The following is a 57,671-nucleotide window of genomic DNA, read 5'->3' on the forward strand; positions in this document are numbered from 1 at the left end:
GCGGCGGCCTTTTTCACCGGCTGCGACAGGTCCGGGCTAAAGGGGCCGATAATGAGGGCGATATTAGGCACATGCAGAAAATCAAAGCCTCGCCCCAGACAGAGCATCCACTCCCGATGTTCAATATCCAGCTGCCGCCGTTGTTGCCGCTGCAAGGCGCTGTGCCGCAAATTACCAAGCAGCAGCGGCAGTAAATCGCGCTGCATCGCCGCTGGCAATAATGGGCAGAGCTGTTGCAATAAGGCCGGTAACTGCGGACTCAGGTCTGGACTGTACTGGCTTAAATCCAGCATCCGGCCAGTACTGCCATGCAATACCAGCGCGTCGCTGTCAGTTTCAAAACCAACCACCAGCGCATAACACTGCTCACTGGCGGCAAAAATGCTCTGTAGCTGATCGCGGATCTGCAGCGCCTGCGCCAGTGCGGCATCACGATCATGTTGAAAGCCGGCACAACCGCGCTCTCTGGCGCCAGCTGAAAAATGGTAGCTAATCAGTACCAGCACCGGCCGGCCTTGCGCCAGCGCCTGATTAATATCATCGCACAGCAAATCGCCCAGATACGGCCAGCCGAGGTTAAAAATGCCACCCAAATTGCGGTAGGGCTGAATAATCCCCAGCGGCGTTTGGGTAGCATGCGGCAGATGGATCCGGCCATCCATGCATTTTAGCGCAATAATTTTAGTCGGATGCTGCGCCAGATAAGCCTCGCGGGCAGCGGTGCCGGCAATAAAGGCCGCACTATGCCGGCTGGCTAACTGCTCCAGCCAGCTTAGCCGGTCTGAAAAGGGTTGTTGATGCAGCTCTGGGGTAGCGTCTGACATAGGGCATCCGTTAAGTTAAGCTGCATTAACCATAACAGAAAAATTGCAGGGCTTGTTGGTGCTTACTGCTGCAACTTTAGTCGAGGTGCTGCGTGTATCGCTACCCGTTTTGGCTAACTGGGCAATAGCCAGATTTTATGGCAGGCTAGTGTTGAATGTTGAGTGTAAGAATAATTGGCTTGGATTTTTTTAAAAGGAAGGCGGTAATGCGTAGTAGTTTGTCATTGTTCGTTGCAGTACTGGGTTTAGCGGCCTGCGGTAAGCCCGCCCCTGAGCCGGAGTTGACGGCACGTTTTACGCCGGAACAGCAGCAGTTACTGCAGCAGGGCAGCCTGCGTGCCCGCAGTTGCGCGGCGTGCCATGGCGCTAATGGTATCTCGCGCCAGGCGTTATACCCCAGTCTGGCTGGCTTACCAGAAGCACAGCTGACTGAGGCATTGCAGCAATATCGCGATGGCAGTCGCAAACATGCGTTAATGAGCCCGCAGGCGCGCGGCCTGACCGATGACGATATTGCGCTGCTCGCCGCTTATTATGCGCTGTTGCCCGGCCCTAGTCAGCCATAAACAGCGCCAGCAGATCCTCGGCATTACCCTGCCACAGCTGGCCCTTACCGCTGCTCAACAGTTGATCGGCCAGTCCCTGCTTGTATTGCTGCAGTTGTTGGACTTTTTCTTCTACCGTATTGCGGGCAATCAGTTTGTACACAAAGACCGCTTTATCCTGGCCGATGCGGTGGGCGCGGTCGGTGGCCTGATTTTCTGCCGCCGGGTTCCACCAGGGATCATAATGGATCACCGTGTCGGCAGCCGTCAGGTTCAGGCCGGTACCACCGGCTTTTAAACTGATTAAAAAGACTTCTGTTTCACCCTGTTGAAAGGCATCAATTTGTTGCTGCCGGTTTTTGGTCTGGCCGGTTAACTTACTGTAACTGATGCCGAGAAATTGCAGCTCTTGCTCAATCAGGTGCAGCATGCTGGCAAACTGGCTGAATAACAGTACCCGCCGGCCTTCTTCAATCATTTCCGGCAGATTCTCCCGCAACCAACTGAGCTTGGCGTTATGCCGCACCAGCTGCGCCTGCTCTATCGGTACCAGGCGGGCATCACAGCAGGCCTGACGCAGTTTCAGCAAGGCGTCCAGAAATTCGATCTGGCTGGCGGCAACGCCTTTACGCAAAAATAGCTCCCGTACCTTGGTTTCCATAATCAAGCGGATACTTTCATACAGGTTGCGCTGATCGGCTTCCAGCTCCAGCAGCTGAACAATTTCGGTTTTCTCGGGCAACTCCGCAGCCACCTGACGTTTGGTGCGGCGCAGCATAAAGGGAGCCACTTTTTGTTTTAATGCCTGTGCCCGCTCGGTATCGGCATGTTTCTCAATCGGTTTGCGATACACCTGGGTAAAGTGGGCTTCGGTGCCAAGCAGCCCCGGCAATACAAAGTCAAACAGTGACTTTAATTCTCCCAGATGGTTTTCCAGCGGCGTGCCCGACAAGGCCAGGCTAAAGTCGCGTTTTAACGCCCGCACGCTCTGTGCGGCCTGACTGCCGGCATTTTTAATATGCTGGGCTTCATCCAGCACCACTACACTAAAGGCGCGCTGCCGGTACAGCGGCAGATCCCGCACCAGCAGCGGATAGCTGGTCACCAGCACATCGAACTCTGCCAGTTGCTCAAACAAAGGCCGGCGTTTGGCACCGTAAATTTGCAGGACCCGCAGCGCTGGGGTAAAACGCGCCGCTTCATTCTGCCAGTTGCCAAGGAGTGAGGTCGGGCAAACAATCAGCGCCGGCTGGGTTAAACGCCCCTGCTGCTTTTCGTGCAACAAGAAACTTAAGGTTTGCAGGGTTTTACCCAAGCCCATATCATCGGCCAGAATGCCGCCCAGGCCAAAGTGGCGTAAAAACACCAGCCAGTTTAAACCCTGCTGCTGATAGCTGCGCAGTGTCGCCTGCAAACCTGTTGGCAGCGGCACCTCACTAATACCCTGAAAATTGTGTAACTGCTCGTTCAGACGCTGCAGGCGGTTGGCATTCAGATACTGAATCTCCGCCGCACCGGGTGGCGGCAGGATCGCGGCTTTATAGTCTGGTAACTCCAGCGTTAGCGGCGATTTCTGTAAGTTCAGCAGCTCAACGATGGTATCAATCAGCGGCTGAATTAATGCCATCGGGATCGCCAGTTTGCCCTGCGGCAGACTCAGCCAGATGGTTTCACCGGCGGTGGGCAGGCCATAATGCCGCAGATACTGACTAATTAACGGTAATAACGGCACCTGCTGACCACTGACATCGACCTGGATCGCCAGCTCAAAACCGCTTTGTTTACCGTCACTGACCTGTAAATAGGGCTTGGCATCCAGAATTTGCAGATTAAAGTCACTGTCCTGCTCTATGCGCCAGCCTTGCTGCCGCAGTTCGGGCAAAGCTTCCAGCAGCGGTTGCCATAGCTCTGGATTATCCGGCCCTTCCCCTATTGAGAAGGCGCTGAGCGTATTCGCCGGTGCCGGCAGTTCACAACTGACCAGCCCCAGTGCCAGTAATTGCTCCAGAGCCGTCACTTCCACGCCACGCTGGCGTAGCACAAAGATACTCTGCGCCGCCGTTACGATCTCAGTTTGCCGCTGCTGTAAATTCAGCGGTAGCCGGTGGGCGCCATAATCAAAGGCCAGAATAGCGACGGGTCTGGCCGGCATTTTCGGTTGCTGCACCCGCATTTGCAGTGCCAGCACCGGTACCGGTGCCACATCCAGCTGACTGGCGGCTGCGCCCTCCGGCAGCGGTAAAGTGACTGCCGGGAATAGCTTTTGCAGCTGGCCCAGCCGCTGGGTTAGCTGTGCCGGCGGGATCAGTGGCATCTTACTCAGCAGTTTTAACTCGCGCCCCGTTAATGCCGTATCCAGCGGGCCCAGTTCATAATGATCGGTATTGATAAAACAGGGCGGTTCGGTAAAGATTGGCTGATTCGCCTCATCTTCTGCGATCTGACACTGCAGCCGTTGTCCACCAGTGCTGGCCTGCCAGCTCAGTTGCAGCGGTCGCGCCTCCTGCCAGCTTAAGGGTTGCCGGGCTTCGCCAAAATAGCAGCGGCCGGTTGCCAGAAACGCCTGTAACAACTCATAACCCCAGCGCCCCTCAAGTAAATGCTGATCCTGTTGATTGTGGGAGCGGAACAATGTCAGTAAGCGGTAATCTTCTTCGGCCAGCCAGCTTGGCGGCTGCGGCGCGACCAGATCGTACTTACCCAAAGGCTGGCCTTTACTGTAGCCGCCTTTTTTCAGCACCTTGACCCGTCGCGGATAGAGCTGCAAACCACTTTGGCCATAACTCAGTAAATACAGGATACTCTCTTCGCTGCTGGCAGCATCAGGTTCACGTACTCTGGCCACTTCAGCAAACCAGTTATCCAGCTGCAACAACGGCATTTGTTTGATCCGCAGTTGCTGCTGCGCATAATCGCGCTTTAAGCGCAGCAACACGGCCAGCACATGCTTACAGCGGCCGCCGACTGGGCAACTGCAGCTATCTTCTAACTGCCACTGCCCTTGTTGTTCACGCAGACTGATTTTTTGCCGGTAAGGCGCAAAGCCGGCGCCCCATACCTGGGCGCTGATTTGACTCAGATCGTCGTTGTATTCCAGTTTCAGCACTTTACCGGCCTGCAAATAAGCACGGGCACGATGGACCGTCGCCGGATCAAACCACTGCAGCAGCTTGGCATCCGACAATGGGAAATTGGTATCAACAGGATCTTGCTCAGACACGTTTTTCTCGGCGTTACACAACAGGCAAAAGACCTATGTTACCGTAAAGGCAGCACAGACCAAAGCCTAAATAATCAGAAATCAGAAAAAGTAGGTCAGTTGCAGCGCAAGATAATCATCACGACGCAGCCAGAACAGCGCATCTTGCGGGTTATTACTCTGAAATAGCCAACCGTTCAGGCTTAACCGCAGGCTGTCAGTCAGGCGCAGGGCCCCCTCCAGCTTGATGCTGCGGCTTTGTCGCTGATCCAGATCCTGCAGCACACCAAATAAAAACTCGGTGCCGGCAATATCATTCAGCGCCAGCCGCCAACCGAAGAACAGATCATTCTGCCCCGGCAGGGTCGCGGCCTTGCCGCGACTATCGTACTGATATTCGGCAATCCAGCCCAGATCCCAGCTTTGCCCAAAGACGCCGACCCGGGTGTATTCAAAACCACCGGTGGCGGCAACATAGTCAAAAGGCCCGCTACGGCGGTAAATCGACTCCAGCTTCCAGAGCCAGTCGCCCTGCACCCAAAGCAGGTCAAGTCCATACTGCTCCATCTGGTAATAGCGCGGCTGCAACTCGGCATTTGCGGTAGGTACTAAAACCGGCTCGCGGTTATTACCACTAAAGAAACTCAGCCCCAGATCCAAACCGGCAAAGCGCTGGCTATAGCGCAGGGCAAAGTCCAGATTATGTTTACCGGAGCTGGATTCATACCAGGCCAGGTCATGATTTACCGGCAGCGGCGGACTAAGCCGGCCCTGTGGTGAAGGGAATAAGCGTTCGCGAAAATACGGCAGTACAAACAGATCCAGGGTGCCGGCATTACCACTGCGCCGCAATTGCAGCATCGGCTGCCCCAGTTTGGCTTCCAACTCAACCCCGGCCGCCAAATCACTTTGATTCAGCACATCCACCAGATGTTGTGATTCGGTAACCCCCCAGAACAGGGTATCGATACCGGCTTTAAATTCCCAGCCAGCACCGATATAGCGCCAGTAAGCCTGCTGTAGATCGACCAGATTGCTATCACTATCAGACTGATGCCAGCGTAAATAAGGCGCCAGGTCTAGTTGATGTCGACGATTGGCAGCCTCATACGACCACAGCGCGCGATAACTTAACAGCTGCTGCGAGCGCTCGGCTGCCGCCAGGCCCCGGCTTGCAAAAAAACGCTGTTCAAAACCCAACTCCTGCTGCAAACGGCTGGTGCCGCTGGCAACTTGTGGTGCCTGAGCGGGTGTTACTGCAGGAGATGGTGCAGGACGGGGTGCTGTTGCCACAGGTTTGGCCGGTTGTGCCGCAGGGCGGATTGGCTGCGGTACTGCCACGGCTGCCTCAGGCCCCAGCGCAGTTGCAACGGCTTCAGGTTTAGCCGGTTGGGCAGTGGCTAAGCGGGTTGGTAATTGTTGCTTCGCCAGTTCGCCGTAATACCATAGATGTGCCTGTTCCGCCGGCGTGGCCAGCATTTGCTCGCGGCTTGGCACCTTTAACCGGGCGCCTTTTAATAAATAATGCAAATTCTGGTCGCGAAAAGCGGCCGGATTATGTTGCCACAACGCATAGATCACCTGTGGCATCGTTACCTGCTGATCGGGCCGCACAGCCTGCCCCAGCCGCCAGAGTGTGGTATTGGCATCGACCGAACGCTCAGTCGTCGCCTCTACTGCAGCACATTGCAGTAAAGACAATACCAACAGCGTTATACGGCCGATGCTACATGCCATGGCGGCTCCTTATCGCGCCCGTTCCAGTGCAGCAACGTCAAAGTCTGCTGCGGTACGGCCAGTTCTAAAGTTGATGCTTTCTAGAATCAGATCAGTGCTTTTACCCGTTTGTTGATTGTGCATCGTCAGTTTATGAGGTCGCCAATATTGATCGAGATATAATCGGTAGTCCTCAACTGTCAGTGTTTTTAGTAAAGCGTCTTTACGATCGAAGTATTCAGCACGTTGCACCCTGTAATGCTCCTGATCAATCCACGCAATAATCTTGCTGTAACCCGAAAAAGTATCTACCGGGATCTGCTCAAGTACAAAGCAAGTAAGCTCACCGCACTTCTCGTCACCTAGATAGCGAAAGCGAAATTTCTCTAATTCAAAGGAGGTCATATCCTCGTACGCAAACTCACTGGCCATAAAGGGCCCGGATTTATTGCGACTGGCAATACGTCTGGTACGTCTTACACTGGGTAAGTACAACCACTGGTCATCTTCAACAGTAGGATGCGAGTGTGTCAGAAAAGCCGAGCCACGAACATCCAAAGGCTCATCAAAAATGGTCAGGCTTTTATCACCATCACCCTCTACCTCCAGCGCCAGAGTTCGCATCCGCCGCACACTTTCCCGCCCTTGTGCTGTACGCAGCACCATCAACATATTGCTCTCTGAGTCTCCCCAACCACGGTCACGGTTTTTCTGCTCAGTAGCAATAGCTAAACCACGCTCCAAATCAGTTTCCTCTGCAGCGGCAGGAATAAAAAGCAGACTTAACCAAAAAACACTAAGCAGTTTCTTCAACATGTGATTTATCCTTATCTTTATCCAGATGAAGCAGGCAAGCAGGTAGAAATAACAAATCGACAATTAATGCGATGAGTATGATCATGGCCGTCAGTAGCCCCATATCAGAATTTAGCCGGAATCCTGAAAAAATGAGTACACCAAAACCACATACTAACACCAGTGTCGTAATACAGAGTGCCCGGCCAACACTGTGGAAGGCATAACTCACTGCACGCTCTGTTGCCAGCCCTTCACTTCTGGCGTGTTTATACTTAGCCAGAAAGTGCACAGTATCATCCACAATAATACCCAAACTCATCCCAGCCACCACAGACAAAGCGAGATTAATCTCACCAATCATTAGTCCCCAGACACCAAAACCAACTATCGCCGGCACCAAATTAGGAATCAGGCTAATCAGACCGAGCTTAAGCGAGCCTAGACTAAAGATCAGAATCACCGAAATCAGGATTAATGCCAGCGGTAGCGTTTTTAGCATTGACGCCATATTGCGCTCACCGATATGAGCGAACATCAAGCCCGCACTAGCGGCTGCTAGCTGATATTGCGGATAATGTTGCTCGATAAATTGATAAGCCCGGCTTTCCAGGTTGGTCAATTCTTTGCTGCCCAGGTTATATAATGTCGCGGTAAGTTTAGTGGCACTCTTGTCAATATTGAGTTGATGATTCAAATCGAGACCAAAGGGTAAAGACATTTCATACATCAATAGGTATTGCGCCGCCTCTTCACGGCTTTCCGGTAACCGATAAAATGCCGGATCATCCTGATGCATATTTTTGTTCAACCGCTTCATAATATCGGTCAGGGTATTAACATGCATCACCTCCGGCTGCTGTAATAACCAGTTACTAAAGGCTGCAACGGCGCTGAGAAATTGTGGTTCATTTACCCCCGAAGGTTGCCCACTATCCAGAGCAAAATCTATCAGAGTGAATCCACTCAAATGCTGCTCCATAAAATCGTTGGCTTGCCGGAATTCTGTTGCCGGCGCAAAGTACTCATTGGGTTCATCATTGATCTGATTTAATGTCAATAATCCCAGACATAGCAACACCAAACCAGAGAAACTCCAGCGCAACAGCTGTTGTCTACCAATAACCCAGGTTGCCAGATGCTGGATTACCGTGTGTTGCCTGGCATCAGTCACTGGCCGCATAGGTAACCATAACAACAAAATGGGCAATAACACTAAACTGTAGAGGCATGCCAGCATAACGCCGATTGCAGTAAGGTTACCCAGATCCCGTAAAATAGGGACTTCAGAAAAATTAAGCGTTAAAAAGCCAATTGCTGTTGTCACACTGGTGATCAGTACCGGCATCAGATTTCGCTGTAAGCTATAACTTACTGCAGCTGACTTTTGATACCCCTTGGCTAATGCGAACTGCATGGAAGCGATAATATGCACAGAATCAGCAACGGCCAATGTCATCAGTATGGTCGGAACATTGACTGTTGCAGTACTCATAAAGATACCCAGCCAACCTGCTATCCCCAGAGTGCTTAACAACGAAGTAATAATCACCACAAAGGTCGCTAGTGACGCCCAAACTGAACGCAGTAACCAACCCAATACCAGTAATATGGCCAGAAACATCAGCGGCACCAACTTCTTCACATCTTGTTCAGCCTCAGATGCAAAGGCATAGTTCATCGCAATAATGCCGGTGTGATAAAAATCAACGTCAGGAAACTCCTGTTGCAGCTGAGCGCTGATGGCCGTTACCGCTTGCCAGACATCTAAGACTTCCTGATGTTGATTCTGCTCCGGTAGCTGCAAGGTGATATTGATCGCGGCGACAGCGCCATCAGCTGCAATCAATCGGTTACGCAGCAAAGGTTCGTTCAGGGCAACAGCCTGAATTCGCGCGATTTCGACGGCGGTCAGGGGTTGCTCTGCCGGCACTAGGTCGGCTACCAATAAATCATCGGCGACGGCTTCAGTATGCTGATAGTTAGTGATTGAATCCACACGGGTTGAGTAGGGAGTTTGCCAGGCGGCTTCGGTATAGCGTCGGATTAACTCTAATCTTTCTGGCGTAAAAATTTTCCGATCTCGGGGCGCTATCCCGATCAGCATATTGTCACTTTTGTTGAATTCGTACTGCATTTGCTCGAAAGCCAGTAACTGTGGGTTATCCTCCGAAAAAAAAATACGATAGTCACCACGGAAATACAGCTTTCCTAAACCAGCACTTAGCACCATCACCAACAACAGGCAAAACGCCAACACTATTGTGGGATAACGAATAAACTTGTCAGTCCATGCCGGCGCCATGAAAGATCCTCATAAGTAAACAGAGTTAAAAGTGTACACCCTGCAAACCAGAGATACAGAATTCCCCCGAAAAAATTAAATTTATCTATGCTATGCCTTTACCCTGACGAAAAATTTGCTATTAATTTACCCATATAAAACAATTCTATCAAATTTATGTCACTAGCCATCATCTACAGTCGGGCTCGATATGGCCTGGCCGCCCCCTTGGTCACTGTTGAGGTGCATTTAAGTAATGGCTTACCGGCTTTCCAACTAGTGGGGTTGCCAGAGACGTCGGTGAAAGAAGCACGGGACCGGGTACGCAGTGCCTTACTGAATAGCGGATTCCAATTCCCGGACCGGCGCATTACTGTTAATTTAGCCCCTGCCGACTTACCGAAAGAAGGTGGCCGTTTTGATCTGGCGATTGCCCTGGGGATTATTGTCGCCTCTGGCCAGCTACCGGAAAAATGCACTGATCCCTTTGAATTTTGCGGCGAACTGGCGCTATCTGGCGAAATCCGGCCGATTCTAGGCGAAATCCCGCTGGCGATTGCTTGCCGCGATGCCGGACGCGCCGCCATTTTACCGATGACTAATGCCCAACAAGCGCAGCTGATCCCTGACGCGGCCGTGCATGGCGCCACCCATTTACTGCAAGTACACAGTTTCTTACTGGAACAGCAAGCCCTGCCCGCCATTCCACCTCTGCCTGACAAACCACCAGGCAACCCGCTGGATCTGGCGGATGTAAAAGGCCAGCCGCAAGCCAAGCGGGTGCTGGAACTGGCCGCTGCCGGTGAACATAATTTGTTGTTATTCGGCCCACCTGGTACTGGCAAATCGATGCTGGCACAACGCTTACCGGGGATCTTACCGCCGTTAACAGAAAGCGAAGCACTGGCAACCGCCGCTATTTACTCGATTGCCGGTATCGCCAGGGATCAGCAAGATTGGCAACAACGCCCATTCCGCTCGCCACATCATACTGCTTCTGCGGTCGCGCTGGTTGGCGGCGGCTCAGTACCCAGGCCGGGTGAAATTTCACTGGCGCATCACGGGGTGCTATTTTTAGACGAGGTTACTGAGTTTCCGCGTAAAGTATTGGATGTATTACGGGAACCCCTGGAAACCGGGACGATTCACGTTTCCCGGGCCGCAAGGCAGGCCGAGTTTCCGGCACAATTTCAGCTTGTGGCTGCGTTAAACCCCAGCCCCACCGGCCATCATGAGGACGGCCGCGCCAATCATGGTGAAATTCTGCGTTACCTGAACCGCTTGTCCGGGCCTTTTCTGGAACGGATTGAATTACAAATCGAAGTGCCGTTGTTGCCGGCGGGTAGCCTGAGCAGTCAGCAAGCGGAAGAAAGCAGCCAGCAGGTGCAGCAACGGGTGCTGGCCGCAAGGCAATTGCAATTAGCGCGTCAGGGCAAAGCCAATGCCCGTTTACTGGGGCGGGAGCTGAATCGCTACTGCCCACTGAGTAGCAGCGATGCGACGTTTTTAGAAAACACCCTACAGAAATTTAAATTATCAGCGCGGACCTATCACAAGCTACTAAAAGTCAGCCGTACTATTGCCGATCTGCAGCAGAGCCCGCAAATTGAGCGCCCCCACTTGCTGGAAGCGCTCAGTTACCGGGCCTTAGATCGGTTAATTCAATATCTGCGGCAATAGACCACTCAGTACTTACTGAATACCCTGCTGTAATTTCCATTTCAGGGTCTGACCACCGAAAAATGGCACTATCGGATGACCGTTTGGCAGAATAATTTCCGCCGGCACCTGCCATTCCTGTTGTACCAGCGTAATGGTGCCGCTGTTGCGCGGTAAACCATAGAAATCAGCACCATAGTGGCTGGCAAAGGCTTCCAGCTTATCGAGGCAGCCCAGCTCATCAAACACCTGCGCATATAACTCGATAGCACTGTGCGCGCTGTAGCAGCCGGCACAGCCGCAGGCCGATTCTTTGCGGTGTTTTTCATGCGGCGCCGAGTCGGTGCCGAGGAAAAACTTGGCTGAACCGCTGGCCACCGCGGCACGCAGTGCTTCCTGATGAGTGCGGCGTTTTAATACCGGCAAGCAGTAGTTATGCGGCCGGATACCACCGACTAACATATCATTACGGTTCAACAGTAAATGCTGTGGTGTAATGGTCGCCGCCACATTAGCTGAGGCTTCGGCGACAAAGCTGGCGGCGTCAGCAGTAGTAATATGCTCAAACACCACCTTTAGTGACGGCAAGCGGGCAACGATATGCTGCAAATAGCGATCAATAAATACTTTCTCACGGTCAAAAATATCAATCTCGTGATCGGTCACTTCGCCATGGATCAGCAGCAACATACCCGCTTCGGCCATTGCCTCAAACACCGGGTATAAGGCATCCAGTGCCGCGACACCTGAGCTGGAGTTTGTCGTGGCACCGGCCGGATATAACTTAGCCGCCACGACCCCTGCCGCTTTGGCTTGCTGAATATCAGCTTTGCTGGTTTTATCGGTTAAATATAAGGTGACCAGCGGCTGAAAGCGGCTACCGGCCGGCCGTGCTGCCAGAATACGATCGCGGTAGGCAACTGCCATCTCGGCGGTGGTAACCGGCGGTACTAAATTAGGCATCACGATAGCCCGCTGAAACACCCGCGCCGTGGCCGGTACGGTTTCCAGTAACATATCGCCATCACGAAAATGCAGGTGCCAATCATCAGGGGTTTGCAGCGTTAAAGTCGTCATCGGTAAGCTCCGGCCGGCTGGAAAAGTTGCGCTATGATAGCAGGGATAGCCCGCTGACGAAATTACTGCTCAGGCTTTTTCAGTCGCCACCAGCTCTGCTACACTTGCTGCCATGGCAGCGATTCTGCTGCTACACCAACCAGGAAACCTTGCCATGTCAGACTTTGACCTCGACTTAGACCATTTAGATTTTGACGCCGCCGAAGATTCCGTCGCTGCCCAGCTGGCTGCTGCCAACAGCGCTGCCGCCGAACCGCAGTTTGGTGATGACGATGATGAGTGTAGCGGCGGCGCCTGCAAGATTTAGTAATCGTCTAGTGACCGAGGGCTTTAGCCCAGATCACTGAACCTAAAATACACAAAGTACCGGCCAGCATCAGCAACGAGAACGGCAATGCCGTGCCGGTATAAAGTAAGCCCAACAACGGACCGGCCAGGGCACCACTGCCAAAGCGTAAGGTACCAATTACCGCCGTCGCGGTGCCGCTGTGTTGTGGAAACTGCATCAGGATCAGCGCATCGGCATTAGTCGCCATCAGTCCCAGGCTAGCCATTAATGGCGCAATACTCAGCACCGTAAACCATAATCCCAGCTCTGCGGCATTGACTGCGGTCAGGGTAGTTGCCGCCAATAAAGCCAGCACCAAGCCAATAGTCAGCATCCGCATTGGACCAAACCGGGTCACTAAACGGCTGTTAACAAAGTTTGCCAGCATCAAAGCAGAGACGTTTAAACCAAATAGCAGCGCAAATAGCTGCTCGCTAACGCCGAAATAGCTGATATAGACAAAGGATACGGCCGTGAGAAAGGTAAAAAAGCTAAAGGACGCAAACATCGAAATGGCGATAAAGGGCCAGGCTGAGCGATTAGCAAACACCTGCTGATAGCCACTGAAAAATGCCGGCCGGGCGCTATTGCCACTTTGTTGTTTAATCTCTGGTAAAAAGTGCCAGCACAATAGCAGCATAATGGCGGCATACAACGCCAGCAACGAAAAGATATGCTGCCAATGGGTGATATACATCACACCGCTACCAATCGCCGGTGCAATCAGCGGCGCCAGCATCATAATCATCGACACATAGGACATGCCCTTAGCAGTATGCTGTTGGTAAAGATGCCGCACTATACCGGGGATCACCACTGTCGCTGCCGCACCACAAAATGCCTGTAACGCACGCCAAAGCAGAAAACCTTCGATACTCGTGACCAGACTCAGCGCTACACTGGCGACCAGAAAGCCGGTTAAACCAAACAGCGCCAGTGGACGGCGCCCGAGCATATCGGCCAAGGGCCCAAATAGCAGCATCCCCAGCGCATAGGCCGCCAAATAGATACTCAGCGACTGTTGTACCAGAGCATTAGTCGTCTGTAGTTCTTTTGCCATTAACGGCAGCGCTGGCAGGTACATATCAATCGCCAGCGGCGTGATTGCGATCACTGCGGCCAGCAACATCACAATCCGCAGCGGTGGTAAAGCTGTAGTCATCAGAACCCGTACCATAAAAAGTGCCATCATAGCGAATAGCCGCTCAGCACGACAATTTTTACGGCATTTCTCGTGGCTTTTGCGTTAAGAGCATAGCCAAAATGTCAGAACTGCGGTAAAACCTTGTCTGAATCTTCAGTTGCCCGTTGTGGAATAGCACCATGAAAAAAAATAAAATTATTACTACTGACGAAATTTTACTGACGCTCTGTCGCTCGGTTGAGCGGGTGCTGGCTGCAGCCGGTAACCCCGGTGTTAATCATTCCCCGATGGTACAGAAAATTCAAAAAACCTGTTTACGCCCGGACCTTGGCTGCTTTGTGTTGTTTGACGGCGGTTTTTCCGGCCTGGTGGTAATTAACTTTACCGCTCAGGCGGCGATGGAAATTTACCGCCGCTATCTGCTTAGCATGGGTATGCCCGAGTCAGAGCTGGCATCCTTCCATACCTCGGATGAAGTGGGTAACGTGATGGGTGAGCTGATGAACCAGATTGTTGGCGATTTTACTGGTCAGGTACGTTTAGAGCTACAAACCTCGATCAATCAGAGCCAACCAAAAATGATGGCAATTAACAAGCAGGTACAGATCCTAATCAACACTCAGCTGGATCAACCGCAGGCACGGCGGGTTACCTTTAGTACGCCGGACCATAATATCTTCTATATGGAACTGGCGATGGATAAAACCGAGTTTATTCAGCTCGGTGAATTTGAAAAGGGCGTGCAAACAAGTCCGGATGATATCCTGCAGCAGGCGCAGCAAGAGCAAGCGCAGGAGCAGTCAAATGCCGCCGCTCAGCAAGCCGATGATGATTTTTTGCGTGATCTCGGGCTGTAAAGCAAACATAGAATAGCCTAGCTACCAAGCTAAGCCCTGAAAACTAGCAAGTCTTGACAGTAATTTTGGCTAAACAGCAGGAAAAGATGAAGGATAAAGCGACCTCTTTTGATATTGCCTATCTGGCTGGCGTGTCGCAGTCGACCGTGTCACGGGCGCTACGCGACAGTCCACAGGTAAACAAAGAAACCCGCGAGAAAGTGCAAGCGATTGCTCGTCAGCTGAATTATAAGGTGGATAAAAACGCCAGTAATCTGCGCAAGCAGCGCAGCAGTACCCTGGCGTTACTGCTGTTTGAAGATCCCACTACCGATGAGTCGCTAATCAATCCGTTCTTTTTATCGATGCTTGGCAGCATTACCCGCGCCTGCGCCCGTAACGGCCAGGATCTGCTGGTGTCGTTTCAGCAACTCAGTGACGACTGGCATGCCGACTATGAAGACAGTAAGAAAGCCGATGGCATTATCCTGCTCGGCTATGGCGACTATGTCGACTACGAAGAAAAGCTGGCCAAATTACTGGCGCAGCAAACCCACTTTGTCTGCTGGGGTGCCGAAGTATTAGGCCATCCGGAATTTACCATTCGTAGCAATAACTGGCAGGGTGGTTATCTGGCCGGCGAGCATTTACTCAATACTGGCCACCGCCATTTTGCTTTTATCGGTAACGCCTCAGAGGGCAGCCCGGAATTCAGTGCCCGCTATCAGGGCTTTATTGATGCGCTGGCCAAAGCCGGCATTACACCACAACAGGTTCCACACTTTGATGCGATATCGACCGAAAGTGCCGGCGACCAGGCCACCGCTGCCTTGCTGGACAGTGGTGTCAGTATCGATGCCATTTTCTGTGCCAGTGACTTGATTGCAATTGGCGTAATGCGCTGCCTGAAACGTCGTGGCATTAACGTGCCAGAGCAGATCGCTGTGATGGGCTTTGATGATATCCCCGCCGCCTCTTTTGCCTCACCGGGCTTAAGTACCATTCAGCAGGATACCAGCAAAGCCGGTGAGCTATTAGTGAATAACCTGCTGAAACTGATCAACAACCAGCCCATTACAGACAACCTGATTGAGCCTAAGCTGGTGGTGCGGCAGTCCTGTGGCGCTGCCGGCAATAGTGCTAACTAGCCCATTAACTGGCCGGTAATACCGCAGCCTCTGGCACAGTTTGCACTGTCTGACGGCCAGCAAGCTGCTCCAGCGCCTCGCGCAAGGTCGGGTAAAACGTCAGCCGCCCCGGCTCTGGCTTAACGCCGGCCTTAGCCAGGGTTTTTAACGGCTGGAACTGCAAATCAGCAATCAATAATTCCACCTCTTGTTTACGGCAGTGATCTAACAACTTATCCAAGGCTGCCAGACCACCAGCATCTAATAGTGGCACCCCGTCCATATAGAGTACAAGCCCTCGCTGTTGCTGGCTGAGCAGCGCTACTTCGGCAAAAATCCGATCGGCAGCGGCAAAGAACAGCGGGCCGCTGATTTTTAATACCTTCCAACCTGCGGGTAGTACCTGTTCAACTTGCTTGCGGTTGCCACTGATATCGGTGACCTTAGTCATAGCAGCAATATCTTTCATAAACAGCATGGTCGCCAGCAAAATACCGGCGGTAATGGCGATCACCATATCAAATACTACGGTCAGCAGCAGGCATACCAGAAATACCAGTACGTCACCGCGCGGTGCCGTTTTTAGCAGATGCCAAGCTTTCGGGGCCTCACTCATACCCCAGGCCACCATGACCAACAGCGCGGCTAAAGCTGCCATTGGTATATAGGCCAATATCGGGGTTAGTAGTAATAATGCTAATAGCACCACCATAGCATGTACCATAGCGGCGACGGGTGACTGAGCACCGGCTTTTAAGTTCGCCGAAGAACGCGCCAGCGCCGCGGTGGCTGTGATCCCACCAAAGAACGGCGTAATAATATTACCGATGCCCTGCCCCAATAATTCGCTATTGGCACTATGGCGCCGACCACTGGCATTATCCAGCACTACCGCACAGAGTAGCGATTCAATGGCTCCCAACATAGCAATGGCAAAGGCGGCCGCCAATAAATCCTTCGCCAGCTGCCAGCTAAAACTCAGTGGCTCACCTGCGGGGCCGGGGCGGTTCCAGGGCCAGTCAAAATAGGGCAAGTATGGCGGCACCCCGGCAGCCAGGCTGCCATCAGCAGCGGTATAACTAAAACGCGAGGCCACCGTCGGTAAATCAATACCAAATTGCAGTAATAGCAACCCCAGTAAGGTACCGACCAAGAGCGCTGGCAGATGCGGCGGAATAGCAGTATTTAAACGACGCCAGCCAATCATTACCGTCAGTGTGACAGCAGCGACCAACAGACTTGGCCAGGCAAAGTGTGGTAATTGCTGGCCAAGTAACCAGATTTTATCGCCAAAATGCTCAGGTAACGCCGCCAATGGCAAACCAAAGAAGTCTTTGATTTGCAAAATAACGATCACAATCGCAATACCTGAGGTAAAGCCGAGGGTTACTGACTCCGGGATATATTCAATTAAGCGGCCCAACCGAAACAGCGCCATCGCCACCAGCATCACCCCGGCCAGCACTGAGGCGAGCAGTAAACCACTTAAACCGTACTTTAACGCTATCGGATACAGGATCACGACAAAGGCCGCGGTCGGCCCGGAGATACTAAAACGCGAGCCGCCGGTTAGCGCAATCACAAAGCCGGCGATAATGGCCGTATAAAGCCCATACTGCGGCGGTACACCGGATGCAATCGCCAGCGCCATCGCCAGTGGAATTGCAATAATACCGACCGTAATACCGGCCAGTAAGTCTTTGACCAGCTTGTGCCGGTTATAACCCTCGGCCAGACTCTCACGCAAAGCATGGCAAATCCGTAACGAAAATAAATGGGCGCGATGCGACATCCGGCATTCCCTTAGCTAAGGATAATATAGTAAGTGTAGCGCGGACTTAGGCTGGGGACTATCGGCTTTTAGTCTGAATAGGTTATTAGATGAGCTGATCGAAAGCACAGCTTATTGAGCCAGACCATACCAGGGTCTATCGTTATTTATAGTATGTTAGAGGTACGCCCGACGTACAGACAAAAAAGGCCTGAAATTCAGGCCTTTAACTGTTTACAACTACCCTACGTGATTAAAAACGAAAGGTTGCTGTAACAAAGTTAGTATCGTCAACATTTAAGTATGACAGCGATACTCTTTTGAAATCGATACCTACACCAAAACCCACTTCAGTGCTTGACTCAGAGACGCTGGCACCAAAGCCTTTCGCTTTAGCGCGACCGTTGAATACACCTACACGAGCATGCAGTTCAACTGAATCATTGAGTTTAATTGTTGGACGATATGCCGCACCAATTAAAGACTGTAATTTAGCGTCTACGCCATAGACTTTGTCAGAGTTCAAGCCAATCACTGCCAAAGCTTCCACTTTGTGTGCGAACGTTTCTGTTGCTTTTAAAGTCGTTCCAACCACACCAGTGGCGCCAAAGTGACTAATAGTCTCTCTTTCAATGTCTGCAGAAATTTGTGTCAAACCAAGTTCAAAGTAAACATCTGCTTGTGCCGTGCCAACAAAAGCTGTCGTCGCTAACAACGAAGCAAAAATAGTATTTTTTAACATCTTACGCATATAACCTCCTTTAAATGCACTCTGAGTTTACATCTCAAATAGATTTTAGCAATTAGCTAATCACAACAAATATAAGAAAAAAACCCACAGGGCAGCATTGCCGTGTGGGTTTCTCTGCAACAGGATAATTAGTTGTGGCTTTGCAGCACTACTAAACCATAGGGAGCCAGCTGACTGGCATTAAGATCAAAGCCCCAGCTGGGATTGAGGGTGTTATCCAGGGTGACACTGATATCTAACGGCTGTTCACTCAGGTTCAGCACAAAGCGGGTATGGCTGCCATTTAACTCGCGGTCAATCTGCAGCAGGCCGGCGGCAGGTTCTGCCACCTGATAGCTGCCTGCCAGCTTTAGCTCGGGCCGCTGCTTTTTCTGCGCGATTAAGAACTGATACAGCCGCCACAGTGAGTCTGGCTGGGCTTGCTGCTCTGCTACGGTATTACCACCGGCGCTTAACTGCTGCTGTAAAAAGTCCGGCCACCAATCGGCAAACTGCACGGTAAACTGCTCTTTTTGCTCTACCCAGCTAAGCGGCGCTGCGGTAAAGCCAGCCTGGGCCTCAGTGTTCCACAGCATAGGTGCGCGTTTGTATACATCGTGGCCACTTTGTGCCTGCGTTAAGCCAATCTCTTCACCGTAGTAAAGATACTTAGTACCGGGCGAGCTAAACAGCATGGCTGCGGCCAGTTTGGATTTTTGCAGTACCGTCGCACGATCACCGCTTAACTGAAAAGCGACGCGGTCCTGATCATGGTTAGTTAAAAACGGCGTGAAGAACGCCAGTGGCGCGGACGAGTCCAAACGACGTTGCAGGTTTTCCTGTAGCGGGTGTAATTCGCCACTTTGCGTACCGCTAATAGTACCAAACTGCGCAGCATTGCCAGCATTTTGCTGCAGCTGACCAATAATTTTATAACCCACTTCAAAGTCAAAGCCCTGATCCAGCCCCTCACCGTTGCCCCAATATTTGGCGGCAATCGGGATATCTACCCAGGCTTCGCCAACTAAATAGGCTTCCGGGTTCACGCTTTTCACAAAGGCATTAAAATCGCGCCAATAATCAATGGTCGCCGGCAAATCGGCCTGACCATCCGGGCCACTTTCCATCACAAAGCGCACCGCATCTAAGCGGAAACCAGCCACACCCTTGTCCAGCCAGAATTTCGCCATCTTCTTCATTTCGGCCACCACATCCGGGTGTTCTAAATTCAGATCCGGCTGGGTCGCACCAAAGGCGGCGTAATAATATTCACCGCGCCGTTCATCAAAGTGCCAAACTGCGTCCGGCTGATCATTATCAGCCCAGGCGTGGCCCCAGCCCTCGCCTTTGGCTGGTAAGTCTTTACGCCAGACAAAGTAATCTTTATAGGGCGCGATGCCCTCGGCTGACTTTTGAAACCACTCGTGTTCACGCGAGATATGGTTAATTACTAAATCCAGAATCACCTTAATGCCTTTGGCATCGGCTGCCTGAATAAAGGCTTCAAATTCTGCCATGCTGCCGTAATCACGCTCCACCTGATAAAACTCAGTAAAGTCGTAACCGTGATAGGAGGGCGCTTCAAACATCGGCGTTAACCAGATGGCGTTAATACCCAGCTCCTGTAAATACGGCAGCTTGGCGGTCATACCATTAAAATCGCCATGGCCATCGCCGGTCGTATCGTAAAAGCTACGCGGCCAAATCTGATAGAACACCGCATCCTGCCACCAGGGGCCAGACTCGGCTGCTGCGGTCGCAGCCAGCGGTGCGGCAACAGTTTCAGTTTGCTGTGGCGCCGGCTTGCAGGCACTAAGTGCCAGCGCCAGCGTCAGCGCGGTTAATGAGGTTTTTAACATGGTTTATCCCTTTACTGTTTCGGTTTTTACCCGCAACACATAAAGTGCCGCTATCACATAACTGACGCCACCTATCGCCAGCGCATAAATCGCCTGCCCCTGGAACAGATAACCCACCAGGCTACCCAGAATGGCTGCCGCCAGCAGCTGCGGCAGTACGATAAAGATATTAAACATGCCCATATACACCCCCATTTTATGGGCGGGTAAACAGTTAGATAACAGCGCGTAAGGCAGTGACAAAATCGAGGCCCAGGCAATACCAATGGCAATCATCGGTAACCAAAGCAGCGCCGGATCTTTAATCAGGAAGAAGGAGAATAAACCCAGAGCGCCGAATAACAGGTTAATACAGTGCGCTTTTTGCGTACTGGTGGCTTTAACCAGCAGCGGGATCAGCAAGGCAGCAATGGCGGCGAAACCGTTATACACCGCAAACAATACCCCAACCCAGTCGGCGCCATTGTTATAGGCCACCGAGGTTGTATCGGTGGTACCATAGTGGTAGCTGGTGACGGCGGCGGTGGTGTAGATCCACATCGCGAATAACGGAAACCAGGAGAAAAACTGCACCACGGCCAGTTGGCGCATGGTTTTCGGCATGGTAAATAAATCGTCGGTCAGCTGTACCAGCATATTGCGGTTTTGCTGTTGCTTAAACCAGCTGGCCGCCCATTGCAGTAAACCAAAGGCGGCAATTAAGGCGCCAAGTAAATACAGTTGCTTATCCAGCTGCCAGAATGCCACCGCAGCAAAGGCTGCCACGCCAATCACCACAGCGGCGGCACCACTGCGCCAGTAGTCCTGAGCCGGGGTTGCCATAGGCGCACTGGGGTGTTCTGCCTGCTCAGCGGCATCAAAGGCAGCCAGTTGCTCCGGGCTATATTCCTTACTGGAGATAATGGTCCAGCCCACCGCTAAAAACAGTACCACACCACCGGCATAGAAAGAGTACACCACCGAATCCGGGATCAGCCCTTCAGCAGCAGTATTGGCGACGCCAAACCAGTTGGTCATAATCCAGGGTAAGGCAGACGCGACCACGGCACCGACACCGATAAAAAAGGATTGCATGGCAAAGCCGGTCGGCCGCTGCTGTTTATTCAGGTTATCACCGACAAAGGCGCGAAACGGCTCCATCGTCACGTTAATGGCGGCGTCTAAAATCCACAGCATACCGGCGGCGATCCACAAGGTCGGCGAGTTTGGCATAATCACCAGCGCCGCGGTGGTGGCTAAAGCGCCGTATAAAAAGAACGGCCGGCGGCGGCCCAGCTTAGTCCAGGTTTTATCACTAAAGTGGCCAATGATCGGCTGAACCAGTAAACCGGTTAGCGGGGCGGCGATCCACAGGATCGGAATTTGCTCCATGTCGGCGCCCAGGGTTTGGAAGATCCGGCTGACGTTGCCATTTTGCAGGGCAAAGCCAAACTGAATACCAAAAAACCCAAAGCACATATTCCAAATCTGCCAAAAGCTGAGGTTTGGTTTGGTTTGCATAATGCTGTTCTCTTTTGCGGTTTTATAATTATTTACCTGTCAGGCTGCTTGATACCTGCATTTAGCGGCAAGAACAAGATGAATACGTATTCAGCAAGGCGCAACGCCGCGAAGGCACCGCGATTGATAGGTTTTACAGACCGGCAAACACAAACGGCTGCGCCGGTTTAGACTGCGCCAGCGGGTCGAGGGAATATTGGGTTCGGCTTCGGAGGAAATACCAAAGGGCACCAAGGCATTGCGAATCACGCTAAAGACACTGGCCAACACACTGCCATATTTGGCGGGCCAGCGTACCGAGTTGGGACCGACCTCGCCCCGGCGCTCGATACCGCGCGGAAATAACCAAAGATTCGCCGGAATTTCATCTTTCCAGTCCATCGAGCGGGCGGTAATAATGGTTTGCTCCGGGCCCTTATAGACAGCCCGGGTGCAGGCGGCGGCAGGCTGGGTGATTTAGGCGGTTAGCAGTGCAGTAAGTAACATCCTTAATTTAAAACGCATTATTTCGCTCCTTCAAACGAATGCTAGAAATAGTAATCCTGTTACGTTTAACTTAGCATTAGTCAGGTAATTACGCCTAAATAGTGACATCACAGCTTAATTCTGGTTGCGCTTTGTACCATTTGACTAGACACTCTTTCTTCACTCACCTTGGTAGCTTGCTACCACGTGTTCCGCCAAGAGCTTTGCAAGAAACACTGTAACGAGCTTATCTTTAAAGCCGCTGCGCAGCAGGCGTCTGCTTACTTTGCTTGTTATGCAACCCTTTAAGAAACTCTGGAGCCAGATCTGCACCGTTCGGCCAAACAACAGTCTCAAGCTCAGGGTCGACCGACACCCTCCGAAAAATAGAAATTTCCTTCAGTGGTTCAAATACAGGCCCGTGGAGTTCACCATTTAGATCGATTTCGCCAGAAGTACCATCATCAAATGCTACCCAAATTGTGTAATCAGCCACGTATTTGGCAGACTTAATATGCAACATAATTTACTCCAGTGGTGCTATATAATTCAGAGGTTCCCCTGCTCTGGCTCGACGCCAGTTCTCTTCCAGCTCACTTTTGTGTATTCCTATCCACTCCTGAACAAAAGTAACGGCTCGCTTGGGCAACTCCCCTTCCAGTATGGTTCCATCAAATGCAAATAGCGCTTCATAGCCAGAATATTTTGCATGAAAATGCGGTGGATTGTGGTCGTTAAAATACATAGCAATCAAAATTCCGTAAAATCGGCTAATTACTGGCATAGCATTTATCCCACTGAAAAAGGTAGCTTCATAATATTGGATCAACGCGAGGAGTCAAATCTGGCATAACGTCAGGCTAATCATTCAGTATCTGAACCCGAAGGTCTCTGGGTTTGGTGAGGTGCAATAAGCGCTAGTAAGTTTTCCAGATACCCTGGATGAGAAAACCTCAACCCAAACACTGAGGTTTTTTTACGCCTATTTAGGGTGTGATATCTAATATCAATACGCCCCGCGCCGGCACGGTTAGCTGTTGTTGCAGCTGCAATTTTGCACCGGTTAGCACCTCTGTGGCCTGCACCTTGGCTGGCAGCACCTGCCTAAAACGTGCCAGATCCAGTGTCACCGCTTCGGGCTGCTTATTCAGCACCACCATCACCGTTTGCTGCTCGTTATAGCGGAAATAAGTATAGGTGCCGCGATCCGGGGCAAAGTGCAGTAGCTTACCCTGATGGATTGCGCTGGCAGTTTTACGCCAGTTTAGCAGCCGGCTGACCAGTTGTTGCGCCATGCGCTGAGTATCCGTTAACCCCACGCCGGTAAAGGCATTGACCTTATCGCCCGCCCAACCGCCGGGGAAATCAGCCCGTACCTTGCCATCATCACGCTGTGGCGGGCTGGTCAGCGCCAGCTCAGTGCCATAAAACAGCTGTGGAATACCGCGCATGGTAAAGAGGTAACTTAGCGCCATCCGGAACAAGTCTTGATCTTCGCCCAGCACTGAAAATAAGCGGGCGGTGTCATGGTTACCCTCAAAGATCACTAAATTGAAGGGGTTGGCATAGACATGGTCATTGCTCAGCATTTCATACAGCCGGATCCAGCCGCTATTCCAGCTCTCCGGCTCTGCCAGTGATTTTAGCAGGGCGTCATACAGCGGAAAGTCGAGCATCGCCGGAGTATGCGAAACATAGCCATCTTTATTCTGCTTGCCGGTCTGCCAGTACGATACGATAAGCGGATTCGGGCTCCATTCTTCACCCACAATATTAAACTGAGGATATTCCTGCATAATGCGCCGGCCCCACTCGCTTAAAAAGGCTTTATCGGCATAAGAATAGGTATCTTCCCGAATACCGGACAGCCCGGCATATTCCACCCACCAGATGCTATTTTGAATAAGATAGGTTGCTAATCTGGGGTTACGCTGATTCAGATCCGGCATGGTGTCGACAAACCAGCCATCGGTAAATAGCTCGCGATCAATATCGGCCGCATAAGGGTCCTGAATGGTGCTGCGGTTATGATTGGTTGGCACAAAGTTGCCATTGCCATCGCCGCTCGGGAAGTTCAGCCAGTCTTTAGCCGGTAAGTCCGGCAGCCACCAGTGATTACTGCCTATATGGTTCACAATAATATCCTGAATCACCTTAATACCGAGCGAATTGGCGGCTGCAACAAAATCACGGAACTGCGCATTGCTGCCAAAGCGGGGATCCACCCGGTAAAAGTCGGTGGCGGAATAGCCATGATAAGAGAAAGCCGGTTGATTATTTTCGGTTAGCGGCGTTGGCCAAACCGCAGTGACGCCCAGCTGCTGCAAATACGGCAGCGCTTGTTGCATCCCGGCCAGATCGCCACCATGACGGCCGTTGTCATCCTGCCGGTTCGCCTGCTCTAGCATCTCGGGTACGCTGTCGTTAGTGGGGTCGCCATTGACAAAGCGATCCGGCGTAATCAGATAAATCGCATCGGCGGGCGAGAAGCCCTGACGCTGTGCCGAACCTTCATTTCGTGCCAATAACGGGTAATCAACTTGCTGTACGGCTTTTGCGCCGCGCCAAAGCTGCAGTGGCAAGGTGCCCGCTGCCGCATCAGCAGACAGTGTCAGCTCAACAAACAGATAATTCGGGTTATCGGTACGATGTACCGCGCTGATGCTAACCCCGGGATAGCTGAGCTTAGGTGTCAGCTCCGCTAACTTATCCCCGTATAACATCAGCTCAACAGTCGGATGCTGCATACCAACCCACCAGTTAAGTGGCTCAACCCGCTTAATGCTAGCGGCAAGTGGCGAAACGCTATAACAACCTAGCATTAATGCAATAACACTTAATAGCCTGAAAGAACCTAAGCGCATCGCCACCTCCGTTTAGTAGTGCAGCCTTAGCTGCTTAGTTTCTGCGGTAAGTGGCAGCTTAATCTTTAACTGCTTATTTGCTTTGTCATACCAGGCGATATTTTCACCGCGGGCAAAGCGCTGCGGCTGGGCAACTATCGGGATATAACGGCCATCCAGATAGATTTTGCGCGCCTTGCCACGCTGGTTATGCAGCACCAGTGTTAAATCGCGGCTGGCCGGCTTGCCCTGATACTCCCCGCCATCGCGGCTGAAGTTCAGCGTTAGCCTGTTGTCTTCCGTCGTGGCCGCGAAATGCAGCAGCTCATATTGGCCCTTGGCAACCGAATCCGGCGTTACGCCATCATCTTCAAACAGGCTGTACTGGCTGGCAGCGACACTTAGATCGGCGTAATAGTGCAGTGTTAACGCCTTGCCCTGATAATCCGCAGTGCGTTGCAAGCTGTCGGTCATCGGAATAAAGCTACCGGCTTTTACCAGCACCGGAATGGTGTCGATCGTTACCGGGCGCTGTAGCACCTGACCACCTTCCAGCCGTTCCCCGCTAAAGAAATCAAACCAGATGCCTTGCGGCAGATTTACCGGCCAGCTTGTTACGCCTGGTTCCGTTACCGGCGCCACTAAAAAGGCATCGCCCCATAAATAGCTGTTGGCTTCATCGCGTAGCGCCGGGTTTTGCTCATCCAGGAAAAACAACGGCCGCATCAGCGGTATACCACTTTGGCTATGCTGATAGGCCAGCGTATAGTTATATGGCAGCAGGCGGTAGCGTAGCTCCAGCCAGGGGCGCAGGGTGTTAATCACTTCCTGGCTATGGAATACCGGCTCAGGGGCAATATGCTCCTGGGCATGTGGCCGGTACACCGGCTGAAATACGCCGTATTGCAGCCAGCGGATATAAAGCTCAGGGTCAAAGACCTCGCCACCGGCAAAGCCACCTAAGTCAGAATGGATCCAGCCAAAGCCAAACAGGCCCATTTGCAGCGCCAGTTCAACCTGAGGCTTTAGCCCGCCCCAGCTGCGGTCAACATCACCAGTCCAGGGCACCATACCAAAGCGCTGCGAACCTAAGCTACCTGCGCGCATCATAATAAAAGGCCGCTGTGCCGGGAAATCACGGCGATAGCCCTGATGCACCAACTCAGCCCAGCGATGGCCATAGGCATTATGCACTGCATCGGCAGGCTGTAAGCCAATGCCCGGCAGATAATGATAGGTATCGGCCGGGTGCACTTCAGGCTCGCCCAGATCGCCCCAAATACCACCAACACCTTGCGTCAGTAACTCATGGTAACGCTGCCAGAACCAATCGGCGGCTTTGGGATTAAACACATCAACCAGACCAGTATTACCAAAGTAAAAATCAAAGGTCTTTGGCTGACCATCCGGCCCCGGTGCGATAGCCCCCGCGGCGACCGCTTCATCCCAGCGCTTGGAGGTTGTCAGAATAAAGGGCTCAGTCACCAGGATCGTTTTAACGCCATCGGCGGCAAAATCAGCCAGCATCTGCTCTGGATTTGGGAAAGCCTGATGATCCCACGCCAGATTACCCATATGGCCCTGAATATCCGGCCCAAACCAGTACAGATCGATCACAATGGCATCTAATGGCAGCTTAAGATCGCGGAATTTTTGCACCACCGCCCGCGCCTCTGCCTCAGTGCGATAACCAAAGCGCGAGGCATAGTTGCCTAAGGTCCAGCGCGCCGGTAATGGCGGTTTGCCACTGACCGCCAGATACTGCTGGATCAGCTCAGGCGTCGTATCGGCAGCGACCAGCAAATAGCTGCTGCGGCCGCCCTGAGCACGGAAACGTAACTGATCTGCCTGGCTATGGCCCAGATCCAGCTCACCGGTCGCGCCATTATCAAACAGCAGCATATAGTTTTTATCGGATAAAACACCGGCCAGACTAAAGTACATCTGGCTCGACTCGGTACTGTAGCCATAATGCGCCTTGTTATAGAGCGGTAACTTATGACCGCGGCGATCCATGCCCAGTACCCGCTGCCCGGCACCGGCCAGCTTCTCCTGCTCGGCAAGACTAAAATCAAAACCAAGCTGACCGTCCGCCTGAATGAGACCGGCCTGATCCCGGGTTAACAGCTCGCCATCGCGGTAAAAGGCAATACTTAACGGGCTTTTGTTGATCACCAGTTGCAAGGCATCACTTTGCAAGGTCAGTTGTTGCTCATCAAGCGCCAATTGCAAGGCTACCGGCTGTGGTGCTGTGCCGATCAACAAGGAGTCTTGCTGCAGCACAGCGCTTGGCTGATACCAGACAGCGACACTGTGGGCGTTATAAAAGTCGATGCTCACTTCACCCTGATCCGTGGTCAGGATCAGGCCCTGCGCGGTTTGGCGGTGACTTTGATAATGTTCGACGGCCTGACTGCTGTTAAACAGCAGCCCCAGCAATAACAGCAGGCCAGCGATCCGCATTATAACAGGCTGCATAGTGGCTCCTTAACGCACCAGTTGATACACAACCGAGCCCAGCGGGGCCAGTTGCACCGGGATCTGCCCCAGACCATTGCTCACCTGCAGCTGATTCTGTTGCCCGGATAATTGATCCTGCAGCTGATAGGTACCATCTGCCAGCTGCCAGGCACTGATCAGACTGGCCGGTAACTGCAACGTAAATTCAACGCCCTGCTGCGGATTAAAATGGCTAACCACCACCAGTTGCTGCCGCTCGACATAGCGGGCAAACGCCAGTTGCTGTTCCGAGTATGCACTGCCAGCGGCCAAATTGTGCGTATGCAACTCCAGATAAGCGCCATTCAATGCCGGGGCATTACGGCTAAATTGCATTAAGGTTTCATAGAATTGCCGCAGCTCCCGCTCTGCCGGGCTTAGCGCACCGCCATCAAATTTGCCACCATTCATCCAACGTTGGTGATGCGGTACCCCCCAGTAATCAAAGATGGTGGTGCGGCTGGCCTTACCAAATCCCGCGTCATCCGCACCCGGTTCGCCCACGTCCTGGCCGAAATACAGCATAGTCGGTGAGGTACTGATCAGCGTGGATACCACCATCGCCGGCATCCCTTTGCGGGCATCACCGGCAAATTCCGGGGCCGCAATACGCTGCTCGTCATGGTTTTCCAGAAAGTGCAGCATATGATGTTCAATATCAGCCATCCGCTGTTGAATGATCACCAGCTCAGACGTCGGGCCTTTACCCTGCATCACCAGCTTCAGGCTGTCGTAAAACTCGACTTTATCGTACAGGTAATCCATTAAACCAAGCTTGATATAGTCGCGATATAAATGCGGCTGATATACCTCGGCCAGTAAAAAGGCGTCCGGGTTTTGTTGTTTAATATGCGAGTTTAAATAGCTCCAGAACTCTACCGGTACCATCTCGGCCATATCGTAACGAAAGCCATCAACGCCCATTGCAGTCCAATACAGCACGATGTCACGGAATTTAATCCAGGTATTAGGCACTTCTTTGCCTTGCCAGAACTGATAATGTGCCTGCCAGTCTTTTTCAGCGTAGTCGGCCGGTAGTTTGTCAAAGTCGTAACTACCATCCGGACGCACACCAAAGTTGATTTTTACCGTTTCATACCAGTCGTCAAAAGCCGGCTGCACCGAGCGGGCGCCATTACCGGTCCATTTCGCCGGCACTTCGGCAAATTTGCCATCGGCCAACGGGTGAGCGTCACCGCCCAGCACCTGATAATCGGCTGGCCAGGCCGGTACCTGAAAGGCGGAACCGGGGATATAGTAGAAATTATTATCGCGGGCATATTCCACACTGGTATCGTCATCCGCACCAAAATCGCGCACCCCTTCCGGTTTGGCCAGTGACTCATAACGCCGCGCCACATGATTAGGGACGATATCGATCAATACTTTCATCCCATGCTGATGGGTGCGGGCGATCAGCGCCTGAAATTCTTCCAGCCGTTTGGCCGGGTCGTCGGCCAGATCCGGATTCACACTGTAATAGTCTTTCACTGCATAGGGTGAACCGGCACGACCCTTTACCACATCAGGATCATCATTGCTGATGCCATAGGCAGTATAGTCGCGGATCACCGCATGGTGTGGCACCCCGGTGTACCAGATATGGGTAGTACCCAGGGCTTTAATGCCTTGCAGGGCGTCATCAGTAAAGTCACTAAACTTACCGACACCATTTTCTTCCAGCGTACCCCAAGGCTTGTTGGTGGTTTGGGTGTTGCCGAATAAGCGGGTAAATACCTGATACACCACGGCCTTGCCTTCAGCATCAAACTGGCTGGCTTGCTGTGGTGCGCTCGCTGCTGCGCTGTGATTGGCTGGCGGTTTATTGTCACAGGCCACCAATATGGTCAGTGCCAGTGCACTGAGTCCGGCCGCGATCTTCGCTTGCATATCTAATCCCCTTGTCTTGCTGTTTTTTTGCTAAGTTACCGCAGAACGTCGGGCAGGTTATGCCTTTTTTTGGTGCATACGTATGCAAAGCGGCAACGTCAGGCCCCAGCGATACTGCAGATACAGAAATATTGAGTGCACATCGCAGCTGACATATAGTTAAGAAAAACCTGAGGTAATAATGCAGACGCCAACAGATATCCAGCAGCTCATTGCGTTTTTAATGCTTTTATTGATGGTTTCTGGCGCAGGCTGGGCGGTGATGGCCTGGTTAGTAAAGATTTGCCCGAAAGCCAGTAAGTTTTTTGCCTTGGCGCATATTCAGGTCTTATTCGGCATGCTGTTGCTGCAGCAGCGCACTGAAGCAGCAGCCTTCTGGTACTGGCAGTTATCTGACCTATTGATCCTAAGTGGCTTTTTCTCGCTGTATCTTGGCATCGCCAAGCTCTATACCAAAGCGATACAGTTGCAGTTTGAAGTGTTACTGGCCGCCAGCTGTCTGCTGGCGTACTTGCTGCTGATTGACGGTCCGGCCAGCCTGCGTTTGGGCGGCGTAGTGTTTTCACTGGTCAGTATGGCGATCTTTGCCCGCTGTGCTCAGGTGGAATGGCAAACCATTCGTCAGAGCTTTGGCCAGTTCTACGCAGGCTTGTTCGCCGCACCACTGTGCCTGTTTAGCCTGTTTTTTCTGTGGCGTAGTCTTGATACGCTGCTACAACCCAATCCCAGCATCGCTACGCTATCGCTGCAAAGTAGTGAATCGGCGAAACAACTGTGGTTTTTTATCGTGCTGATTCTGATCATGAATCTGAATCTGGTTGGTTACGCGATTAGTCGCTTAGTCAGCAAAATCCGTCAGCTGGCGGATAAGGATTTATTAACCGGCGTCTGGAGCCGGCGGATCATTATGCAGCAGCTGGAATATTACTTGCGGGATAGTATGCGAAATCAGCGCCCCTTTACGGTATTGCTGCTGGATTTAGACCATTTTAAACAGCTTAATGACCAATACGGTCACGCTTGTGGTGATCAGGCGTTGCAAGCTGCCACCCGCGTTTTTCAACAACAGCTGCGGCAGGGCGATTGGCTGGGGCGCTTCGGTGGTGAAGAGTTTGTAGTAATTCTACCCGACACAGCACAGGCGCAGGCGCTGGAAATCGCCGAACGACTACGTCTTTCGCTGGCAGAAACGACCGTGCCAGCCCCCATTTCCAGTGCGCTAACCGTCAGTATTGGGGTCGCCGAGCATCATAGCGGTCAAAGCGTGCCGGAACTGCTGGAGCAGGCTGATCAGGCGATGTATCGCGCTAAAGACAGTGGCCGCAATGCGATTTGCTGCGCCACTGCACAGTAAAAATAGTACTTGCTCTCCATCAAAGAGTGAACCAGTGCTCTTCCCGCAATGTATAATACAAACTTACTACTTTATTAAGACTTTTCTTGATAAACATACGCTATACCAACGCTTATTCTGTCGTTCGACATTTAGTAGGGGTTTTCGCCAACAAACTCCAGGATAAATACTGAATACAACAAAAAAGCTTGAGCTTTTACGTTTTTCATTATTTATCGGATGGACACACGCCACGGATAGCAAAGCCAACCAAGGTTCCTATTTGTTATTCAGCAAGGTAGTCAGATGAAAATTATATATCGATTGTATTCCGGATACGCAGCACTACTGATACTGATGCTCGTGCTATCATTATTTGGTCAATTCAAAATTAGTATCGCAGATGCGAATCTTACCCAGCTATCTGAGCAAACTGCGGTAGAACAGCGACAAGCAATAAATTTTCGCGGCTCAGTACATGACAGAGCCATTTCTCTGCGTGATGCCGTGTTAGTCAATAATACTCAGCAGTCGCAGGTGCATCTGGCAGATGTTGCGAGGTTAAACGACTTCTATCAGCAAGCCGCTATTATTTTGGATCAGATGTATCAGTCCGTTAAACACAGTCCAGATGAGATTCAGCTGCTAAACAATATCAAGAGTATCGAGCGTACAACACTGGCTCTCACTGACCGTTTAGTTACGAAGATCAATCAGGGGCAATATCAGGAAGCGAATCGCTTTTTACTATCTGATATCTCACCCGCCTACACCGCCTGGCTCCGCAGTATTAATAAGTTAATCGATTACCAGGAAGAACTGATTCAACAACAGGTCACTAATGCAAAGTTGGAGACCAATAGTTTTCAGGGCGTCATGCTCGTTCTCACCTTATTTGGAGTACTTATTGGCAGTATAGTGGCGTACCAAACCGTAAAACGACTACGCCAAACCATCGGTGGCGAGCCGGAATATGCCGCGCAAATTATCAGTGAGATTTCTAAGGGTAATTTAACAGATAATATTCACTCAAATGATGAAAAGAGCATTCTGGCCGCACTGAAGCTATTAAGTTCACACCTAAATCAGATTACGCTGAATTCCAAGAAGGCGGCCAATGAGCTGCTTACCGCATCCGAGCAGTTACTTAAAACCGCCAACTTAAACGAGCAACTGATCAGCCAGCAAAAGTTATCCACTGAGCAAGGTGCAGCTTCTATCCAGCAGATGGCAGATACGGTTCATGATGTTGCCTCCCATACCACAGATGCCGCCGATATGGCGCAGCTGGCGATGTCTGAGTTTAAAGCAGGTCAGGCCGAGGTCCTAAAGACCCAAAGCAGCATCAATGCTCTGGCCACAAAAGTCGCCGATGCCTCTATAGTAATCAACAACCTTTCTGATGACAGCCGGCAGATAGGCTCGGTATTAGAAGTAATACAGGGCATTGCCGAACAAACTAACCTGCTGGCACTCAACGCGGCTATTGAAGCTGCGCGGGCGGGTGAACAGGGTAGAGGTTTCGCGGTAGTTGCTGATGAAGTCCGTAATCTGGCCAGAAGAACACAAGATTCTACCCGCCAGATCCAAACAGTGATTGAAAAAATGCAAGCCAGCACCAGCAAAGCGGTAAGTGTGATGGATGAGGGGCAGGCACAAGCTCAGGTGAGTGTCGAACAAGCCCGCTGCGCTGGCGAATCATTAAATGCCATCAACGTATCGGTTACCCGCATTAGTGATATGAATACGCAAATTGCCACCGCCGCTGAGGAACAAGCTATGGTCGCAAACGAAATTAACCAGAACTTTAATCAGATCACCAGTTCAGCCAGCCGTGCCGAACAGGAAGCGTTAAAGATAACCACGGCGAGCAAACAACTCGAAAGCCTGGCTAAAGTGCTGGAGAAAAACGTGAGTCAGTTCAAAACATTCTGATTTGCGAATGATGATGCCGGCACTTAGGCCGGCATCATAGTTCGGGCAGCAAAAATACAATTCTCATACCTGCCGCAAAATACTTTCTGCCCAGGCGACGGCTTCCAGATACATCGGCGCCAGCTCTGCGCCTTCAGGCAACGACTGCAGTAAATCATCGGTCAGTGGCCAGTCGGCTTGTTCCAGCGCTTCGGTGAGTTTCAAAAAGTGCCCGAACTGCCCTTCACGTTTTAGCAGCGCCAGCTTAACTTCAGGCAATAATGGCAGCTGAGCAAGTAACTCATCCTGCGGCTGCTCGACTATCAAGTGTACATTGGAGAATAGCCCGGTTAAAAAGCTGCTGGGTGGATTTTTAGTTAACTTAACATGGTTAGCCAAAGCATCGCAAAAGCGCGCTCTGACCAAGGACTGCCGCAGTAACTCATCTGGTGAACCGTCCTGCAGATTGGCCAGCGCTAACAGCGCAATAAATTTTTTCAGCTCGGCCTCGCCCATATAGACCATCGCATGTTTAACTGAGGTTATTGCCTGGTTCTGACCGCTGTGATTAATAAAGCGTAATAGTTTATAAGACAGCCCCAGGTCACGCTGGCAAATATCAGCTAGCCGCTCGAAGTCGAGTGTACAGGCGGAGGCTTCTGCCATTAAGGCCAGCAAGTTCGCTTTATTGGAGCTCAGTTGCTTATGCTTTAGCATTTCCGGGCGAGCAAAAAAGTAGCCTTGAAATAACTGAAAGCCCATCAATTTTAATTTTTCAAACTGCTCGGCTGTTTCCACCCGTTCGGCCAGCAGTGTAAAAGGATAATCCGCTACCCGGCGCAGGTGACGGCTAATCTGCAACAAGTTAAATTGCTGCACATCGACCTTCAGATAGCTGATAAAAGGTAAGAACGGGTCCCATTTTGGGTCAAAGTCATGATCGTCCAGTGCCAGCTGGTAGCCAAGCTCCTTAAGATACTTCAGGGTAGCTAACAGCTCAGGTGTTGGTGGTACCGTTTCTAACACCTCGATCACCATCGATTCCGGTTTAATCGAGGTCGGGAAATGATGCAGTAGGGTTTCTTCAGAAAAGTTGATAAAGGCCAGTTTATTTGAGGTGACCTTCTCCACCCCCATCAGCAGGTGATGCTGCATAATCAGCTTTGAGGTTGCTTCGTCTGCATCTATTTTTGGAAAGGCGTTTGCTTCACCATCGCGGAAAAGCAGTTCATAACCGATGGTTTCTTTAGCTTTGTTAAAGATTGGCTGACGCGCTATATACCCATACATCCCGGCTAACTCCAAAGTACGACGCCTGAAGTTCAGTATATGCCGATATAGCGGGGATACAAGAGCGCGACAGCAATTATCTCGGCTGCCGCGCACGTCGTTCTGAGACTAGGCAGGCGCCCGGTTAGTTGTTTTAGCTTGGGTGAACACTCTGGGCTTTTTCGGCTTTTTGGGTTTCGCCGCTGCGCTACTTAGCACTGTCTCGGCTAACGGCTGCTGCGGAACAAAGCCGGCTATTTCTTTGCGCGGCAACTGCAGCTTGATTAGCTTTTCAATGCCTTTCAGTTCTTTTAACTCTTCAGCACAGACCAGCGATACCGCCAAACCAGCGGCACCGGCGCGACCGGTGCGGCCAATACGGTGCACATAATCTTCAGCAACATTTGGCAGCTCATAATTGACGACCTGCGGTAATTGCTGGATATCCAGACCACGAGCAGCAATATCCGTTGCCACTAACACCCGAATGCCGCCGGCTTTAAACTCAGCCAGAGCTTTGGTGCGGGCATTCTGGCTTTTATTGCCATGGATAGCCATGGCGCTGATGCCGGCTTTTTCTAATAACAAGGTTAGCTTATTGGCGCCATGTTTGGTTTTGGTAAACACCAGCACCTGCTGCCAGTTGTGCGCTTTAATTTGCTGGATCAATAAATTGGCTTTCTGGCCTTTATCAACCGGGTATAACCACTGCTCAATCCGCTCTACCGTGCTATTGGGCGGCGTTACCGTCACTTCCAGCGGTTCATGCAGCAGGCCTTTGGCCAGGGTGCGGATCTCTTCAGAAAAGGTGGCCGAAAACAACAGGTTCTGCCGCTTCGGCGGTAACAGCGCCAGAATTTTCTTAATATCGCGGATAAAGCCCATATCCAGCATCCGGTCGGCTTCATCCAGCACCAGAATTTCCAGCTGATTAAAGCGCACCGCGTTTTGCTGGTATAAATCCAGCAACCGGCCCGGCGTGGCAATCAAAATATCGACACCTTTACGCAGCGCCATCATCTGCGGGTTAATTTTAACGCCACCAAATACCAGCGTACTGCGTAGCGGTAAATGCTTACCATACAGCTGCGCACTTTCTGCAACTTGCGCGGCCAGTTCACGGGTTGGGGTTAAGATCAGTGCCCGTACCTGATTCGGCTGTACTTTACGGCCTTGCTCGCGACTGTCATTCAACCGCTGCAGTAACGGTAAGGTAAAGCCGGCAGTTTTGCCGGTACCGGTTTGGGCGGCGGCCATCAGGTCCCGCCCCGCCAGTACCGCAGGGATAGCTTGTTGTTGAATAGGTGACGGCGTGGTGTAGCCTTTTTCAGCTACAGCTTTGAGCAGCTCAGCCGCTAAAGGTAAATCAGTAAATTGCATGCGTATTCCCGCAATGGTGCTGCGAAAATCTCTGCCCGCAGCTGCAGTGCCCTTCAAAAGGAAGGGCGCGCAGCATACAGCATTTGCTCAGCTTTAGCGAATTTGGCGCTTAGAATAAGGTATAGATAAAGCCCGCCAGCGCAGACTGCTGACTGACAACGATCAGCCCGCCTAACAACGCCAACACCAAAATAATGGGCAACAACCAGATTTTTTTGCGCACTCGCAAAAAGGCCCATAAATCAGTTAAAAATTCCTGCATTAGAATGGATCCTCCAAGTCTTTTGCCGTTGGCTCTTTATCGGGTTGGCGCCAGAAACTGTCTCCTTTCGGGTGCGCCTGATATTGCAATTTACCGCATAACCGCAGCAGTAAGCCCAGTGGCATTATCAACAGATAAAACACCACGCCAAGCAGCAGTCGGGTATTCAGCCAGCCCATAACTGCCGCAAAAGCCATCCATACCCGATACGGATAATATAAGCCTGGCGCATAAACCAGCGCCAGCAATAAAAATCCTGTAGCGACCATCCAAGGCCAGAGAGACCAAAACCAGCCAAAAAGCCAGGGTAGCAGTAAACCAAACAGCATCGGGATCACTAGCGCCATTTGCAGGCCAAATTGGCGCAGCCCCTTGTGGTCAGTTTTTTTTAGTAACAGCGCACTCATCTGTTATCTGCTCCCCGGCACTAATCTGCGGCAAAGACGCGCTGGCGCGCCGCCTGTAGTTTTAAAGCAGGCTGGTCAGCTTTATGTAGCAGGCAGTTGCCCAGCACCAGTACATCCATATCGGTAGCAAAGAAGCCCTGCAAGGCATCAGCCGGGCTGCAGACCGGCGGCTCACCCCGGACATTAAACGAAGTATTAATCAGCACTGAGGTGCCGGTCTGAGCTTTAAAGTATTGCAACAGCTGATAAAAACGCGAGTTAGTATCGGCACTGACCGTCTGCACTCTGGCACTGTAATCAATATGCGTAATGGCCGGCAGACTGGAGCGCTGCTGTGCCAGCCGGGCTAAACCGCTTAACCCCGGCGCCACCTCAAGTTGTAATTCAGCGGCCAACCTGGCTACTAACAACATATAGGGGCTGGGGCAGTTAAGTTGAAAATACTGCTGCAAATCCTCGGCCAGCACCGCCGGTGCAAAAGGGCGAAAAGATTCGCGCTGTTTAATTTTCAGGTTCAGGATACTTTGCATCACCGGGCTGCGCGCATCACCAAGAATGGAGCGATTCCCCAATGCCCGCGGTCCAAATTCCATCCGCCCTTGAAACCACCCGACCACCTTACCCGCCGCTAGTAACCGTGCCACTTCCGGATACAGCTGCGGCTCGCTCAAGTACTGATAGGGTGCCTGCTCTGCCTGTAACAGCGCCTGGATTTCGCTGTCGCTATAGGCTGGCCCCAGATAGCTCCCCTGCATCTGGTCCTGCTGCTCATCGCTGTGCCGTGGCTGCTGAAAATACTGATACCAGGCTAGTAAGGCCGCGCCCAGGGCACCACCGGCATCGCCGGCAGCCGGTTGGATCCAAAGCTCCTGAAAAGGCCCCTCGCGCAATAAGCGACCATTGGCGACACAATTTAAGGCGACACCACCCGCCAGACAAAGCTTGCTGGCGCCGGTCAGTTGTTGGGCATAACGGGCAATTTTCAGTACGACCTCTTCGGTCACTTGCTGAATGGAAGCGGCTAAGTCGAGATAGAGCTGGCCGGGTTCGGCGTCTGCTGTTAACGGTGGTGCGCCAAACAAAGCGGCAAAACGCTGATTAATCATGCGTGAGCCAACCGGGTAAGCAAAATAGCGCATATTCAGTGCAAAGCTGCCATCCTCGCGCACGCTAATTAATTCGCGATAAATCAGCTCAACATACTTAGGCTCACCATAAGGCGCCAGCCCCATTAACTTGTATTCGCCGGAATTCACCTTAAAGCCGCAGTAATAGGTAAAGGCCGAATACAGTAAACCTAATGAATGCGGGAAATGCAGTTCCGCTAAAGGCCTTAGCTGATTACCCTGGCCATGCCAGATAGTGGATGTCGCCCACTCGCCAACCCCATCCAGACAGATCACCGCCGCCTCCTGATAGGGGCTGGCATAAAACGCCGAGGCAGCATGCGCCTGATGGTGCTGGCTAAACAACAATTTGGGTAGTGGCGTTTTGCGATCCAGCCCGGCTAACGCCCGAAGCTCACGCCGTAATACGGTTTTTAAATACAGTTTTTCTTTCAGCCAAACCGGCATCGCCATTAAAAACGAGCGAAAACCGCGCGGCGTATGTGCCAGATAGGTTTCCAGCAAGCGTTCAAATTTCAGTAACGGCTTGTCGTAAAACACTACGGCACTTAGCTCACTGAGATCTATCCCTGCTTCGCGCAAACAATAGCGAATGGCGTCGGCGGGGAAGCCGGCGTCATGTTTCAGGCGGCTAAAACGCTCCTGCTGCGCTGCCGCGACTATCACGCCATCGCGCAGCACACAGGCGGCACTATCATGGTAATAGCAGGAAATACCGAGGATATAACGCATAAATCCATTAACTGAAAACTTATTGCCTTAACTTAACCTGATTTTTAAAAAGCCGATAGAGCTGGTATCAGAAAACTTGCTGCTAACAAGGGCTTAAGGTAACGTAAGCTGATGCTTTTTGAATCAGGTTGCAACAAAGTTGGCAACACCACAGCCCCCACGCAAAGTCTTTTATTTGATCGCGCTGCTACTACCGGTATTACTGTTACTGGTACTGGAAATGCTGTTGCGTGTCAGCCCCTGGTATCAGCGCTATCCGCTGTTTATCGCCTCTGAATCATTAACTGGCTATCTGCAAACCAATCCGGATTTAATAAAACGTTATTTTGCCGATCCCAAGCAGGCGCCGGATCTGGCCATTGATACCCAGTATTTTCCGGCAGTGAAACCAGCCGGCCAGTTTCGCATCGTGCTGCAAGGTGGCTCCAGCGCTGCCGGTTTCCCCTATGGCCGTTTTGGCTCACCGGCGGCAATGTTACAGCAGCGGTTAAAGCGGCTGTATCCGCAGCGGGATATTCTGGTGCTTAACACCGCCCTGTCAGCGGTAAATTCCTATACGTTGCGGGATCTGAGCGCCGAAATTCTGGCGATTGAGCCGGATCTGATCCTGATTTATGCCGGCCATAATGAATATCTGGGCCTGATGGGTGTCGGCTCAGCGCTACTGGGAGACGGCCACCACCTGAGTAAGCTGCTGTATTTACAATTACGGCAACTGGCCTTATTCCAGGCCGGACAACGCTTATATAGTGCGCTTAGAACAACACCCGCGCCAGCGTTGGCGGAGCGCACCATGATGGCGCAGATTGCCGCCGAACAGCAGATCCCGCTAAATAGCTCACTGTATCAGGCCGGATTACAGCAATTTCAGGCTAATCTCAAGGCGCTGCTACACCGCTACCAGCAAGCCGGGGTACCCGTGATTTTAAGCAGTATCGCCAGTAATGAACGCCAGCCCCCCTTTAGCTCCAGCCAGCCGGCATTAACCCTGGCGCCGGAGCCGCAGCAAGCACGCCAGCAATTACAACAAGCGTTACAACAGAACCCCGATGTTGCCAGCTGGCATTTTCAGCTGGCCGAGCTGCTGCTCGACGCCGGTGAGCAGCGCGTAGCGCTGCAACATTTTCAACTGGCGCGGGAGCATGACCTACTGCGTTTTCGGGCGCCGCTGGCGATCAATCAGCAGCTGCAACAGCTGGCCACAGACTTTAAACTGCCTTTGGCAGATGCTGAAGCACAGCTACGCCAGGCCAGCAACAATGGCATTATCGATTATCAGCTGATGCTGGAGCATCTGCATCCGAATGCCCGTGGTTATTTTCTGATTGCCGAAACCTGGTTACCACTATTGGAGCGCTATTTGGGGCCGCCGGCCGTCGCGGTTAGTCAGGCCCAGGCCTGGGCGGATATGCCACTGACTGCGGTGGATTTGCAACTGGCCGATTACAAGATCCGCCAGCTGACTGCCGATTACCCCTTTACCACCGAGCCACAGCAGGTCAGTTTTGGCCCACGGCAAAACCCGGAGCAGCAGCTCGCCTGGCAAAGGGCGCAGGGACTCAGCTGGCTACAAAGCAACCAGCAGCTGTTGGATTACTACCAACAACAGCAACAACCCGCGAAAGCGGCGAAGGTGGCCGCCTTATTATTTGACGCCTTGCCTAACCAGCATCAGGCAGCCTATGTCGCTGGTCAGTTGTATTTTGATAGTCAGGATCTGGTACTCGCGATGTATTATCAGCAGCGCGCCGTCAATCTGGCGCCAGAAAATATATCCTATCGCCTGATGCTGGCGCGTAGTTACTATTATGCTGGTGAGCTAACCGTAGCGCTGCAGCAGGTAGAACAAATTCTGACCCTCGACCCGACTCATGCGCTGGCGTTGCGCCAACAAGCCCAATTGCGGCAGCAGTTAGCGCCAACTCAAGCCCCCGGACACCCATAACATGCAACGTACCCTGTTCTGGCTTATTGCCCTCAGCTTACCGCTACTGCTGTTTCTGTTGCTGGAAGGCGCGGTACGGCTGTTGTTTCCGGCCCAGTCTTTACCCTTGTTTAAACCCTACCCGGCAAACCCGGCCTATCTGGTAACCGAAACCCAGATCGTCAAACGCTACTTTCCAACTGGCGCTGCTGTACCAAGGGTTGAGCTGGAACCCAGCTTTGTGTTGGCACAAAAGCCAGCTAATGGTATCCGCTTAGTGGTACAGGGTGGCTCGACCGCAGCGGGTTATCCTTATGGTATGGGCGCGGCCCTGGCCGGTATGCTGGAACAACGTTTAAGGCGCACCTTTCCGGAGCGGCCGGTAGAGGTAGTCAATACCGCCTTATCGGCGGTAAACAGCTACACCCTACTGGATTTTGCCGACGAAATTATTGCGCTTAAGCCCGATGCGGTGCTGATTTACGCCGGTCATAACGAGTACCTGGGCTTGTTAGGTGTCGGCTCTAATTATCTGGCGGCACGCTCGCCGCGACTCAGCCGTTGGCTACTTAGCTTACGGCAACTGCGCAGCTTTCAATTGCTGGAACAGGGCTATCTGCAGCTGCGACCGCCAGCACAACTAAGCGGCAACAGCCGTACTTTTATGGCGCAGGTCGCGCGCGACAAAGCCATCGCTCTGGATTCGCCGACTTACCAAGCCGGGCTAACGCAATTTCAGGCCAATATGAGCCGGTTACTAGCGCGCTATCGTGCGGCGGGGATCCCGGTTTATCTCAGTACAATAGCCAGCAATCTGGCAGATCAGCCACCTTTTCAAAGCGAGCCTTTAACCGCACAACAACAGCAACAGTTACTGCAACTTAGCCAGCTGCGCGAGCCTGCGGCACAACAAGCGCTGGCAGCAGCGCTGCAGCAAACTGCAGCCACAACCGGCCATGCCCTGCTGCACTATCAGCTTGGGCAATGGTACCGGCAGCAACAGCAATTTGCCGAGGCTAAAGTACAGTTTATTCAGGCGCGCGAGCACGATTTGCTGCGTTTTCGGGCGCCGCTGGCCATCAATGAACAGATTAAAGCTTTGGCAGAGGACTATGGTGCGGTATTAGTGGATACCGAGGCCGCCTTTGTTGCCAACTCGCCGGGCGGCTTAATTGGTCGCAACCTGATGCTGGAGCATCTGCATCCGAATGTGCAGGGTTATTTTTTATTGGCTGACAGCTTTTACCGCGCACTCTATCAGCGCAGTGCTTTTGGCGTATGGCCAGGGCCGGTACCGGCAGAGCTCGCCTGGCAAGAGCGCCCGCTCACCCCGGCCGAAGAATATGCTGGTTACTTACGTATTCTGCAATTAACGTCCGACTATCCGTTTAAAGCCACTGCCACAGCGGTGACTTTCCCAACACCCAATGATCTTAGTCAGCAGCTGGCGCTGTTACATGTGCAGGGCAAGCTGGATTGGTTAAGTATGCAAAACCGCCTGGCCGAACATTATCATCAGCAACGTAACGGCGATATGCTGTTAAAAACTCTACTGATTATTGCCGATGCCCTGCCGCATGATGGCAAGGCCAACCTGCAGGCGGCACAAATTCTGCTGCAGGCGGGACGCAAAGCAGCAGCGAAACATTATTTGCAGCGGGCACTGCTTACCGACCCGATACCGGAGTTAGCACAACAGCTTATGCAGCAGCTAGATTGAACAAATTAATCAGTACCTGTTAGCGCGTCTGATTGTGCAAAGAGTAAGAGTCTGTCGTCACCACGGGTTGCCATATCTCTAATAAGATTACAAACGCGGCTAAAACGCCTGTGTGGAGAGCTGAACTTAAAGCATTTCCGCGCAGAGCATTATTTAGCTCGATTAGCGATTTTAATATTGGCTTCCCTAGACAGTATTGGGATGCGGAAAAGCAGAGCCGGTATAAATATTTCCGGGATTCTGATGCAATGACTAGGCGGTATTTGCAAAGCGACCCGATTGGTTTGGCTAGTGGGTTGAATACTTATGGGTGTGTTGGTGGAAACCCTATAACATTTATTGACCCATTGGGTCTGGCGCAAGTGTGGTGCAGGCCGTTGTTTGGGTTAAACTCACAACTCGGTTTGTTACGACATGACCAGCTATTTTATATAGCTTGAACAAATAACGTTTTTTTCAAAAAATAATATTGTTATTGGCCTGGGGGATTTCCGTCAAGATGACAGTAATCATGAGAGAAATACACTTGCCAGTCTAGACAGCTTGATGATAGCTTGCTCGAAAAGCTGAAAAAAAGCTCGAAAAAATTTGAATTTTGATAATTACAATATGACAAACAATAACTGCCTGGAACATGTGAAAAAAGTTATCCGTTTTTATAACGTGCTTGAGTTTTATGTAAGGAATCCAGGCAGATGAAAAGGTTTTTGTTTTTCCTTACTTTAGTTGCATTCCTATTCATAAGTCCTCTTCATTATTACGCTGAATACCATCTAAAGAATTTTAGCGATGGGATCTTTTTTCATTTTTTAAGAATTGCATATACACCAGAGGATTATAACGATGATTTACTTGAAATTTTCATAAGTGATCACGATGAGATTTCAGTTCAGTTAAATCATAAATACAGAGGCTCTTATAAAATACTCATGTATGGCGAGCATGTGAAGAATAAAGAATTAGATTTTGATATAACTCTCGAATGCCAAGATTCAAAGCTGAGATTTACCCAGAGCCAGCAAAAACATACAGATTTGTTTAGGGTGAATTCTTCTAATATGATTATTGGTTGGTATGATGTTACTTCTGACATGCCCCTCGTTGCAAAGTGTTTAATTAAAGCAGAGCTAGGGGGTAGTCCTACTCCTGTGTTTTTGAAAATATTGATTGCTAATCATCTTTAAATTATAACTTTGTTGAGAAACTTTAGTCGCTAAGTGTGGGAATAAAATTAGATTAGTCCTTAGCTGATACGAGGTGACAACTAAGTAAAGCAAAAGCATGGTATGGTGTGCCATGTTGCGCATCGTCAACCTCGCTCCCTGCGAGGTTGTCCCGGCCTTCTTTGTATAAACGGCGGGATGCAGAGAAAGCCTTCTGCTATAACTACTTATAGGATTATGATGCGACCACTGTCAGATACCTGCAGTCAGATACGATAGGGTTAGGGGTGGGTTGACTATAATTCCTCACAACTGGACATCTCATTTTTAAAATAGCTCAATGCCAAATAACCCAAAGACCGTAAGCCTGTTATCGTCGACGATGCTCATTACCGGACTGATATCAGGTGCAGCACTATACTCTGCTAATTACTTTCAGTAATAAAATAAAAAGCTGCAGACCAGCTGCAGCTTTTTATTTTTCGTCACTACCAGACCAAGCCTGACTGACACAAGGCACGCACCAGAGCCACTGGCTCTGATGCTCAGTAAAGCTTAATCTTTCTTCGTTACTGTTAACTCCGGCTCTTCAGTATAGGTGGCATCAAGCAGGAAGTTGTATGTTGCGGTCTCGGTAAAATCCATCCGCAGGTTATCGTTACTTGGTTCGATAACCTTAGGTACACCCAGTGTAAGGGTATTGCCCGCTGCACCAGCACCGAGGTTCACCGTAGCCCAATCACTGGAGGCAACTTTAAACTCGTAGTCTCTGGCAGTGATGTTGATATCTACGCTGTACTTATTGCCACCAATATAGTTGAATGCATTTGCCTCACCCCAACCGTTCATACCACCACGCAGGAAAATGGTGGTTGGGCCATAAGGCACATACTCAGATACGGTTAAGGTTGGAGCAGCGGCATTATTGGCATTTAACGTAAAGACATAGGTTGAACTCTTAGCGATATCAATCCGTAAGTTATCGTTACTGGTTTGGATCACCAGCGGCGTGCCAACCACTACCTGATTACCGGCGGCGCCAGCTCCCATATTAACGGTAGACCAATCACTGGAAGCAACCTTAAATTCATAGCTACCCTGGTCAATATTGATACTGGCAGTATAGATACCGGCACCATCATAATTAAAGGCATCGGCTTCACCCCAGCCATTAAAACCACCACGGATAAAGACATCGGTTGCGGCATAAGGCGGAATATCCGGCGCTCCCAGCGTAGCATCCGCAGCTAATCCTGGACCTTGGGCACCCATTTGCGGTTTAACAAAGACTGCAATAGTGTTAGCCGGTACGGTAAAGGTACCCTCATCCGAACCTTGCCGGAAGCTGGCACTATGCACCCGTTGATCCACTGAGGCTTGCTGGATTGGGTGTAACTCAAAGCCAGCGGCAGTTGGTACGGTATGAGACAACTCACCGGCGGTACCGTTAATGACGACCACCAGCGCATCATACAGCGGGTCCAGATCCGGCACACCAATACCGTCATCCAGGCTCATTACGATTAAGCCCTGCTGCTGATTACGGCCAATATTATGGAAGCCTAAGCGGGCAGTAATTTCATCTGCTGTGCGTAAGCGGAACAACGGGCTACCACTGCGGATGCTTAAGAACTCTGCAAATACGGCCGCCGCAAAGCGGATATCTGAGCTGGCCGGCTTGGTTTCACGATTCAGGAATAAGCGGGCAATATTTTCCCAGCTCGCTTCGTTTTTCTCTGCCAGCGGTAAACCTACAGCCCAGTTGTTAGTCTGATAGGTGAAGTCGACAAAGTTAAACCAGTCGCCGGAATCATAGCTGTCGCGGTCCATGGATTTGGAGCGTAGGAAATCGCCACCCAATTGCAGGAACGGAATACCCTGGCTCATTAACGGGATGGCAATGGCAACATTTTGCGCCCTAACCCGCTCAGTCAGTGCCATCGACTCCGGTAACTTAGCCTGCAGGTTATCCCATAGCGTTTCATTATCATGCTTGGACACATAGTTAATAATATCCGCCGGGCTTTCCGCATAACCTGCCGCCTGACTATTCCAATTGGCACTGCTGGCCGGGCCGGTAATATCGCGGTAGTTTTTAAACACGAAGTCTTTTAAGGTACCCGCTAAGCTAATGCGCACAAAATCCTGTTGTGCCAGATTGCCATCGTTATTTACCCCGCTAAACAAGGCAGCACTGCGCACAGCTTCACGGATCCGGTCGTTAAAGGTGCCCACTTCAGTACCCGCCATATCCTGCTGCTTGGCTTGGGTAAATAAGCGGTTATTGGCAACCTCACCAAAGTTCCAGCCTTCACCATAGAAATACACATCCGGGTCAACCGCACGCACCGCCTCGCGAGCCGCCAAAATACCCTCTTTTGGATGGTGGCCCATAATATCGAAGCGGAAATCGTTAAAGCCAAAATCACGCGATAAGATCACCAAAGACTCTTTGATAAATTTATCGAACATCTTATGTTCAGTGGCGGTATTTTCACAGCAGGTTGAACGCTCGATATTACCGGTGGTTTCGCTGTAACGGTGATAATAGCCAGGAACAATTTTATCAAACACTGAATTATCAAACAGGCCTGAGCTACTGGTATGGTTATATACCACATCCAGCGCCACCCGCAGCCCCAGCTCATTCAGAGCTTTGTTCATGGTGCGCACTTCTTTGATCCGCGCAATACCCTCTGGGTTAGAAGCGTAGCTACCTTCGACGGCAATAAAATGATGCGGGTCATAACCCCAGTTAAAGCCGTCAATGGCACGCATAGACTGTACTAACGCCTGGGCTTTAGATTCGTATGGCAAATAACTTTGCAACACAGACTCAATAGTGGCATTGGCATTTTCTACCCCGCATACCGGCGCCTGCGCATTTAACTGACATAACCGACCGATGGTATCCGTCAGATTGACCCGGCGATTAGCATCTTCATTGATATTCGCCTGATCATTCAGCGGCAGCACGTGGAAATGGGTTAAGCCATTTTCTGCCAGCTTACGCAGATGACGTACCGGCGCAGAATCGGCCTCGGCAAAGGCCAGATATTTACCGCGGTGGGCTGCCGGCGTGCTCTGATCGCGAATACTGAAATCACGCACATGACCTTCATAGATCACGATATCGGTCGGGTTGGCTACTACCGGTACTTCACGGCTATCCCAGCCCTCAGGCTTGGTGTCATCGTCATTTAAATCAACAAACTGACTGTAACGACCATTGGTAGAGACGTTAACAGAATAGGGATCGGTAGCTTCTATGATCTCCACCTTGCGCGTTAACGGGTGGTAGACTTCAACTTCAAAACGATAAAACTGCCGGTCCAGGGCACTGCGGGTACCGCTGTAACGCCAAACACCGGTCGCAGTATCTGAAGTCATATTGTGCGTGGCAGTCAGCGCTTTGCTGGCATTGTACACTTTTAATTTAACCGAACGCGCGGTCGGAGCCCAGACAGCAACACTAAGGTCATTGCCGTTGTAGCGCAAACCCAACTGCGCATCTAAGGCGCTGTTATCGCCAGAGGCATAGAGATCATCCAGCACCTTAGCCACTTGCACATAGCTGGCACTGATCAGCTCGTTATCGCTATTGTAGGCCGCCAGCGCCAGCTGATTCTTTGCCATAGATTTTGCTTGTTCAGTGGTAAAGTTTGCACTGAATACTGCAGCATTGGCCAGGTGTGGCACTAACTGAGCCAGGCTGTCATCAGCTGATACCGGCGTCAGCTCAATACTACTGCCACCTTCAATTTCATCACTATTGTTGACGGTCAACTTGGCGTCAGTCGAATAGAATAGTTTCACTACCGGTGCTGTATCTGCTACCGGCGTATTCCAAACAAAGGTATTAGCCGTTAACCAATGCGCTGACGCGCCCTGAATACTGACCCCTAACGATACAATCGGAAATTCGTAAACGTTGGCATTACCTGAAAATACCCAGTTCATCCGGGCAAAATCAGGGTCATCCTGTGACAGTGGCATCTGCATATCCGGACCAGGGTCTTTACCAGCATCATCGGTACCGATATGGATAATAAAGTTACCGCAAGCGCCTTCGGTACCGGCATAGCCGGGTTTCAGATTTAAGATCCAGTAGGCACCATAGTTCGGATCAACACCATTGTACTGTAAACCATTATCCCAGGACGGCGCTATTGAAGAGGGTAAATAGGCATCACAGGCTTCATTGTTCCAGGTATGTAAGCGGAAACCTTCATAGACCCCATCCTGCGGCCGTTTATAGAACAGCACCGCCTGATCAGGACCTGCCATAACAACAGGCATCGGCGCATTGGGGTCCTTACCGACCTGACAGCCGTCATTTGTTTCGTTCGGGAACTGGCCTTTGGGGCAGGAAAACGGTGGCGGATCGATACAAGCCGAGTTTGTCGCATTTGGAATTTGCGGCAAGGTACAGGTTAACAGCGCACTGCCAGGGCTGGTTGAATCGCCTCCGCCACAACCATAAAGCAGCGTTGCGGCCAGCGCAAGGCTACTTAGTTTTAGCATTTTGTATAAATTAAACATGGTCTACTGACTCCAATTCTGTATTACCAGTAGCAAGCTAGCCAGCTTGCTACGTTAAAATGAGTACACTGCACCTAAGAAGTACTGCCGACCGAAAAATTGCAAAGTACCGGTCATCGCCTGCTGGCCAAAATAGCTCTTGGTTGGCTCGTCCGTCAGGTTATTCACCTGGAACAGCATTTTCAGGTTGTCGTTAAACTGGTAGCCAAACTGAAAATCGACCACCAGCTCACTGTCAAAGTTGGTAATTTGTTCATTGATGCCAACCTGACTCGACACGAATGGCGAGCGGTAACGCGCATTAATCCGGGTATCAATGCCTTGGTATTCCCAGAACAGAGTGGCATTAACGACATTCTTCGACAAACCTTCAAAGCTGCTTTCAATCGGCTCGCCACCCAGGCTGTTAATCAGTGAAACTTCACTTTCGGTATAGGAATAACTGAGCTGTGCTCCTAAACCAGAAAACGCACCAGGTAGCGATTTGAATACCTGAGTCCATGCAATCTCCGCCCCCCGGATATAACCTCCGGCGCTATTGTTTACTGCAGTAAATAGAGAACCATTACGGGTCGCTACTGGCACACCTGATTCAGGGTCCGGAATAATAAAATCCGGCACCGGAAAGCCGGCAGCCTTAAAATCAAAATTTGGCAGCACATCATCCTGAATAAAGGACTTAATATCTTTATAAAAGAGTGCGGCTGCCAAAGCACCACTGCCAAAATAATATTCCAGTGACAGGTCGTATTGGTTGGCTTCAAACGGCCGTAGGAAAGGACTATTGGAGCTATTCCCGGTAATTTCCCCGGTATCGCTGATATTAAAAGAGGTTACCGACGCCAGCCGATTAATTGGTGGCCGCGAGATCACCTTCGCACTGGCAAAACGCAGTTGCCATTCATCAGTTAGTGCCAGATTCAGGTTTAAACTAGGCAGGTGTTTAGTATATTTGTCGCCGACAATACTGGCTGCATAGCGTGTATTGATAAGTCCAGCCTGATCAGGGATATTTTGGGCGCCACGCAGCGGATCACCACCTACATCTGAGAGGTTTGTCGCACTTTGATCAGTGGTCACCCGCCGCACCCCGATATTACCAGATAATGGCAAGCCGAATAATTCAGTGTCCAGATTCGCCATCAGATAGCTGGCAAGTACATCCTCATAAACCCTCCCACTTTCTAATACTGACCAGGCTGTATTGGCGGTAGAGTTAGGATCACGGTTGATCACATCCGGATTACCTGCGCCCCAGGTTTGCACTGGCTGAGGTATCCCTTGCGGAAACCAGGCTGCCAGGGCCTTATCCAAATCAATGGCAAGATAACTTGGATAGCTGGAAAATTTCCCCTTAAAGTCGACCTTTTTCACCATATCCTGCGTCAGGCGCAGTGGTGGCTGGCCGGTTAAGAACATGCCGTCACTGCCGTATTCAAATACCGAGCGGTCATTTGAGTAGCGCCGCGCTGAATAGCGCGCCCCGACTTCAATCGAACGAATTATCGGTAATTCCAGGTCAAAACTTAAATCCAGCTTGGCGGCGTTCACTTCGTCGGTATTTAAATAAGGGTAAATGCCATATTTGCTTACCATTAGCCGATTAATATCGCTAAAAGCAGCCGCCTGACTTAAACCGATAGCCGGTAAATTCAACCCATTTAACTGATAGTTAATTGCAACATTCGGATCCAGTACCGGGTTCGCAACCGTAGCGTCTTGAGCGACTAACGACCAGAGCAAGCCATTACGGAAGTCACTGCTTGCCCGCGAGTGTGAAACATCAAACACCAAATTAACCCGGTCATTGATATCCCAGTCGGCTTTCAGACCGTAACTATGGACTTCATCTGAGTCACGGTTATCATCGTTCACCACTTCAACCCGGGTAAAACCATTGCGGGTGCGGCTGATATTACCGCCAATCAACGAGGAGCCGTTATAAATTGGGTTGCTGATATTCGCCGTAGCACCTTCAAATTTTACCCGGAAGCCACGGGCAAAAGCTTCTTTATCAAACTTCGAAATAAATACATCACCGGTTAAGCTGAACGCGTCATGTGGCTGCCACTGTAAAGAGCCAAGATAGCCATTGCGGGTCTCTTCACCGCCCAGGTGCTGAATTTCAAAACCTTCGCTGATATATTCCGGTCTGTTGTCCTGATTTAGGTCCCGACTCACGTTATAAGCCAAACCAATAAATTGGGTTGCTACGCTCGGTTGATAAAGACGGGCATATCCCAATGCCAGCCCCAGCGTATCGTCCAGAAATTTGCCTTGATAAGACAAACTAAAACGGTGCCCATGCTCTTTACCATCCGGCACTTCGTTGGCACGGTCATTCATCATACCCCGTAAATTTGCGGTAAAGGTGTGTTCTTGTTGGTTGCTGAGAACTCGCGCAGTCTGTAGTTCAACAGTACCGGCGACGCCCCCCTCAATTAACGAGGCTTTCGGCGACTTGTATACCGCAGCCGAGGAAATCAGCTCAGATGGATACTGATCAAATTCAATATTACGTTTACCGCTGGTCGAAACCTGTTCCCGCCCATTCAGTGTCGAGAACACAAAACCGCCGGACATACCGCGAATATTAATTTCTGCCGCCTGACCGCCAGTGCGTACCGCTGAAATCCCTGGTAAGCGGGTCAAGGCATCTGCAATGGATACATCGGGCAAAGCTCCGAGGTCATCTGCGGAGATGGTTTCTGAGACCACATCACTAAATCTTTTGCTATCGAGCGATCGAAATAAACTCTGTGCGAAACCACGCACCTGTATTACTTCGACCTGTTCTTCGGTAGTTTGCTCTACTGGCGCTGGCGCCGCTTGTTGCGCCTGAGCCAAAGAACCAATGCCCGCCGTCAGCATAGCCACCGACAGCAGGCTTAGTCTGTACCTTGCCATACCTTCTTCCCCGTCTTTGTTGTTATAGAACAGTTAGCGCTACCGGAACCGGACGCTGCTGCTATTTTTGTTCTGTTTAGTTATTGACCGGTTTACAGAATTGCGCAATATGAATACGTATTCATAATGATGTTAAGCATCCAAGGGTCTGCCCTAGTCCAGCCATGGTCATGCCGACAGCATCCGGCATAAAAAAATGACAGCGGTATCCCTTTGCCCTAGCAGGCGGCAGTGGTATCTTGAGCGCCAAGAATTTATGCGACGGAGCTAAAGGTTGAAGCAAGCCTTACCAAAAAAATCTGTGTTTGTGCGAAATCTGGAACAGCTACTAGCTTTTTTATACAGTTCGCAACAATCTTGTTTTTATGCACAAGCGGTAGACTTTTTTCAGGAGCGGCAAAGCAGACAACAACAGCTGGCTCTCGCCGAAAAAAGCTGGCAACAGGCGCAGCAGGCCAATGCTAAACCCGAACAATTACAACACAGCCGCAAGATTTTTATGGACCTGCAATATGCCGATGAAAAGCAGCGCCTCGCACGTTGGCAGAGTCTACGTCAGGTAGCGGAAGCATTACTGCAGCTTTGCGAAGGAAGCTCTGCGGCAGAAAGCCAGATGCTCAGCGCCCGTCTTTTGGGTGGGTTACTTATTACTTCTGGCAGCAATATACGCAAGGCTTTGTTACTGGAATATGCCTATAAACCGCTTTACCGGGCACTCCTAACCTTACGATTACTCGAGCACTTACTGGAACAACAGATCTTAAAAGATCCTAACTGGCTGCTGTGGTTTAGTCAGCGAGATACCTCTGCTCCTGAGTCTTGTCCATACCGCCAGAAATTACAGCTGCCGTTGATCATGGCCACCGTCATACAGCACTTCGGCCAACTCGACCCTGATGCGCAACGTTTGCTGAAACAAGACCAGACGATATCCAACTCTGATAAAGCTTTGAGTGCTGCAGAGCGCGAGGTTTATCTGGCATTGACCCTTCAGGGGAGTGTCCAATTGCTGCAACAGGGCCTAGGTATGCAGCCCTTTACCCGAGGCACTAAGGAACAACGCGAGCAGCATCTACAGACTGAACAGTTCCTGCAGCAGCAAATACACAAACTTGTCACAGCCAAACCTAATACACCTTTAGGAGGCTTGTTAAAGGTGCCTCAAGCCTATACCTCAATAGTGATGCCTGGGCGCAGCAGATACAATTATGACAGCTTACCAAGAGCCGCTTTATTGATGCGGGAAGCTGCCCATCGCGGCGACTATCATAGCTTGCTGGTTGATATCCTATTTCGGATTGTCGGCTTGTTTCCGCAAGGCTATGGTGTGGTTTTCACCCCTATGGGTGATGATGGCAAACCCTTATTAAAATATGAGTTTGCTATCGTAAACAGTTTATATCCTGAAAAACCCGAGCAACCGGGATGCAGGGTGGTCAGCCGCAACCAGCAGTATCGTAATACTGGCTATAATATTAGTTTAAGTCCCGAGCTTAACCTGTACTTTAAGCCCGCCCGCGATCATTTAAAAACCCTACCCGAGCAGCGCCTGAAAGAGCTTTTAAATATGTTATACCAGGACGGGGAAGAAAAGTATTTGAGCAAGCTAGTACCTAAATGTTGGCAGCCCGATAATTTCTTTAGCGTTCCGGAGCATCAGAATTTGTGGCATAACGCCGAACAAAGGCAGAATTAGAGCCCCTTTAAGCAGTGTGACACCGACTTAAAAGGGGCGCTACTTTAACCCAGTTGTTGTAGCAAATTCTGATGGGTTGGCATCGCAGTAACCGTTTTCGTGATCACTTGCCGTAAATCAGTAAAGAAACCCTGTAATTGTTCGTAGCTCAGACTATTAGCCAGCGGGTGGTAGCTAACAGGCAATAAATTTTGCCCCAACATCACCTGCTGCCAAGCGACTTCGGTAAATAACTCATCCTGCTGTCGAAATACCTGACCACTCTGCTGGAACAACTCTAACCGCTGCGCCAACCCCGCGGGCAAAGTCATTTCGCGACAGTATTGCCAAAGCGGGTGGTCGGTACGCTGATTTAAGTGGTAATGCAGAATAATAAAATCGCGGATAGCTTCAAACTCGTGCTGTGACTGGCGATTAAACTCTGCACTGAGCGCCGCCATATCTCTGGTTGCAGGAAAACACTGCACCAGTCGCACTACGGCACTCTGAATCAGATGAATACTGGTTGATTCCAACGGCTCCAGAAAACCACTGGACAGGCCAATCGCCACACAGTTACGCCGCCATTGCTGTTTGCGCCGGCCAGTCACAAAACTGATCTTGCGGGGTTCGGCCAGGGCAGGTGCATCGAGGTTGCCGAGCAGGATCTGCTTGGCTTGTTCATCTGCTAAAAAGCGGCTGCTATAGACTAGGCCATTACCGGTGCGGTGTTGCAGTGGGATCCGCCATTGCCAACCACCGCCATGCGCAATAGAGCGGGTGTATGGTACTATCGGATAGCGCGCTTCCGAGGGCACCGCCAACGCACTGTCGCAGGGTAGCCAGTGTTGCCAGTTGTCATAACCGGCAGCCAGTGTTTGCTCAATCAGCAAAGCTCTTAAGCCAGAACAATCGATAAACAAATCTGCCGCTAAGACCCGACCGTCTGTCAGCACCACTGTAGCAATGTCGCCAGACGGTTGTTGCTCAACGTGAGCAATTAAACCCTCAACCCGTGTTACGCCACGTTGCTCACTGTAGCGGCGTAAAAAGGCCGCATAAAGCCCGGCATCGAAATGATAAGCATATTGCAACCCAGGTAGCGGCGAACCAGGCAACTGCGACTGCGGGCTAAACTTACCGGCTTTCGCCGCCTGATAATTCAGGGAATAATCCCAAAAGCTACTCTGTTCGCCCTTGGCTCGCGCCGCCAACCAGAAATGATGGAAGGACGCCATGCCCAACTGGCGACCAACCGGACCAAAGGCATGCATATAACTCTCACCTAAACCGCCCCAGTTCTCAAACTGAATGCCCAGCTTAATACTGCCTTTGGTTTCGCGTAGGAACTCGGCCTCATTAATGCCTAAGGCAGCATTAAAATGCTGAATTGCCGGGATAGTCGCTTCGCCGACGCCGACAGTGCCTATGGCATCAGACTCCACCAGCCGCAATTCAATTTGTTCACCCAGGATCCGTGCCAGCATCGCCGCCGTCATCCAGCCTGCAGTACCGCCACCGACAATCAATACCCGGCGCACGGCGTTTAAATGTGTATTATTCACCTTTCCTCCAAACAAAAAGGCCCCTGTCTATCGGCGATAGTAACAGGGGCCTCTACTTACGTCAGGTGTAATTAGAACTTATAGGACAAACCAGCCATATAAGAGCGACCATAACGCTGATACTCGATAACGCGACGGCTGTCATCACCTTCTACCCGCACGAATGGCTCATCCGTCAGGTTGTTTGCTTGCAATAACAGAGTTAAGCCTTCATAACGACCCGAGAAGCTATAGCTGATTTGTGCATCGACAACGGTCTCAGCTTCAATCATCCGCAGGTCACGACCATTACCGAAACCTGAGATTTCGCCGAGGAAGTCAGAACGGTAACGGCTGCTGACCCGGGCAGAGAAGCCATCGTTCTCATAATAGAACGTCAGGTTCGCTACCCGTTTAGATAAACCTGGCAGCGGCGTAGCAGGATCATTCGGATTAGACTGAATGCTGCTGTCGGTCCAGGAACCGGTCAGAATGGCACCGAAGCTTTCCAGCTGTGGCATAATCATCGCACCGCTGGCAGACAAGGTAAATTCCAGGCCATTAATACGACCTCCCTTGCCGTTTTGTGGCGTTGTGGCAAGACCTTGGTTAATTACCGGTACTTCACCACCAGATGGGAAGCCGGTAAAGTCCTGGATCACCTGTTGGTCATAAATATAACTTTCCAAATCTTTGTAGAAAGCCGCGATAGCCATGTAGCCTTTGCTATCATCAAAGTACTGTTCATAAGACACATCAACTGCATTGGCAATCCACGGCCGTAACGTTGGGTTACCACCAGAGGCGCTCCAAGGTGAGTTTTGCTCCGGTCTCGCCTGGGCGTTATTCAGTGCTGGGTTAAAACTATAGTCCTGGCTGGCGCGCAGTTGGTCCATCCGGGCCCGGGCCATAGTACGAGCTAAACCAACCCGCACGTATTTACCTGTGCCCACTTCAAAGTTCAGGTTCAGGCTTGGTAATACTTCCCAGTACTTATCGCCACCATCAATCCGGAATGAAGATACATTAATGCCTGTACCTGAAGCCGCTAAAGCATAAGATGATTGATCAGTGTGGACAATCTGGGTACCGACATTACCTGTTACCGGAATATCGCCGACACGGCTATTAATACCCAGCTTCACATATCCTGTCACCACGTCTTCCGCAACATTCCAATCCTTAATCAGCACATCGGCGTTAGGATTGCGTACCCGCACCAGAGCACCGCTGTCGATCAACTGTCGCGGATCATAGCTGACCATGCCTGGGATCCCGAATGCCGCTAAACTGGTGGTACCGGCGATGTTAGGAATTGGTGCAGATAAGGCTCCACCCGGCAATGCCAGAAAGAATTCATCAGCTTTTTTATCTTTTTCGCGGTTACTGTAGTTTAAACCCACTTCCAGCGAATCGAAATTCTCGCTTTCCAGCATAGTACGGGCACTTAAACGTACCTGATTAAGATCATCGGTAATAGATGGTGAATTGTAATAACCTAACTGGCCACCAGGAATAATATCGCCGCCCCAGCCTTGTGGACTGGTCAGGCGAATCAAATTCGGATCGGCATAATTCAGGGTTGAGTTAAAGACCGGACCGCGCTTACCCATCGCAAATGATAAATTATCCAGTGCGCCTGAACCGGCTGGCCCGGTGCCCGCGTCAGACTCTAAAATCAAATCTGTACGATCGAGAGAGGAATGGCTCAGATCTAAAGTCGCGTCCCAGCTATCTGATAATTTGAATTCGGTTTTCCAACCGACAGAAAACAAATCAGCCTCGCGGAAGTTACCATGGTTACGGACGATACCCTTAACACCAGTGTAACCACCCGAGGTGACAAGACCATTTTCCACCGTCGGGTTAACTAATGGAGCACCGCCCCAGAACAAAGGTAATTCGATAAAACTGGTGCGCTGTGTTTCGTCAAATTTTGAGTAGTACAAATCTACTGTACTACTAAAATTATCGTTAGGTTTGTATTCAAAGACACCGATAAAACCGTCACGCTCCAGTAAATTTGAATTGGCGTATAACTTAGCACCGCCAATTACTTTGTTACCTTCAGCCGTGTCGGCGTATCCCCAAGCTTCAAATCGCTCAATTTGCATTGGATTAGAAATGGTGGCAAAACCTAGCGCCACACCGATAGTGTTATCCGCAAATTGATCGATATAAGAAATACTGAAACGCTTACCGTTATCGTCAGCACCGGCATTCAACGCACTGATTTGGCTCCATTCATAACGGGCGTTCACTGCCACAGTACGCTCGCCGTGTGCCAGCGGGCTAACCAAACGCATATCGGCAGTACCAGCAAGGCCCTGACCAATTAAGCCTGCGTCAGGCGTTTTATAAACAACAACACCACTCAGTAACTCAGAAGGATACTGGTCGAACTCTACGCCGCGGTTATCACCTGAGCTGACTTGCTCGCGGCCATTTAATAATGCGGTAGAAAAATCCGGTGCTAAACCGCGAATACTGATGACCTGACTGCGGCCGTTAAGACGTTGTGCTGTCAACCCAGGTAAACGCGCCAGTGACTCAGCGATACTCACATCTGGTAACTTACCAATATCTTCTGCAGAAACCGCTTCAACAATAGAACTGTTAAACATCTTAATGTTTTGCGATTCTTGTAAGCTACGACGGAAACCTCTGACAGCAATCACCTCAACGGCTTCTTCTTGTGCTTGCTGTGCTTGGGTATTCTCCTGTTGCGCGAGCGCCATCGAGCTACTTCCAGCCGCTGCCAATGCTAATGTCAGCATACTGAGTTTAAACTTATTCATATTCCTACCTACCCCGGTGTGTTGTTGTTTTACTGCTGCTAAACCGAAAGTCTGACTGAAATCTGTCAGCTGTGGTTTCGCCATGCTCATTTATTAAACTTATTCGGGCGTGACCTCAATATGAATACGTATTCATAGTGCAAAAGACGCACAAGCAGAGTGCAAGTGCTGGAAAGCTGCACTATTGTTGTGCACCAGACAGATAGCGACACCCAAGCTTGACGCAGAGTTGAGAGCAAAAGTATCGCGAAAAACAACAGTGGAAGATAAAGTATGGCGCTCTGAGCAACTGCATACGTATGCAGGATGTTTCTTATTCAGGCAGCGCTGTTTATGCTTGTCGTAAACACCACACCCTCTCGACAGGTGGTATATGGAACAACTTAAACAGCTTGCCAGCCTTGCTGGCTTGCAAGACAGCTATATTCATGCGAATGGTCATCAGGAACATATTGCGCCTGAAACCCAGGAAGCCATTTTACAAGCTATGGGTTTCGATTTGAGTGATCCGCAACTCATTACAGCTCAGATCCATAAGCTGCAACATTCAGCTTGGCAACAAGCAATACCGCCGGTCACGGTAGCTGAACAGCAGCAAGCTTTTACGGTGAGGTTACAGTTAGCCGCGTCTGCCGCGAATAGTCATTGGCAGTGGCAGATCACGCTGGAAGATGGTGAAGTGTTAAGCGGTGAGTTATTACTGCAGGCCAAAGATATTGCGGAACGCGCCGAAATCAATGACGTTGCGATGCTAGCTTTTAATTTGCCGTTTCAGCTGGACTTACCGCTCGGCTACCATCAGTTGACGCTAAAAGATGGTAAGCAGACTCTGAGCCAACAACTGATTGTGACGCCGGCCCGCTGTTTTCAGCTGCATGACAGCGCCATCCTGCATAAAACTATGGGCCCAGCCGTACAGCTGTACGCGGTGCGCTCTGCCCGCAACTGGGGTATGGGTGACTTTGCTGACCTCAAAGCTATGGTTGCCCCATTAGCAGCGGCAGGTAACGATTTTATCGGCTTAAACCCCTTGCATGCGCTCTATCCGATGCTGCCACAGGATTGCAGCCCGTACAGCCCCAGCAGCCGTTTATGGTTAAACACGCTTTATGTCGCGCTGGATGAAACCTCGGATTATCACGCCTGTACCGCAGCACAACAGCTAGTCGCCAGTGCCGATTTTCAGCAGCAGCTCGCCGCCTGTCGCGCCACGGCGAATGTTGATTATCCGGCCGTTGCCGCCTTAAAGCAGCAGGTCGCGACCTTACTGTTTCAGCATTTTCAGCAACATGAACTGGCGCAGCAAAGTGAAAGGGCCAAGGCGTTTCAGGTTTTCGTAGCAGAGGCCGGCGTGAGTCTGTATCAGTGGGCCGTATTCTCGGTACTACAGGGCCAATTGTTCTGGCAAGATCTGCAAACCGCCGCCTGGCAGCAATTTCCGCCAGAACTGCAAAACCCGCATAGCCCCGCCGTTGCGGCCATTGCCAAACAACATGCCAGCGCTATCGAACAGCAGCTGTATTTACAGTGGTTAGCACAGCTGCAGCTGGCAGAGGTGAAAGCCGAGTGCCGCAAACAAGGTATGGCCATTGGTTTATACTGTGATGTCGCTGTAGGCACCAGCCGTAGCAGCGCCGAGAGCTGGGGTGCGCCGGATGACTTCTTGCTGGATTTAAGTGTCGGTGCACCGCCGGATATTATGGCGCCAAAAGGCCAGAACTGGGGGCTATTAGCTTACAACCCGGTGACGCTGCAGCAAAAAGCCTTTCAACCCTTTATTGAACTGATCCGCGCTAATATGCGCTATGCCGGCGCCTTACGGCTGGACCATGTGATGGCATTATTGCGGCTTTGGTGTTGCCCGCTCGGCGCCGATGCCACAG

At 51.0% G+C, this 57,671-nt stretch carries 39 protein-coding genes (1 of these 39 running past the window's edge); 13 read left to right on the forward strand and 26 right to left on the reverse strand.

Annotated features, from left to right (window positions below; genetic code table 11):
- Positions 1-824, reverse strand: an 824-nt coding sequence (locus AJE_RS07770) for a carboxysome shell carbonic anhydrase domain-containg protein (RefSeq protein WP_008950382.1), incomplete at its 3' end; no start/stop codon positions are given.
- A gap of 206 nt (positions 825-1,030) precedes the next feature.
- Between AJE_RS07770 and AJE_RS07775 the strand changes: the two genes are divergently transcribed.
- On the forward strand, positions 1,031-1,390 hold the full coding sequence (locus AJE_RS07775) for a c-type cytochrome (RefSeq protein WP_008950383.1): 360 nt from the start codon (positions 1,031-1,033) through the stop codon (positions 1,388-1,390).
- Here AJE_RS07775 and AJE_RS07780 read toward each other — a convergent pair.
- The 4 genes from AJE_RS07780 to AJE_RS07795 form a co-directional block, all read right to left on the reverse strand.
- Positions 1,377-4,589: a DEAD/DEAH box helicase gene (locus AJE_RS07780; RefSeq protein WP_039928289.1), complete on the reverse strand. Its 3,213-nt coding sequence runs from the start codon at positions 4,587-4,589 to the stop codon at positions 1,377-1,379. The two genes, AJE_RS07775 and AJE_RS07780, sit on opposite strands and share 14 nt — an antisense overlap.
- Positions 4,590-4,670: 81 nt before the next feature.
- Positions 4,671-6,305, reverse strand: coding sequence for a FimV/HubP family polar landmark protein (locus AJE_RS07785; protein ID WP_008950385.1), 1,635 nt, complete (start codon positions 6,303-6,305; stop codon positions 4,671-4,673).
- A 9-nt stretch (positions 6,306-6,314) separates the two neighbouring features.
- Positions 6,315-7,100 (reverse strand): outer membrane lipoprotein-sorting protein, encoded by a 786-nt coding sequence (locus AJE_RS07790; protein ID WP_008950386.1) that lies wholly within the window; start codon positions 7,098-7,100, stop codon positions 6,315-6,317.
- Positions 7,081-9,384: an efflux RND transporter permease subunit gene (locus AJE_RS07795; RefSeq protein WP_008950387.1), complete on the reverse strand. Its 2,304-nt coding sequence runs from the start codon at positions 9,382-9,384 to the stop codon at positions 7,081-7,083. The genes AJE_RS07790 and AJE_RS07795 overlap by 20 nt, the downstream gene beginning before the upstream one ends.
- A gap of 156 nt (positions 9,385-9,540) precedes the next feature.
- Between AJE_RS07795 and AJE_RS07800 the strand changes: the two genes are divergently transcribed.
- Positions 9,541-11,043, forward strand: a complete 1,503-nt coding sequence (locus AJE_RS07800; RefSeq protein WP_039928291.1) for a YifB family Mg chelatase-like AAA ATPase — start codon at positions 9,541-9,543, stop codon at positions 11,041-11,043.
- Between the two features lie 12 nt (positions 11,044-11,055).
- On the opposite strand, the gene pyrC is transcribed toward AJE_RS07800, so the two are convergent.
- Positions 11,056-12,099, reverse strand: a complete 1,044-nt coding sequence (gene pyrC / locus AJE_RS07805; RefSeq protein WP_008950389.1) for a dihydroorotase — start codon at positions 12,097-12,099, stop codon at positions 11,056-11,058.
- A gap of 154 nt (positions 12,100-12,253) precedes the next feature.
- On the opposite strand from pyrC, the gene AJE_RS18620 reads away from it, so the two are divergent.
- Positions 12,254-12,406: a hypothetical protein gene (locus AJE_RS18620; protein ID WP_169313479.1), complete on the forward strand. Its 153-nt coding sequence runs from the start codon at positions 12,254-12,256 to the stop codon at positions 12,404-12,406.
- A gap of 7 nt (positions 12,407-12,413) precedes the next feature.
- On the opposite strand, the gene AJE_RS07810 is transcribed toward AJE_RS18620, so the two are convergent.
- Positions 12,414-13,619 carry a multidrug effflux MFS transporter gene (locus AJE_RS07810; RefSeq protein ID WP_008950390.1) on the reverse strand — a complete coding sequence of 402 codons (1,206 nt, stop codon included), beginning with the start codon at positions 13,617-13,619 and terminating at the stop codon, positions 12,414-12,416.
- A 131-nt stretch (positions 13,620-13,750) separates the two neighbouring features.
- On the opposite strand from AJE_RS07810, the gene AJE_RS07815 reads away from it, so the two are divergent.
- Entirely contained in the window at positions 13,751-14,428 is a 678-nt protein-coding gene (locus AJE_RS07815; protein ID WP_008950391.1) for a DUF3334 family protein, read from the forward strand.
- An 86-nt stretch (positions 14,429-14,514) separates the two neighbouring features.
- The gene (locus tag AJE_RS07820; protein ID WP_008950392.1) at positions 14,515-15,555 is read left to right on the forward strand and encodes a LacI family DNA-binding transcriptional regulator; all 1,041 of its coding nucleotides are present in this window, start codon (positions 14,515-14,517) and stop codon (positions 15,553-15,555) included.
- Positions 15,556-15,559: 4 nt separating this feature from the next.
- Here the strand turns inward: AJE_RS07820 and dauA are convergent, their stop codons facing one another.
- The 10 genes from dauA to AJE_RS07870 all read right to left on the reverse strand — a co-directional run bounded on the left by dauA (position 15,560) and on the right by AJE_RS07870 (position 29,091).
- Positions 15,560-17,326, reverse strand: coding sequence for a C4-dicarboxylic acid transporter DauA (dauA, locus tag AJE_RS07825; protein WP_008950393.1), 1,767 nt, complete (start codon positions 17,324-17,326; stop codon positions 15,560-15,562).
- A 232-nt stretch (positions 17,327-17,558) separates the two neighbouring features.
- On the reverse strand, positions 17,559-18,056 hold the full coding sequence (locus AJE_RS07830; RefSeq protein ID WP_008950394.1) for an outer membrane beta-barrel protein: 498 nt from the start codon (positions 18,054-18,056) through the stop codon (positions 17,559-17,561).
- Between the two features lie 128 nt (positions 18,057-18,184).
- Complete coding sequence (locus tag AJE_RS07835) at positions 18,185-19,894, reverse strand: alpha-amylase family glycosyl hydrolase (RefSeq protein ID WP_008950395.1); 1,710 nt, start codon at positions 19,892-19,894, stop codon at positions 18,185-18,187.
- Positions 19,895-19,897: 3 nt separating this feature from the next.
- Positions 19,898-21,394 (reverse strand): MFS transporter, encoded by a 1,497-nt coding sequence (locus AJE_RS07840; protein WP_008950396.1) that lies wholly within the window; start codon positions 21,392-21,394, stop codon positions 19,898-19,900.
- 90 nt (positions 21,395-21,484) lie between these two features.
- Complete coding sequence (locus AJE_RS07845) at positions 21,485-21,775, reverse strand: penicillin V acylase (protein ID WP_008950397.1); 291 nt, start codon at positions 21,773-21,775, stop codon at positions 21,485-21,487.
- A 337-nt stretch (positions 21,776-22,112) separates the two neighbouring features.
- Positions 22,113-22,382, reverse strand: a complete 270-nt coding sequence (locus AJE_RS07850) for a DUF2442 domain-containing protein (protein ID WP_008950398.1) — start codon at positions 22,380-22,382, stop codon at positions 22,113-22,115.
- 3 nt (positions 22,383-22,385) lie between these two features.
- Positions 22,386-22,643, reverse strand: coding sequence for a DUF4160 domain-containing protein (locus AJE_RS07855; protein WP_008950399.1), 258 nt, complete (start codon positions 22,641-22,643; stop codon positions 22,386-22,388).
- Between the two features lie 202 nt (positions 22,644-22,845).
- The gene (locus AJE_RS07860; protein ID WP_008950400.1) at positions 22,846-24,723 is read right to left on the reverse strand and encodes a glycoside hydrolase family 13 protein; all 1,878 of its coding nucleotides are present in this window, start codon (positions 24,721-24,723) and stop codon (positions 22,846-22,848) included.
- A gap of 12 nt (positions 24,724-24,735) precedes the next feature.
- Positions 24,736-27,180 carry a glycoside hydrolase family 31 protein gene (locus tag AJE_RS07865; RefSeq protein ID WP_008950401.1) on the reverse strand — a complete coding sequence of 815 codons (2,445 nt, stop codon included), beginning with the start codon at positions 27,178-27,180 and terminating at the stop codon, positions 24,736-24,738.
- Between the two features lie 9 nt (positions 27,181-27,189).
- Complete coding sequence (locus AJE_RS07870; protein ID WP_008950402.1) at positions 27,190-29,091, reverse strand: alpha-amylase family protein; 1,902 nt, start codon at positions 29,089-29,091, stop codon at positions 27,190-27,192.
- 181 nt (positions 29,092-29,272) lie between these two features.
- Between AJE_RS07870 and AJE_RS07875 the strand changes: the two genes are divergently transcribed.
- Both AJE_RS07875 and AJE_RS07880 read left to right on the forward strand, forming a co-directional pair.
- The gene (locus AJE_RS07875) at positions 29,273-30,445 is read left to right on the forward strand and encodes a GGDEF domain-containing protein (protein WP_008950403.1); all 1,173 of its coding nucleotides are present in this window, start codon (positions 29,273-29,275) and stop codon (positions 30,443-30,445) included.
- A 285-nt stretch (positions 30,446-30,730) separates the two neighbouring features.
- Positions 30,731-32,359, forward strand: coding sequence for a methyl-accepting chemotaxis protein (locus AJE_RS07880; RefSeq protein ID WP_039928296.1), 1,629 nt, complete (start codon positions 30,731-30,733; stop codon positions 32,357-32,359).
- 63 nt (positions 32,360-32,422) lie between these two features.
- Here the strand turns inward: AJE_RS07880 and AJE_RS07885 are convergent, their stop codons facing one another.
- The 5 genes from AJE_RS07885 to AJE_RS07900 form a co-directional block, all read right to left on the reverse strand.
- Positions 32,423-33,628, reverse strand: a complete 1,206-nt coding sequence (locus AJE_RS07885) for an EAL and HDOD domain-containing protein (protein WP_008950405.1) — start codon at positions 33,626-33,628, stop codon at positions 32,423-32,425.
- Between the two features lie 108 nt (positions 33,629-33,736).
- On the reverse strand, positions 33,737-34,987 hold the full coding sequence (locus AJE_RS07890) for a DEAD/DEAH box helicase (RefSeq protein WP_008950406.1): 1,251 nt from the start codon (positions 34,985-34,987) through the stop codon (positions 33,737-33,739).
- A gap of 109 nt (positions 34,988-35,096) precedes the next feature.
- The gene (locus AJE_RS18625) at positions 35,097-35,249 is read right to left on the reverse strand and encodes a DUF5989 family protein (protein WP_008606468.1); all 153 of its coding nucleotides are present in this window, start codon (positions 35,247-35,249) and stop codon (positions 35,097-35,099) included.
- The gene (locus AJE_RS07895) at positions 35,249-35,656 is read right to left on the reverse strand and encodes an SxtJ family membrane protein (protein ID WP_008950407.1); all 408 of its coding nucleotides are present in this window, start codon (positions 35,654-35,656) and stop codon (positions 35,249-35,251) included. Before AJE_RS07895 ends, AJE_RS18625 begins: the two co-directional genes overlap by 1 nt.
- 20 nt (positions 35,657-35,676) lie before the next feature.
- Positions 35,677-37,515, reverse strand: coding sequence for a carbamoyltransferase family protein (locus AJE_RS07900; RefSeq protein ID WP_008950408.1), 1,839 nt, complete (start codon positions 37,513-37,515; stop codon positions 35,677-35,679).
- Positions 37,516-37,654: 139 nt separating this feature from the next.
- Here AJE_RS07900 and AJE_RS07905 point away from each other — a divergent pair, with 139 nt between their 5' ends.
- The 4 genes from AJE_RS07905 to AJE_RS07915 all read left to right on the forward strand — a co-directional run bounded on the left by AJE_RS07905 (position 37,655) and on the right by AJE_RS07915 (position 42,343).
- On the forward strand, positions 37,655-39,460 hold the full coding sequence (locus tag AJE_RS07905; protein WP_237709324.1) for an SGNH/GDSL hydrolase family protein: 1,806 nt from the start codon (positions 37,655-37,657) through the stop codon (positions 39,458-39,460).
- Between the two features lies 1 nt (position 39,461).
- Positions 39,462-41,159, forward strand: coding sequence for an SGNH/GDSL hydrolase family protein (locus AJE_RS07910; RefSeq protein WP_008950410.1), 1,698 nt, complete (start codon positions 39,462-39,464; stop codon positions 41,157-41,159).
- A gap of 110 nt (positions 41,160-41,269) precedes the next feature.
- Positions 41,270-41,599, forward strand: coding sequence for an RHS repeat domain-containing protein (locus AJE_RS19000; RefSeq protein WP_420167171.1), 330 nt, complete (start codon positions 41,270-41,272; stop codon positions 41,597-41,599).
- Positions 41,600-41,854: 255 nt separating this feature from the next.
- On the forward strand, positions 41,855-42,343 hold the full coding sequence (locus AJE_RS07915) for a hypothetical protein (protein WP_008950411.1): 489 nt from the start codon (positions 41,855-41,857) through the stop codon (positions 42,341-42,343).
- A 534-nt stretch (positions 42,344-42,877) separates the two neighbouring features.
- Here the strand turns inward: AJE_RS07915 and AJE_RS07920 are convergent.
- Both AJE_RS07920 and AJE_RS07925 read right to left on the reverse strand, forming a co-directional pair.
- Positions 42,878-46,864, reverse strand: coding sequence for an alpha-1,6-glucosidase domain-containing protein (locus AJE_RS07920; protein ID WP_008950412.1), 3,987 nt, complete (start codon positions 46,862-46,864; stop codon positions 42,878-42,880).
- 54 nt (positions 46,865-46,918) lie between these two features.
- The gene (locus AJE_RS07925; protein WP_008950413.1) at positions 46,919-49,771 is read right to left on the reverse strand and encodes a TonB-dependent receptor; all 2,853 of its coding nucleotides are present in this window, start codon (positions 49,769-49,771) and stop codon (positions 46,919-46,921) included.
- A gap of 274 nt (positions 49,772-50,045) precedes the next feature.
- Here AJE_RS07925 and AJE_RS07930 point away from each other — a divergent pair, with 274 nt between their 5' ends.
- On the forward strand, positions 50,046-51,467 hold the full coding sequence (locus AJE_RS07930) for a hypothetical protein (RefSeq protein ID WP_008950414.1): 1,422 nt from the start codon (positions 50,046-50,048) through the stop codon (positions 51,465-51,467).
- A gap of 44 nt (positions 51,468-51,511) precedes the next feature.
- On the opposite strand, the gene AJE_RS07935 is transcribed toward AJE_RS07930, so the two are convergent.
- The gene (locus AJE_RS07935) at positions 51,512-53,011 is read right to left on the reverse strand and encodes a tryptophan halogenase family protein (RefSeq protein ID WP_008950415.1); all 1,500 of its coding nucleotides are present in this window, start codon (positions 53,009-53,011) and stop codon (positions 51,512-51,514) included.
- Positions 53,012-53,082: 71 nt separating this feature from the next.
- Entirely contained in the window at positions 53,083-55,788 is a 2,706-nt protein-coding gene (locus AJE_RS07940) for a TonB-dependent receptor (RefSeq protein ID WP_039928301.1), read from the reverse strand.
- 373 nt (positions 55,789-56,161) lie between these two features.
- On the opposite strand from AJE_RS07940, the gene malQ reads away from it, so the two are divergent.
- Positions 56,162-57,671: the 5' portion of a 4-alpha-glucanotransferase gene (gene malQ, locus AJE_RS07945; RefSeq protein WP_008950417.1), read on the forward strand. The gene runs 629 nt beyond the window's last position; only the first 1,510 of its 2,139 coding nucleotides appear in the window; its start codon is at positions 56,162-56,164; its stop codon lies off the right edge, out of view.

It is taken from the genome of Alishewanella jeotgali KCTC 22429 (assembly GCF_000245735.1).
In the GTDB taxonomy this organism is placed as follows: Bacteria; Pseudomonadota; Gammaproteobacteria; order Enterobacterales; family Alteromonadaceae; genus Alishewanella; species Alishewanella jeotgali.

What these genes read in the sequence shown, in the direction of transcription:
- AJE_RS07815 (WP_008950391.1), top strand. Translation starts at nt 13,751, where the DNA reads ATGAAAAAAAATAAAATTATTACTACTGACGAAATTTTACTGACGCTC.
- pyrC (WP_008950389.1), bottom strand. Translation starts at nt 12,099, where the DNA reads ATGACGACTTTAACGCTGCAAACCCCTGATGATTGGCACCTGCATTTT.
- AJE_RS07880 (WP_039928296.1), top strand. Translation starts at nt 30,731, where the DNA reads ATGAAAATTATATATCGATTGTATTCCGGATACGCAGCACTACTGATA.
- AJE_RS07850 (WP_008950398.1), bottom strand. Translation starts at nt 22,382, where the DNA reads ATGTTGCATATTAAGTCTGCCAAATACGTGGCTGATTACACAATTTGG.
- AJE_RS07890 (WP_008950406.1), bottom strand. Translation starts at nt 34,987, where the DNA reads ATGCAATTTACTGATTTACCTTTAGCGGCTGAGCTGCTCAAAGCTGTA.
- AJE_RS07900 (WP_008950408.1), bottom strand. Translation starts at nt 37,515, where the DNA reads ATGCGTTATATCCTCGGTATTTCCTGCTATTACCATGATAGTGCCGCC.
- AJE_RS07830 (WP_008950394.1), bottom strand. Translation starts at nt 18,056, where the DNA reads ATGCGTAAGATGTTAAAAAATACTATTTTTGCTTCGTTGTTAGCGACG.
- dauA (WP_008950393.1), bottom strand. Translation starts at nt 17,326, where the DNA reads ATGTCGCATCGCGCCCATTTATTTTCGTTACGGATTTGCCATGCTTTG.
- AJE_RS07785 (WP_008950385.1), bottom strand. Translation starts at nt 6,305, where the DNA reads ATGGCATGTAGCATCGGCCGTATAACGCTGTTGGTATTGTCTTTACTG.
- AJE_RS07875 (WP_008950403.1), top strand. Translation starts at nt 29,273, where the DNA reads ATGCAGACGCCAACAGATATCCAGCAGCTCATTGCGTTTTTAATGCTT.
- AJE_RS18620 (WP_169313479.1), top strand. Translation starts at nt 12,254, where the DNA reads ATGTCAGACTTTGACCTCGACTTAGACCATTTAGATTTTGACGCCGCC.
- AJE_RS07775 (WP_008950383.1), top strand. Translation starts at nt 1,031, where the DNA reads ATGCGTAGTAGTTTGTCATTGTTCGTTGCAGTACTGGGTTTAGCGGCC.
- AJE_RS07800 (WP_039928291.1), top strand. Translation starts at nt 9,541, where the DNA reads ATGTCACTAGCCATCATCTACAGTCGGGCTCGATATGGCCTGGCCGCC.
- AJE_RS07870 (WP_008950402.1), bottom strand. Translation starts at nt 29,091, where the DNA reads ATGCAAGCGAAGATCGCGGCCGGACTCAGTGCACTGGCACTGACCATA.
- AJE_RS07925 (WP_008950413.1), bottom strand. Translation starts at nt 49,771, where the DNA reads ATGGCAAGGTACAGACTAAGCCTGCTGTCGGTGGCTATGCTGACGGCG.
- AJE_RS07810 (WP_008950390.1), bottom strand. Translation starts at nt 13,619, where the DNA reads ATGATGGCACTTTTTATGGTACGGGTTCTGATGACTACAGCTTTACCA.
- AJE_RS07910 (WP_008950410.1), top strand. Translation starts at nt 39,462, where the DNA reads ATGCAACGTACCCTGTTCTGGCTTATTGCCCTCAGCTTACCGCTACTG.
- AJE_RS18625 (WP_008606468.1), bottom strand. Translation starts at nt 35,249, where the DNA reads ATGCAGGAATTTTTAACTGATTTATGGGCCTTTTTGCGAGTGCGCAAA.
- AJE_RS07840 (WP_008950396.1), bottom strand. Translation starts at nt 21,394, where the DNA reads ATGCAAACCAAACCAAACCTCAGCTTTTGGCAGATTTGGAATATGTGC.
- AJE_RS07885 (WP_008950405.1), bottom strand. Translation starts at nt 33,628, where the DNA reads ATGTATGGGTATATAGCGCGTCAGCCAATCTTTAACAAAGCTAAAGAA.
- AJE_RS07940 (WP_039928301.1), bottom strand. Translation starts at nt 55,788, where the DNA reads ATGAATAAGTTTAAACTCAGTATGCTGACATTAGCATTGGCAGCGGCT.
- AJE_RS07835 (WP_008950395.1), bottom strand. Translation starts at nt 19,894, where the DNA reads ATGTTAAAAACCTCATTAACCGCGCTGACGCTGGCGCTGGCACTTAGT.
- AJE_RS07795 (WP_008950387.1), bottom strand. Translation starts at nt 9,384, where the DNA reads ATGGCGCCGGCATGGACTGACAAGTTTATTCGTTATCCCACAATAGTG.
- AJE_RS07865 (WP_008950401.1), bottom strand. Translation starts at nt 27,180, where the DNA reads ATGCAGCCTGTTATAATGCGGATCGCTGGCCTGCTGTTATTGCTGGGG.
- AJE_RS07860 (WP_008950400.1), bottom strand. Translation starts at nt 24,723, where the DNA reads ATGCGCTTAGGTTCTTTCAGGCTATTAAGTGTTATTGCATTAATGCTA.
- AJE_RS07920 (WP_008950412.1), bottom strand. Translation starts at nt 46,864, where the DNA reads ATGTTTAATTTATACAAAATGCTAAAACTAAGTAGCCTTGCGCTGGCC.
- AJE_RS07790 (WP_008950386.1), bottom strand. Translation starts at nt 7,100, where the DNA reads ATGTTGAAGAAACTGCTTAGTGTTTTTTGGTTAAGTCTGCTTTTTATT.
- AJE_RS07915 (WP_008950411.1), top strand. Translation starts at nt 41,855, where the DNA reads ATGAAAAGGTTTTTGTTTTTCCTTACTTTAGTTGCATTCCTATTCATA.
- AJE_RS07845 (WP_008950397.1), bottom strand. Translation starts at nt 21,775, where the DNA reads ATGGACTGGAAAGATGAAATTCCGGCGAATCTTTGGTTATTTCCGCGC.
- AJE_RS07895 (WP_008950407.1), bottom strand. Translation starts at nt 35,656, where the DNA reads ATGAGTGCGCTGTTACTAAAAAAAACTGACCACAAGGGGCTGCGCCAA.
- AJE_RS07820 (WP_008950392.1), top strand. Translation starts at nt 14,515, where the DNA reads ATGAAGGATAAAGCGACCTCTTTTGATATTGCCTATCTGGCTGGCGTG.
- AJE_RS07855 (WP_008950399.1), bottom strand. Translation starts at nt 22,643, where the DNA reads ATGCCAGTAATTAGCCGATTTTACGGAATTTTGATTGCTATGTATTTT.